General features: G+C 50.4%; 51 protein-coding genes and 1 tRNA gene (2 of these 52 running past the window's edge). 28 read left to right on the forward strand and 24 right to left on the reverse strand.

What is annotated here, in order from left to right:
* Together BGE37_RS13965 and BGE37_RS13975 are read right to left on the reverse strand one after the other, a co-directional pair.
* On the reverse strand, positions 1 to 614 hold the start of the coding sequence (locus tag BGE37_RS13965) for a hypothetical protein (RefSeq protein WP_105282219.1). Its footprint begins 1,423 nt before the window's first position; only the first 614 of its 2,037 coding nucleotides appear in the window; its start codon is at positions 612 to 614; its stop codon lies beyond the left edge, outside the window.
* 689 nt (positions 615 to 1,303) lie between these two features.
* Positions 1,304 to 1,388, reverse strand: a tRNA-Leu gene (locus BGE37_RS13975).
* Between the two features lie 195 nt (positions 1,389 to 1,583).
* On the opposite strand from BGE37_RS13975, the gene ahr reads away from it, so the two are divergent.
* Entirely contained in the window at positions 1,584 to 2,603 is a 1,020-nt protein-coding gene (gene ahr, locus BGE37_RS13980) for an NADPH-dependent aldehyde reductase Ahr (protein WP_105288121.1), read from the forward strand.
* A 3-nt stretch (positions 2,604 to 2,606) separates the two neighbouring features.
* Here ahr and idnK read toward each other — a convergent pair whose 3' ends face one another.
* Complete coding sequence (idnK, locus tag BGE37_RS13985) at positions 2,607 to 3,170, reverse strand: gluconokinase (RefSeq protein WP_000896738.1); 564 nt, start codon at positions 3,168 to 3,170, stop codon at positions 2,607 to 2,609.
* A gap of 216 nt (positions 3,171 to 3,386) precedes the next feature.
* Here idnK and idnD point away from each other — a divergent pair, with 216 nt between their 5' ends.
* From idnD to BGE37_RS14010, 5 genes are all read left to right on the forward strand, one after another.
* The gene (gene idnD, locus BGE37_RS13990) at positions 3,387 to 4,418 is read left to right on the forward strand and encodes an L-idonate 5-dehydrogenase (protein ID WP_001197418.1); all 1,032 of its coding nucleotides are present in this window, start codon (positions 3,387 to 3,389) and stop codon (positions 4,416 to 4,418) included.
* A 23-nt stretch (positions 4,419 to 4,441) separates the two neighbouring features.
* Positions 4,442 to 5,206: a gluconate 5-dehydrogenase gene (idnO, locus tag BGE37_RS13995; protein ID WP_000998702.1), complete on the forward strand. Its 765-nt coding sequence runs from the start codon at positions 4,442 to 4,444 to the stop codon at positions 5,204 to 5,206.
* Between the two features lie 64 nt (positions 5,207 to 5,270).
* Positions 5,271 to 6,590 carry a gnt-II system L-idonate transporter gene (idnT, locus tag BGE37_RS14000; RefSeq protein ID WP_105288122.1) on the forward strand — a complete coding sequence of 440 codons (1,320 nt, stop codon included), beginning with the start codon at positions 5,271 to 5,273 and terminating at the stop codon, positions 6,588 to 6,590.
* A 66-nt stretch (positions 6,591 to 6,656) separates the two neighbouring features.
* Complete coding sequence (idnR, locus tag BGE37_RS14005; protein ID WP_001348245.1) at positions 6,657 to 7,655, forward strand: DNA-binding transcriptional regulator IdnR; 999 nt, start codon at positions 6,657 to 6,659, stop codon at positions 7,653 to 7,655.
* Between the two features lie 77 nt (positions 7,656 to 7,732).
* Positions 7,733 to 9,235: a helicase HerA-like C-terminal domain-containing protein gene (locus BGE37_RS14010; protein ID WP_032185790.1), complete on the forward strand. Its 1,503-nt coding sequence runs from the start codon at positions 7,733 to 7,735 to the stop codon at positions 9,233 to 9,235.
* Positions 9,236 to 9,395: 160 nt separating this feature from the next.
* Here the strand turns inward: BGE37_RS14010 and lptG are convergent, their stop codons facing one another.
* The 3 genes from lptG to ytgA all read right to left on the reverse strand — a co-directional run bounded on the left by lptG (position 9,396) and on the right by ytgA (position 11,691).
* The gene (gene lptG / locus BGE37_RS14015) at positions 9,396 to 10,478 is read right to left on the reverse strand and encodes an LPS export ABC transporter permease LptG (RefSeq protein WP_001295681.1); all 1,083 of its coding nucleotides are present in this window, start codon (positions 10,476 to 10,478) and stop codon (positions 9,396 to 9,398) included.
* Positions 10,478 to 11,578 carry an LPS export ABC transporter permease LptF gene (gene lptF, locus BGE37_RS14020; RefSeq protein ID WP_000584114.1) on the reverse strand — a complete coding sequence of 367 codons (1,101 nt, stop codon included), beginning with the start codon at positions 11,576 to 11,578 and terminating at the stop codon, positions 10,478 to 10,480. The genes lptG and lptF overlap by 1 nt, the downstream gene beginning before the upstream one ends.
* A 62-nt stretch (positions 11,579 to 11,640) precedes the next feature.
* A complete protein-coding gene (gene ytgA, locus BGE37_RS25630; protein ID WP_211180521.1) occupies positions 11,641 to 11,691 on the reverse strand; it encodes a protein YtgA in 51 nt (16 codons plus the stop codon).
* A 153-nt stretch (positions 11,692 to 11,844) separates the two neighbouring features.
* Here ytgA and pepA point away from each other — a divergent pair, with 153 nt between their 5' ends.
* The 3 genes from pepA to valS all read left to right on the forward strand — a co-directional run bounded on the left by pepA (position 11,845) and on the right by valS (position 16,816).
* Entirely contained in the window at positions 11,845 to 13,356 is a 1,512-nt protein-coding gene (gene pepA / locus BGE37_RS14025) for a leucyl aminopeptidase (RefSeq protein ID WP_000397144.1), read from the forward strand.
* A gap of 161 nt (positions 13,357 to 13,517) precedes the next feature.
* Positions 13,518 to 13,961 (forward strand): DNA polymerase III subunit chi, encoded by a 444-nt coding sequence (gene holC / locus BGE37_RS14030; RefSeq protein WP_000786399.1) that lies wholly within the window; start codon positions 13,518 to 13,520, stop codon positions 13,959 to 13,961.
* Positions 13,961 to 16,816: a valine--tRNA ligase gene (gene valS, locus BGE37_RS14035; protein WP_046082035.1), complete on the forward strand. Its 2,856-nt coding sequence runs from the start codon at positions 13,961 to 13,963 to the stop codon at positions 16,814 to 16,816. The genes holC and valS overlap by 1 nt, the downstream gene beginning before the upstream one ends.
* Before the next feature lie 53 nt (positions 16,817 to 16,869).
* Here the strand turns inward: valS and BGE37_RS14040 are convergent, their stop codons facing one another.
* The gene (locus BGE37_RS14040) at positions 16,870 to 18,066 is read right to left on the reverse strand and encodes a YjgN family protein (protein WP_000079650.1); all 1,197 of its coding nucleotides are present in this window, start codon (positions 18,064 to 18,066) and stop codon (positions 16,870 to 16,872) included.
* 192 nt (positions 18,067 to 18,258) lie between these two features.
* Here BGE37_RS14040 and BGE37_RS14045 point away from each other — a divergent pair, with 192 nt between their 5' ends.
* Entirely contained in the window at positions 18,259 to 18,762 is a 504-nt protein-coding gene (locus tag BGE37_RS14045; RefSeq protein ID WP_001059402.1) for a GNAT family N-acetyltransferase, read from the forward strand.
* Between the two features lie 144 nt (positions 18,763 to 18,906).
* Here BGE37_RS14045 and rraB read toward each other — a convergent pair whose 3' ends face one another.
* The gene (rraB, locus tag BGE37_RS14050; RefSeq protein ID WP_000002953.1) at positions 18,907 to 19,323 is read right to left on the reverse strand and encodes a ribonuclease E inhibitor RraB; all 417 of its coding nucleotides are present in this window, start codon (positions 19,321 to 19,323) and stop codon (positions 18,907 to 18,909) included.
* A gap of 161 nt (positions 19,324 to 19,484) precedes the next feature.
* Here rraB and argF point away from each other — a divergent pair, with 161 nt between their 5' ends.
* Positions 19,485 to 20,489, forward strand: a complete 1,005-nt coding sequence (gene argF, locus BGE37_RS14055; RefSeq protein ID WP_000012907.1) for an ornithine carbamoyltransferase — start codon at positions 19,485 to 19,487, stop codon at positions 20,487 to 20,489.
* Positions 20,490 to 20,546: 57 nt separating this feature from the next.
* Here the strand turns inward: argF and BGE37_RS14060 are convergent, their stop codons facing one another.
* From BGE37_RS14060 to BGE37_RS14070, 3 genes are all read right to left on the reverse strand, one after another.
* Entirely contained in the window at positions 20,547 to 22,292 is a 1,746-nt protein-coding gene (locus BGE37_RS14060; RefSeq protein ID WP_105288123.1) for a hypothetical protein, read from the reverse strand.
* 122 nt (positions 22,293 to 22,414) lie between these two features.
* Positions 22,415 to 22,867: a toxin-antitoxin biofilm protein TabA gene (tabA, locus tag BGE37_RS14065; protein WP_001315168.1), complete on the reverse strand. Its 453-nt coding sequence runs from the start codon at positions 22,865 to 22,867 to the stop codon at positions 22,415 to 22,417.
* Between the two features lie 144 nt (positions 22,868 to 23,011).
* Positions 23,012 to 23,605: a TetR/AcrR family transcriptional regulator gene (locus tag BGE37_RS14070; protein WP_105288124.1), complete on the reverse strand. Its 594-nt coding sequence runs from the start codon at positions 23,603 to 23,605 to the stop codon at positions 23,012 to 23,014.
* Positions 23,606 to 23,675: 70 nt separating this feature from the next.
* Here BGE37_RS14070 and bdcA point away from each other — a divergent pair, with 70 nt between their 5' ends.
* The 7 genes from bdcA to BGE37_RS14110 all read left to right on the forward strand — a co-directional run bounded on the left by bdcA (position 23,676) and on the right by BGE37_RS14110 (position 27,724).
* Positions 23,676 to 24,389, forward strand: coding sequence for an SDR family oxidoreductase (gene bdcA / locus BGE37_RS14075; RefSeq protein ID WP_000500711.1), 714 nt, complete (start codon positions 23,676 to 23,678; stop codon positions 24,387 to 24,389).
* Positions 24,390 to 24,519: 130 nt separating this feature from the next.
* Positions 24,520 to 24,915, forward strand: coding sequence for a RidA family protein (locus BGE37_RS14080; RefSeq protein ID WP_105288125.1), 396 nt, complete (start codon positions 24,520 to 24,522; stop codon positions 24,913 to 24,915).
* A 280-nt stretch (positions 24,916 to 25,195) separates the two neighbouring features.
* Positions 25,196 to 25,330: a pyr operon leader peptide gene (gene pyrL, locus BGE37_RS14090; RefSeq protein WP_001296693.1), complete on the forward strand. Its 135-nt coding sequence runs from the start codon at positions 25,196 to 25,198 to the stop codon at positions 25,328 to 25,330.
* Between the two features lie 3 nt (positions 25,331 to 25,333).
* A complete protein-coding gene (pyrB, locus tag BGE37_RS14095; protein ID WP_000013046.1) occupies positions 25,334 to 26,269 on the forward strand; it encodes an aspartate carbamoyltransferase in 936 nt (311 codons plus the stop codon).
* Positions 26,270 to 26,281: 12 nt separating this feature from the next.
* On the forward strand, positions 26,282 to 26,743 hold the full coding sequence (pyrI, locus tag BGE37_RS14100) for an aspartate carbamoyltransferase regulatory subunit (RefSeq protein ID WP_000148581.1): 462 nt from the start codon (positions 26,282 to 26,284) through the stop codon (positions 26,741 to 26,743).
* 72 nt (positions 26,744 to 26,815) lie between these two features.
* Complete coding sequence (ridA, locus tag BGE37_RS14105; RefSeq protein WP_000047539.1) at positions 26,816 to 27,202, forward strand: 2-iminobutanoate/2-iminopropanoate deaminase; 387 nt, start codon at positions 26,816 to 26,818, stop codon at positions 27,200 to 27,202.
* 66 nt (positions 27,203 to 27,268) lie between these two features.
* Positions 27,269 to 27,724: a transposase gene (locus tag BGE37_RS14110; RefSeq protein WP_001130089.1), complete on the forward strand. Its 456-nt coding sequence runs from the start codon at positions 27,269 to 27,271 to the stop codon at positions 27,722 to 27,724.
* Between the two features lie 44 nt (positions 27,725 to 27,768).
* Here the strand turns inward: BGE37_RS14110 and mgtA are convergent, their stop codons facing one another.
* Together mgtA and mgtL are read right to left on the reverse strand one after the other, a co-directional pair.
* Positions 27,769 to 30,465 (reverse strand): magnesium-translocating P-type ATPase, encoded by a 2,697-nt coding sequence (mgtA, locus tag BGE37_RS14115; RefSeq protein ID WP_105288126.1) that lies wholly within the window; start codon positions 30,463 to 30,465, stop codon positions 27,769 to 27,771.
* A gap of 140 nt (positions 30,466 to 30,605) precedes the next feature.
* Complete coding sequence (mgtL, locus tag BGE37_RS14120) at positions 30,606 to 30,659, reverse strand: mgtA regulatory leader peptide MgtL (RefSeq protein ID WP_001387276.1); 54 nt, start codon at positions 30,657 to 30,659, stop codon at positions 30,606 to 30,608.
* Positions 30,660 to 30,784: 125 nt separating this feature from the next.
* Between mgtL and treR the strand changes: the two genes are divergently transcribed.
* The 5 genes from treR (at position 30,785) to nrdG (ending at position 38,166) form a co-directional block, all read left to right on the forward strand.
* Entirely contained in the window at positions 30,785 to 31,789 is a 1,005-nt protein-coding gene (treR, locus tag BGE37_RS14125) for a trehalose operon repressor TreR (protein ID WP_257187417.1), read from the forward strand.
* Between the two features lie 119 nt (positions 31,790 to 31,908).
* The gene (gene treB, locus BGE37_RS14130; RefSeq protein WP_105271823.1) at positions 31,909 to 33,330 is read left to right on the forward strand and encodes a PTS trehalose transporter subunit IIBC; all 1,422 of its coding nucleotides are present in this window, start codon (positions 31,909 to 31,911) and stop codon (positions 33,328 to 33,330) included.
* Positions 33,331 to 33,379: 49 nt separating this feature from the next.
* Positions 33,380 to 35,035: an alpha,alpha-phosphotrehalase gene (gene treC / locus BGE37_RS14135; RefSeq protein WP_105288127.1), complete on the forward strand. Its 1,656-nt coding sequence runs from the start codon at positions 33,380 to 33,382 to the stop codon at positions 35,033 to 35,035.
* Between the two features lie 393 nt (positions 35,036 to 35,428).
* Positions 35,429 to 37,567, forward strand: a complete 2,139-nt coding sequence (gene nrdD / locus BGE37_RS14140; RefSeq protein ID WP_000187805.1) for an anaerobic ribonucleoside-triphosphate reductase — start codon at positions 35,429 to 35,431, stop codon at positions 37,565 to 37,567.
* A gap of 134 nt (positions 37,568 to 37,701) precedes the next feature.
* A complete protein-coding gene (gene nrdG / locus BGE37_RS14145; protein WP_105288128.1) occupies positions 37,702 to 38,166 on the forward strand; it encodes an anaerobic ribonucleoside-triphosphate reductase-activating protein in 465 nt (154 codons plus the stop codon).
* Here nrdG and BGE37_RS14150 read toward each other — a convergent pair whose 3' ends face one another.
* From BGE37_RS14150 to pmbA, 3 genes are all read right to left on the reverse strand, one after another.
* A complete protein-coding gene (locus tag BGE37_RS14150) occupies positions 38,167 to 38,406 on the reverse strand; it encodes a type II toxin-antitoxin system RelB/DinJ family antitoxin (RefSeq protein ID WP_105288129.1) in 240 nt (79 codons plus the stop codon).
* Positions 38,407 to 38,596: 190 nt separating this feature from the next.
* Positions 38,597 to 38,983, reverse strand: coding sequence for a cytochrome b562 (gene cybC / locus BGE37_RS14160; protein WP_001232246.1), 387 nt, complete (start codon positions 38,981 to 38,983; stop codon positions 38,597 to 38,599).
* Between the two features lie 183 nt (positions 38,984 to 39,166).
* On the reverse strand, positions 39,167 to 40,519 hold the full coding sequence (pmbA, locus tag BGE37_RS14165) for a metalloprotease PmbA (RefSeq protein WP_001162173.1): 1,353 nt from the start codon (positions 40,517 to 40,519) through the stop codon (positions 39,167 to 39,169).
* 93 nt (positions 40,520 to 40,612) lie between these two features.
* Here pmbA and yjgA point away from each other — a divergent pair, with 93 nt between their 5' ends.
* Complete coding sequence (gene yjgA, locus BGE37_RS14170; RefSeq protein WP_000166277.1) at positions 40,613 to 41,164, forward strand: ribosome biogenesis factor YjgA; 552 nt, start codon at positions 40,613 to 40,615, stop codon at positions 41,162 to 41,164.
* A gap of 155 nt (positions 41,165 to 41,319) precedes the next feature.
* Here yjgA and mpl read toward each other — a convergent pair whose 3' ends face one another.
* Positions 41,320 to 42,693 carry a UDP-N-acetylmuramate:L-alanyl-gamma-D-glutamyl-meso-diaminopimelate ligase gene (gene mpl, locus BGE37_RS14175; RefSeq protein ID WP_001219783.1) on the reverse strand — a complete coding sequence of 458 codons (1,374 nt, stop codon included), beginning with the start codon at positions 42,691 to 42,693 and terminating at the stop codon, positions 41,320 to 41,322.
* Positions 42,694 to 42,868: 175 nt separating this feature from the next.
* On the opposite strand from mpl, the gene fbp reads away from it, so the two are divergent.
* The gene (gene fbp / locus BGE37_RS14180; protein WP_000853753.1) at positions 42,869 to 43,867 is read left to right on the forward strand and encodes a class 1 fructose-bisphosphatase; all 999 of its coding nucleotides are present in this window, start codon (positions 42,869 to 42,871) and stop codon (positions 43,865 to 43,867) included.
* A 32-nt stretch (positions 43,868 to 43,899) separates the two neighbouring features.
* On the opposite strand, the gene yjfF is transcribed toward fbp, so the two are convergent.
* From yjfF to ytfQ, 4 genes are all read right to left on the reverse strand, one after another.
* Positions 43,900 to 44,895, reverse strand: coding sequence for a galactofuranose ABC transporter, permease protein YjfF (gene yjfF / locus BGE37_RS14185; RefSeq protein WP_000596021.1), 996 nt, complete (start codon positions 44,893 to 44,895; stop codon positions 43,900 to 43,902).
* Entirely contained in the window at positions 44,882 to 45,904 is a 1,023-nt protein-coding gene (gene ytfT / locus BGE37_RS14190; RefSeq protein WP_123057333.1) for a galactofuranose ABC transporter, ATP-binding protein YtfT, read from the reverse strand. The genes yjfF and ytfT overlap by 14 nt, the downstream gene beginning before the upstream one ends.
* 13 nt (positions 45,905 to 45,917) lie before the next feature.
* Positions 45,918 to 47,420, reverse strand: a complete 1,503-nt coding sequence (gene ytfR / locus BGE37_RS14195) for a galactofuranose ABC transporter, ATP-binding protein YtfR (protein ID WP_105288131.1) — start codon at positions 47,418 to 47,420, stop codon at positions 45,918 to 45,920.
* A 132-nt stretch (positions 47,421 to 47,552) separates the two neighbouring features.
* Entirely contained in the window at positions 47,553 to 48,509 is a 957-nt protein-coding gene (ytfQ, locus tag BGE37_RS14200; RefSeq protein ID WP_000265933.1) for a galactofuranose ABC transporter substrate-binding protein YtfQ, read from the reverse strand.
* A gap of 309 nt (positions 48,510 to 48,818) precedes the next feature.
* On the opposite strand from ytfQ, the gene ppa reads away from it, so the two are divergent.
* Positions 48,819 to 49,349 carry an inorganic diphosphatase gene (gene ppa / locus BGE37_RS14205; protein WP_000055072.1) on the forward strand — a complete coding sequence of 177 codons (531 nt, stop codon included), beginning with the start codon at positions 48,819 to 48,821 and terminating at the stop codon, positions 49,347 to 49,349.
* Between the two features lie 378 nt (positions 49,350 to 49,727).
* Here the strand turns inward: ppa and BGE37_RS14210 are convergent, their stop codons facing one another.
* From BGE37_RS14210 to tamA, 3 genes are read right to left on the reverse strand one after another with little or no spacing between them, the layout of a single operon-like run.
* On the reverse strand, positions 49,728 to 50,069 hold the full coding sequence (locus BGE37_RS14210; protein WP_001219160.1) for a gamma-glutamylcyclotransferase family protein: 342 nt from the start codon (positions 50,067 to 50,069) through the stop codon (positions 49,728 to 49,730).
* 2 nt (positions 50,070 to 50,071) lie between these two features.
* Positions 50,072 to 53,851, reverse strand: a complete 3,780-nt coding sequence (tamB, locus tag BGE37_RS14215) for an autotransporter assembly complex protein TamB (RefSeq protein WP_105288132.1) — start codon at positions 53,849 to 53,851, stop codon at positions 50,072 to 50,074.
* Positions 53,848 to 55,581 carry an autotransporter assembly complex protein TamA gene (gene tamA, locus BGE37_RS14220; protein WP_105288133.1) on the reverse strand — a complete coding sequence of 578 codons (1,734 nt, stop codon included), beginning with the start codon at positions 55,579 to 55,581 and terminating at the stop codon, positions 53,848 to 53,850. The genes tamB and tamA overlap by 4 nt, the downstream gene beginning before the upstream one ends.
* 205 nt (positions 55,582 to 55,786) lie before the next feature.
* On the opposite strand from tamA, the gene msrA reads away from it, so the two are divergent.
* Entirely contained in the window at positions 55,787 to 56,425 is a 639-nt protein-coding gene (gene msrA / locus BGE37_RS14230) for a peptide-methionine (S)-S-oxide reductase MsrA (protein WP_001355104.1), read from the forward strand.
* A gap of 322 nt (positions 56,426 to 56,747) precedes the next feature.
* A protein-coding gene (locus BGE37_RS14235) for a hemolysin family protein (RefSeq protein ID WP_000934983.1) crosses the window boundary here: on the forward strand, positions 56,748 to 57,671 show its 5' portion. It continues 420 nt past the right edge of the window; the window shows 924 of its 1,344 coding nt (coding positions 1–924); the start codon lies at positions 56,748 to 56,750; the stop codon falls past the right edge of the window.

The following is a 57,671-nucleotide window of genomic DNA, read 5'->3' on the forward strand; positions in this document are numbered from 1 at the left end:
TTATTCACACAAGAAGTTAGTTTCAATGGCCCATGAGTCCGTAAATAAGAAAATATTCTTCCGGTGTAATTGGCTACCTCATCAAATGCCCTATCGATAACTCGAAAATATTCGATATCAGGTTCAGCATGAATATTAATATTTTCAGAAACGATAAATAATGGAAAAATCCTCTTCATTTTTTTAGGATCATTGACCACAACCAAGGATGATAATGATGATAAAAACATCTCACAAAACATGATGAGATTAAGTATTAATGCATGTGATTTTTTTGTATTTTTACGCCAAATACCAGCACATTTTGCAGCCCCAAAGAAAGAATTATTTATATCATGCATAATTTTACATTGACTCTCGAACTCAGAGATTAGTTCAATGTTATCAGGAAATGAGTTTACTAGCTCATTAATACATTTTTTGAATGTATTGTTATACTCAACTTCAGTCTGAACTGAAAATCTATTATAATAGATGGAAGATATTCTCAGCACATCCAAGGCGATATCTATACTAATATCATCTCTTTTTATGTACTCACAAAAAAAAGAACAAAACTGTTTCGGGTCGTTAGCAAGATTACTAATTCTAGTGGTATCATAAACTTTTTCCATTTTTCCATACATCCTATTGTCTAAATTACTATAAAATTAGCCACTTAACTAATAATTATAAATTTCATCTTTTGCACCTTGCATTTTTATAACCAATGAAATCTACAACAAGCAACTGATGGATAATCCGATATTGGTCGCATTTAATGGCATGGTAGCAAAGTTTTCATCACATACCTCCTTTGCACCAGAATAAACGCCAGAGACCTGAAATTGCGAGTACACTACAGAAATTGTACTGCCGGTCCCATCAGCATAAAACCATAGTTACACAGGTAATCATCATTATTCACCAAGATAATAAATATTATTCGGTAGAATAGCGTTCTCAGGTGGTCAGTAAAATTGTCTTCAACAAGATGTCTGCGCATCTCGTCTGCTAGCCCTACATAACTGCTCTCGACCGAAACTATTTATTGAATGTTCACCAAGGTGGGCGTGGAGACAAAATGACGTCTTTTGATATTAGCTACCTGAGCCACATGGTCAAAACGTTCAAGTAGCATAGCGAAACCACCCTGCCCACGTAATGTGGACGATGCAGCTTCCAGCCAGAGCAAACTTGGGACCATCGACTACCAAATGAAGAATACTGAACTGCTTTTCTGGCAGGCCTATATACTGCACGGATATGGGTGATTTCAGACACAAAAAAAGCCGCTCTTGAGCGACTCGATTTGCATACGGTGTGGTGCCGAAGGCCGGACTCGAACCGGCACGTATTTCTACGGTTGATTTTGAATCAACTGCGTCTACCGATTTCGCCACTTCGGCACTGAAGAGGTATGCGGAAAACGTTGTGGATTATACCTGTCACGCGCCACCATGCAAGCGCCAGCTTGCTCGCACCTCGCTAAGTGCTGAAATTTTCAGCATTGCATTCCGCGATGTGTAACCTTTGTCACACTCCAGGCACCCCGCCCTACCATGCTCTACACTTCCCAGACAACACCAGAGAAGGACAAAAATATGTCGATGATAAAAAGCTATGCCGCAAAAGAGGCTGGCGGCAAACTGGAAGTTTATGAGTACGATCCCGGTGAACTGAAACCACAAGATGTCGAAGTGCAGGTGGATTACTGCGGGATCTGCCATTCCGATCTGTCGATGATCGACAACGAATGGGGATTTTCACAGTATCCGCTGGTTGCCGGGCATGAGGTGATTGGGCGCGTGGTGGCGCTCGGGAGCGCCGCGCAGGATAAAGGTTTGCAGGTCGGTCAGCGTGTCGGGATTGGCTGGACGGCGCGTAGCTGTGGTCACTGCGACGCCTGTATTAGCGGTAATCAGATCAACTGTGAGCAAGGTGCGGTGCCGACGATTATGAATCGTGGCGGCTTTGCTGAGAAGTTGCGTGCGGACTGGCAATGGGTGATTCCACTGCCAGAAAATATCGACATTGAATCTGCCGGGCCACTGTTGTGCGGCGGTATCACGGTCTTTAAACCACTGTTGATGCACCATATCACTGCCACCAGCCGCGTTGGGGTAATTGGTATTGGCGGGCTGGGGCATATCGCTATAAAACTTCTGCACGCAATGGGATGCGAGGTGACGGCCTTTAGTTCGAATCCGGCGAAAGAGCAGGAGGTGCTGGCGATGGGTGCCGATAAAGTGGTGAATAGCCGCGATCCGCAGGCACTGAAAGCACTGGTGGGGCAGTTTGATCTCATTATCAACACCGTCAACGTCAGCCTCGACTGGCAGCCTTATTTTGAGGCGCTGACGTATGGCGGTAATTTCCATACAGTCGGCGCGGTCCTCACGCCGCTGTCTGTTCCGGCCTTTACGTTAATTGCGGGCGACCGCAGCGTCTCTGGTTCAGCAACAGGTACACCTTATGAGCTGCGTAAGCTGATGCGCTTTGCCGCCCGCAGCAAGGTTGCACCGACTACCGAACTGTTCCCAATGTCGAAAATTAACGACGCCATTCAGCATGTACGCGATGGTAAAGCGCGCTACCGAGTGGTCCTGAAAGCAGATTTTTGAAAATCATTCGCAGCGCTGATCTGAGGCGCTGCCCTCTTTCGCACATATTCTGTTTTGTCTTATCGCCAGCACAGCCTGCCGACATTGTTCGGTGACATTGGCAATATCATGGTTGATATCAATGCGCACAATATCCTGTTCATCTGCTTGTGGACGCTCCAGCGCCTCAAACTGACTTTTTAGTAACGCTACCGGCATAAAATGCCCAGCCCGACGCTGCATTCTCGCGAGAATAGTTTCATAATCGCCATCTAACCAGAGGAAATGAACATGGGGGCTACCCTTGCGTAAAATATCACGATACTGTTTTTTTAATGATGAACAGACAATAAATCCTGTTTCATTCTTTTTATAAAGACTGTATGAAGCATCATTTAAGCGTTCCAGCCAGGGAAGTCGATCTTCATCAGATAATGGAATGCCTTGCGACATTTTATCTATATTTTTGGCTGGATGAAGATCGTCACCATCAATAAATTTCGCAGACAATAACGCGGCAACCTTGCTACCAATTAATGTTTTACCACTCCCTGATACGCCCATCAAAATAAAGCTTTCACCCGCCATTTAAAATCTCCTGAATCATCTTACCTGCGGCGATACTACGCCTGGCGGCATAATAATTTCACGTTTTTTTATTTCTGTTGATAAGAATTACAAGGCACATCACGTTATGCGTAACATAGTAATGTAACAATTTTCTGACGTGATCTTCATCACAAATAATGACAATTAAAACCGCTTAAATGCTTCCGAGGTGTCTACCTGACCAGTGAGGAATTTATGCAAGTGAAAACACAGTCCTGCGTTGTTGCGGGCAAGAAAACTGTTGCCGTTACCGAGCAGACGATAGATTGGAATAATAATGGAACATTAGTACAAATAACCCGAGGTGGAATTTGCGGTTCCGATTTACATTATTATCAGGAAGGAAAAGTAGGTAATTTCATGATAAAGGCACCGATGGTGTTAGGTCATGAAGTTATCGGTAAAGTTATTCATAGCGACTCATCAGAATTACATGAAGGGCAAACGGTAGCCATTAATCCGTCTAAACCTTGCGGTCACTGCAAATACTGCATTGAACATAACGAGAATCAGTGTACAGAGATGCGTTTTTTTGGCAGTGCCATGTATTTCCCTCATGTTGATGGTGGCTTTACCCGTTATAAAATGGTCGAAACGTCGCAATGTGTCCCTTATCCGGCCAAAGCTGACGAAAAGGTTATGGCTTTTGCCGAACCTTTAGCCGTCGCGATTCATGCCGCACATCAGGCCGGCGAGTTACAGGGCAAGCGAGTATTTATTTCCGGTGTTGGGCCCATTGGCTGCCTGATTGTCAGTGCTGTGAAAACACTGGGGGCCTCGGAAATTGTCTGTGCCGATGTGAGTCCCCGTTCCCTTTTGCTGGCCAAAGAGATGGGGGCGGATGTGCTCGTAAACCCACAAAACGACGACATGGATCACTGGAAAGCGGAAAAAGGCTATTTCGATGTCAGCTTTGAAGTGTCCGGTCATCCTTCATCAGTGAATACCTGTCTGGAGGTCACTCGTGCACGCGGCGTAATGGTGCAGGTAGGTATGGGAGGCGCGATGGCAGAATTCCCAATGATGACGTTGATTGGTAAGGAGATTTCACTCAAAGGCTCTTTCCGTTTTACCAGCGAATTTAATACCGCAGTGTCATGGCTGGCGAATGGCGTTATCAATCCACTGCCTTTACTGAGTGCTGAATATCCCTTCACTGACCTGGAAGAGGCGCTACGTTTCGCCGGTGATAAAACCCAGGCAGCAAAAGTCCAGCTTGTTTTCTAAGAGATAAATAAAGGAATAATACAATGAACGATCTATTTTCACTGGCAGGAAAAAATATCTTGATTACCGGTTCAGCACAGGGCATTGGCTTTTTACTGGCAACCGGCCTGGGTAAATATGGCGCACAAATAATTATTAATGATATTACTGCCGAACGCGCAGAACTTGCTGTAAAAAAACTCCACCAGGAGGGTATTCAGGCCGTTGCCGCACCTTTTAATGTTACTCATAAACATGAAATTGATGCCGCCGTTGAACATATCGAAAAGGACATCGGCCCCATTGATGTGCTGGTGAATAACGCCGGTATCCAGCGCCGTCATCCTTTTACTGAGTTCCCTGAACAAGAGTGGAATGATGTGATCGCAGTAAACCAGACCGCCGTGTTCCTGGTGTCGCAAGCGGTAACTCGTCACATGGTTGAACGCAAGGCAGGTAAAGTTATTAATATTTGCTCGATGCAAAGCGAACTGGGACGTGACACCATCACCCCTTATGCCGCATCGAAAGGGGCGGTAAAAATGCTCACCCGCGGCATGTGCGTCGAGCTGGCGCGCCACAATATTCAGGTCAACGGTATTGCGCCGGGCTATTTCAAAACAGAAATGACTAAAGCACTGGTTGAGGACGAAGCCTTCACCGCCTGGTTGTGCAAACGGACCCCCGCCGCACGCTGGGGAGATCCGCAGGAACTGATTGGTGCTGCGGTGTTCCTTTCTTCAAAAGCCTCTGATTTCGTAAACGGCCACCTGTTGTTTGTTGATGGCGGCATGTTAGTGGCTGTTTAACACCTACTACCCTACGTGCAGCGCGAAAGCGCTGCTTTTCTGGCACTAATAAGAGATAAAGACTATGCCATTAATCATTATTGCGGCAGGCGTCGCGCTGCTTCTTATCCTGATGATCGGCTTTAAAGTTAACGGCTTTATTGCCCTCGTTCTGGTAGCTGCCGTCGTCGGATTTGCCGAAGGGATGGATGCACAGGCCGTCCTGCACTCTATACAAAATGGTATCGGCAGCACGCTCGGCGGGCTGGCAATGATCCTCGGTTTCGGGGCCATGTTAGGCAAGCTGATTTCTGATACGGGTGCGGCACAACGTATCGCCACTACGCTGATTGCTACTTTTGGTAAAAAACGCGTGCAATGGGCGCTAGTGATCACCGGTCTGGTTGTGGGCCTCGCCATGTTTTTTGAAGTGGGTTTTGTCCTGCTGTTGCCGTTGGTATTTACCATCGTAGCATCATCAGGATTACCCCTGTTGTATGTTGGCGTACCAATGGTAGCAGCGCTCTCTGTAACCCACTGTTTTCTGCCGCCACATCCAGGGCCTACTGCCATCGCGACTATCTTTGAGGCTAATCTCGGAACGACTTTACTGTATGGATTTATCATTACCATTCCGACAGTTATTGTCGCAGGACCGCTGTTTTCTAAACTGCTAACTCGCTTTGAGAAAGCACCACCGGAAGGCTTATTTAATCCTCATCTGTTTAGCGAAGAGGAGATGCCCTCCTTCTGGAACAGTATTTTCGCTGCCGTGATCCCGGTCATCCTGATGGCTATCGCCGCCGTTTGTGAAATTACGTTACCGAAAACTAACACCGCGCGCCTCTTCTTTGAATTTGTCGGTAACCCTGCCGTTGCGCTGTTTATTGCCATTGTTATTGCGATTTTCACACTGGGCCGACGTAATGGACGCACCATCGAGCAAATCATGGATATCATTGGGGATTCTATAGGCGCTATCGCGATGATTGTGTTTATTATCGCTGGCGGCGGCGCGTTTAAGCAGGTATTAGTAGATAGCGGTGTCGGGCAGTATATTTCACACTTAATGACCGGAACTACACTTTCGCCGTTATTGATGTGCTGGACTGTTGCGGCGCTGTTGCGTATCGCTCTGGGCTCTGCCACCGTCGCGGCCATTACCACCGCGGGTGTGGTGTTGCCGATTATCAACGTTACCCATGCCGATCCCGCTTTAATGGTACTGGCAACCGGTGCGGGCAGCGTGATCGCGTCACACGTAAACGACCCTGGCTTCTGGCTATTTAAAGGGTATTTTAATCTGACGGTTGGTGAAACGTTGCGTACCTGGACGGTGATGGAAACCCTTATTTCTATTATGGGTTTGCTGGGCGTGTTAGCCATTAACGCCGTATTGCACTGAAAGAATAAAATATTGTGATGTAGTTTCGGGGGAAGATTGAAGATTCCCCCGACGTTGGGAGAAGTTATGCGCAATCACAGAATTTCTTTACAGGATATCGCTACGCTGGCTGGCGTAACAAAAATGACCGTGAGTCGTTATATCCGCTCGCCGAAAAAGGTGGCAAAGGAAACAGGCGAGCGCATCGCCAAAATTATGGAAGAGATCAATTATATCCCTAATCGCGCTCCCGGCATGTTGTTGAATGCACAAAGTTATACCCTCGGTATCTTGATTCCGTCATTTCAAAATCAACTCTTCGCTGACATTCTCGCGGGAATAGAATCCGTCACCTCTGAGCATAATTATCAGACCCTTATTGCTAATTACAATTACGATCGCGATTCCGAAGAAGAGTCGGTGATTAACCTGCTCTCTTATAACATTGACGGGATTATTCTTTCGGAAAAATATCACACCATCAGGACGGTGAAATTTCTGCGTTCAGCCACCATTCCGGTCGTGGAATTGATGGATGTACAGGGAGAACGGCTGGATATGGAGGTCGGTTTTGATAATCGGCAGGCCGCTTTTGACATGGTGTGTACCATGCTGGATAAGCGAGTCAGGCGCAAAATTCTGTATCTCGGTTCCAAAGATGACACCCGCGATGAACAGCGTTATCAGGGGTATTGCGATGCGATGATGCTGCATAATCTTTCCCCGTTACGCATGAATCCACGCGCCATCTCATCCATTCATTTAGGAATGCAATTAATGCGTGATGCCCTTAGCGCAACCCCGGATTTAGACGGTGTATTTTGCACCAATGACGATATTGCGATGGGTGCGCTTCTGCTGTGCCGCGAGCGAAACCTCGCCGTGCCAGAACAAATTTCCATTGCGGGTTTTCATGGGCTGGAGATTGGCAGGCAAATGATCCCAAGCCTCGCCAGCGTAATTACTCCCCGTTTTGATATTGGTCGGATGGCCGCCCAAATGTTGCTGAGCAAAATTAAAAATAACGATCACAACCACAACACTGTTGACCTCGGGTATCAGATTTATCACGGTAACACGCTTTAGGTTATTTTCTCTTCATTACACGTATTCTCTTTGCCGGACGTTGCCTATACTCCAGGCAGGAAACTGGAGGATATCTCATGAGCGAACCCCTGTTAATTGCCCGCACGCCGGACACAGAACTGTTTTTACTGCCGGGAATGGCTAACCGTCACGGGCTGATTACTGGCGCAACGGGGACGGGTAAAACCGTTACGCTGCAAAAACTGGCAGAGTCATTGTCGGAAATCGGTGTTCCGGTGTTTATGGCCGATGTGAAAGGTGATTTAACGGGAGTAGCGGAGGAAGGTACATCTTCGGAAAAACTGCTCGCAAGGCTTAAAAATATCGGCGTCAATGACTGGCAACCACATGCTAATCCGGTGGTGGTGTGGGATATCTTTGGCGAGAAAGGCCATCCGGTGCGGGCGACGGTTTCAGACCTGGGGCCGCTGTTGCTGGCGCGACTGTTGAATCTCAACGATGTGCAATCTGGCGTGCTGAATATTATCTTCCGCATTGCTGACGATCAGGGGCTGTTGCTGCTCGACTTTAAAGATTTGCGGGCGATTACCCAGTACATCGGCGATAACGCCAAATCCTTCCAGAATCAGTACGGTAATATCAGTAGCGCATCGGTTGGTGCCATCCAGCGCGGGCTGTTATCGCTGGAACAGCAAGGCGCAGCACACTTCTTTGGTGAGCCGATGCTGGATATCAAAGACTGGATGCGTAGCGATACCAACGGTAAAGGCGTTATCAATATCCTCAGCGCCGAGAAGCTTTATCAGATGCCGAAACTGTACTCCGCCAGCCTGCTGTGGATGCTTTCAGAGTTATATGAACAATTGCCTGAAGCGGGCGATCTGGAGAAACCAAAACTGGTGTTTTTCTTCGACGAAGCACATCTGCTGTTTAACGATGCACCGCAGGTACTGCTGGATAAGATTGAGCAGGTGATAAGGCTTATTCGCTCAAAAGGCGTGGGCGTCTGGTTCGTTTCGCAAAACCCGTCAGATATTCCGGATAATGTGCTCGGGCAGCTCGGTAATCGCGTTCAACACGCTTTGCGGGCTTTTACGCCCAAAGATCAGAAAGCAGTAAAAGCTGCGGCGCAAACCATGCGGGCCAATCCGGCGTTTGATACCGAAAAGGCGATTCAGGAACTGGGGACCGGCGAGGCGTTAATCTCGTTTCTCGATGCGAAAGGAAGCCCTTCAGTGGTGGAACGGGCGATGGTGATTGCCCCCTGTTCACGAATGGGGCCGGTGACGGAAGATGAGCGTAACGGCCTGATTAATCACTCCCCGGTGTATGGCAAGTACGAGGATGACGTGGACCGGGAATCCGCCTATGAAATGTTGCAAAAAGGCTTTCAGGCCAGTACCGAGCAGCAAAATAATCCTCCCGCGAAAGGGAAAGAGGTGGCGGTGGATGACGGTATTCTTGGTGGATTGAAGGATATTTTGTTTGGCACTACCGGACCACGCGGCGGGAAGAAAGATGGTGTGGTGCAAACAATGGCGAAAAGCGCCGCCCGCCAGGTGACGAATCAGATTGTGCGTGGTGTGCTGGGGAGTTTGCTGGGGGGGAGAAGAAGGTAAGTCAGGTGCGATTTGTCTTTGCCTGATGCGACGCTGGCGCGCCTTATCATGCCTACACTACTGCAATATATTGAATTTTCATGATTTTTCAGGCATGAACGAAGCACACTTTGCTAACAATAATAAAGGGAGCTTTCGCTCCCTTTATTCGTTCATCAGGTTACGATTTTCTCATTAACAGCCACAGGCTGATTAAGAAGAAGCTGGCGCTTGGCAGCAACGCGCCGATAATCGGCGGGATGCCGTAAACCAACGTCAGCGGGCCGAAGATCTGGTCCAGTACGTAGAAGACAAAACCGAAGCTGATACCGGTGACCACACGCACGCCCATCGGTACGCTACGCAGTGGGCCAAAGATAAACGACAGCGCCATCAGCATCATCACCGCCACGGATAGCGGCTGGAAGATTTTGCTCCACATGTTGAGCTGATAACGTCCGGCATCCTGACCGCTCGACTTCAGATACTTCACATAGTTGTGCAAACCACTGATGGAGAGGGCATCCGGGTCCAGTGCCACCACGCCCAGTTTGTCCGGCGTGAGGTTGGTTTTCCAGGTACCGCTCACCGTCTGTGAACCAGTGATCTGTTTCGGATTGGTCAGATCAGATTCATCAACCTGCGACAGACGCCAGACTTTATGTTCCGGGTCAAACTTCGCGGTAGCGGCATAGCGTACAGATTGCAGACGACGATTCTCATTAAAGGCATAGATACTGATGCCACCTAACTCTTCGTCACCTTTAACCCGCTCAATGTAGACGAAGTTGTTGCCATCTTTTGCCCATAAGCCTTGCTGGGTAGAGAGCAACGAGCCACCGTACATCGCCTGCGCACGGTAGTTACGCGCCATCTGCTCGCCCTGCGGTGCGACCCATTCGCCAATCGCCATCGTCAACAAGACCAGCGGAATGGCGGTTTTCATCACCGACAGCGCCACCTGCATACGGGTAAAACCAGAAGCCTGCATGACCACCAGTTCGCTGCGCTGTGCCAGCATCCCCAACCCAAGTAATGCACCCAGCAGGGCCGCCATCGGGAAGAAGATTTGCACATCTTTCGGCACGCTCAGCAAGGTATACATTCCTGCGCCTAACGCGTCGTAACTCCCCTGCCCGGCTTTTTTCAGCTGATCGACAAACTTGATAATGCCCGACAGCGACACCAGCATGAACAGCGTCATCATGATGGTGGTGAAAATAGTTTTACCGATATAGCGGTCAAGTACGCCAAAAGGTTGCATCACACCGCTCCTTTACGCGAAAAACTGGCGCGCAGGCGGCGGACCGGCACGGTGTCCCAAAGGTTGAGAACAATCGCCAAAGCCAGATAAATCAGGTTTACGGTCCACATCCACAGCGTCGGGTCCAGCTTACCTTTACCGCCGTTCGATTTCAGGGAGGTCTGGATCAGGAAGAACAACAGATACAGCAGCATGGCTGGCAGCATCGACAGTACGCGCCCCTGACGCGGGTTAACCACGCTCAGCGGAACGACCATAAGCGCCATCATAAACACGGTGAATACCAACGTGATACGCCAGTTCAGTTCTGCGCGGGCACGATCGGTGTCAGTGTTCCACAATGTGCGCATGTCCATCTGGTCGGTATCGTTCGGGTCGAGCGCCACCGCCTGGTGACCAATGATCGCCTGATAATCCTGGAAGTCCGTAATGCGGAAATCGCGTAACAGTGCAGTGCCTTCGAAGCGCGTTCCCTGGTTGAGAGTGACGACCTGGGAGCCGTCGCGCAGCTGGGTTAAATGTCCGGAATCGGCCACCACCACAGAAGGACGTGCATTACCTTTTGGTCGAATTTGCGCGAGGAACACATCTTTGAAATCGCTGCCGTCAACGCTTTCGATGAACAGCACCGAGCTGCCATTAGTCGCTTGCTGGAATTGCCCTTGCGCCAGCGCCGCCATGCCAGGGTTCGCTTTCGCTTCTGCTAACACTTCATCCTGATGTCGCGATGACCACGGTCCCGCCCACATCACGTTAACCGCCGCGACGATTGCCGTGAATACCGCAAGGATCATTGCCGCTTTCACCAGAACCGCTTTGCTCAAGCCGCAGGCATGCATTACCGTAATTTCACTTTCGGTATACAGTTTGCCCAGCGTCATCAGCAGCCCGAGGAACAGGCTTAATGGCAGGATAAGCTGCGCCATTTCCGGCACGCCCAACCCGAGAAGGGAGAGCACCAGATTCGCCGGAATATCGCCGTCAACCGCTGCGCCGAGGATCCTCACTAACTTTTGACAGAAGAAGATCAAAAGCAAGATGAAGAGTATCGCCAGCTGGCTTTTGAGCGTCTCCCGCACCAGATATCTTATGATTATCACTTTAAATACGCCCGTAAAAACTCGTCTTTTGCAGGATTTTAGCTTGTTTCATGGCTTAAACGTCATTTATTCTCTTGAGTCGTCGAAATCGTCGCTAAGATAATTATACTCAACGGATTCACCTCTCAGATTTTGTTCTGACGTGCCAATGCCGTAATAACGTTAAGATTAACACGAAGTCATCGCAACAGCGGACATGAGTTACGAAAGCTTGCAATTCTATCTGTAGCCACCGCCGTTGTCTTTAAGATTCAGGAGCGTAGTGCATGGAGTTTAGTGTAAAAAGCGGTAGCCCGGAGAAACAGCGGAGTGCCTGCATCGTCGTGGGCGTCTTCGAACCACGTCGCCTTTCTCCGATTGCAGAACAGCTCGATAAAATCAGCGATGGGTACATCAGCGCCCTGCTACGTCGGGGCGAACTGGAAGGAAAACCGGGGCAGACACTGTTGCTGCACCATGTGCCAAACGTGCTTTCTGAACGCATCCTCCTTATTGGTTGCGGCAAAGAACGTGAGCTGGATGAGCGTCAGTACAAGCAGGTTATTCAGAAAACCATTAATACGCTGAATGATACTGGCTCGATGGAAGCGGTCTGCTTTCTGACTGAACTGCACGTTAAAGGCCGTAACAACTACTGGAAAGTGCGTCAGGCTGTCGAGACAGCAAAAGAGACGCTCTACAGTTTCGATCAGTTGAAAACGAATAAGAGCGAACCGCGTCGCCCGCTGCGTAAGATGGTCTTCAACGTGCCGACCCGCCGTGAACTGACTAGCGGTGAGCGCGCGATCCAGCACGGTCTGGCGATTGCCGCCGGGATAAAAGCAGCGAAAGATCTCGGTAATATGCCGCCGAATATCTGTAACGCCGCTTATCTCGCCTCTCAGGCGCGCCAGCTGGCTGACAGCTACAGCAAGAATGTCATCACCCGCGTTATCGGCGAACAGCAGATGAAAGAGCTGGGGATGCATTCCTATCTGGCGGTCGGTCAGGGTTCGCAGAACGAATCGCTGATGTCGGTGATTGAGTACAAAGGCAACGCGTCGGAAGATGCTCGCCCAATCGTGCTGGTGGGTAAAGGTTTAACCTTCGACTCCGGCGGTATCTCCATCAAGCCTTCAGAAGGCATGGATGAGATGAAGTACGATATGTGCGGTGCGGCGGCGGTTTACGGCGTGATGCGTATGGTCGCGGAGCTGCAACTGCCGATTAACGTTATTGGCGTGCTGGCAGGCTGCGAAAACATGCCTGGCGGACGTGCCTATCGTCCGGGCGATGTGTTAACCACCATGTCCGGTCAAACCGTAGAAGTGCTGAATACCGACGCCGAAGGCCGCCTGGTACTGTGCGATGTGTTAACTTACGTTGAGCGTTTTGAGCCGGAAGCGGTGATTGACGTGGCGACGCTGACCGGTGCCTGCGTTATCGCGCTGGGCCATCACATTACCGGTCTGATGGCGAACCACAATCCGCTGGCCCATGAGCTGATTGCTGCATCTGAACAATCCGGTGACCGCGCATGGCGTTTACCGCTGGGTGACGAGTATCAGGAACAGCTGGAGTCCAATTTTGCCGATATGGCGAACATTGGCGGTCGTCCTGGCGGGGCGATTACCGCAGGTTGCTTCCTGTCGCGCTTTACCCGTAAGTACAACTGGGCACACCTGGATATCGCCGGTACCGCCTGGCGTTCTGGTAAAGCAAAAGGCGCAACCGGTCGCCCGGTGGCGTTGCTGGCACAGTTCCTGCTCAACCGCGCCGGGTTTAACGGCGAAGAGTAATTGCATCAGGCTGTGTTGTTATTGTCGGATGCGGCGTGAATGCCTTATCCGACCTACACAGAGTACCGGACCCGTAGGCCTGATAAGACGCGACAGCGTCGCATCAGGCAATTCGGCGTTTATCTGATGTGTATTTAAATCCACCACAAGAAGCCCCATTTATGAAAAACGCGACGTTCTATCTTCTGGACAATGACACCACCGTCGATGGCTTAAGCGCCGTTGAGCAACTGGTGTGTGAAATTGCCGCAGAACGTTGGCGCAGCGGTAAGCGCGTGCTCATCGCTTGTGAAGATGAAAAGCAGGCTTACCGACTGGATGAAGCCCTGTGGGCGCGTCCGGCAGAAAGCTTTGTTCCGCATAATTTAGCGGGAGAAGGACCGCGCGGCGGTGCGCCGGTGGAGATCGCCTGGCCACAAAAGCGTAGCAGCAGCCCGCGCGATATATTGATTAGTCTGCGAACAAGCTTTGCAGATTTTGCCACCGCTTTCACAGAAGTGGTAGACTTCGTTCCTTATGAAGATTCTCTGAAACAACTGGCGCGCGAACGCTATAAAGCCTACCGCGTGGCTGGTTTCAACCTGAATACGGCAACCTGGAAATAATGGAAAAGACATACAACCCACAAGATATCGAACAGCCGCTTTACGAGCACTGGGAAAAGCAGGGCTACTTTAAGCCTAATGGCGATGAAAGCCAGGAAAGTTTCTGCATCATGATCCCGCCGCCGAACGTCACCGGCAGTTTGCATATGGGTCACGCCTTCCAGCAAACCATCATGGATACCATGATCCGCTATCAGCGTATGCAGGGTAAAAATACCCTGTGGCAGGTCGGTACTGACCACGCCGGGATCGCTACCCAGATGGTAGTTGAGCGCAAGATTGCCGCAGAAGAAGGTAAAACCCGTCACGACTACGGCCGCGAAGCTTTCATCGACAAAATCTGGGAATGGAAAGCGGAATCCGGCGGCACCATTACCCGTCAGATGCGTCGTCTCGGTAACTCCGTCGACTGGGAGCGCGAACGCTTCACGATGGACGAAGGCCTGTCCAATGCGGTGAAAGAAGTTTTCGTTCGTCTGTATAAAGAAGACCTGATTTACCGTGGTAAACGCCTGGTAAACTGGGACCCGAAACTGCGTACCGCAATCTCTGACCTGGAAGTGGAAAACCGCGAATCGAAAGGTTCGATGTGGCACATCCGCTATCCGCTGGCTGACGGCGCGAAAACCGCAGACGGTAAAGATTATCTGGTGGTTGCGACTACCCGTCCGGAAACCCTGCTGGGCGATACCGGCGTGGCCGTTAACCCGGAAGATCCGCGTTACAAAGATCTGATTGGCAAATATGTCATTCTGCCGCTGGTTAACCGTCGTATTCCGATTGTTGGCGACGAACACGCCGATATGGAAAAAGGCACTGGCTGCGTGAAGATCACCCCGGCGCACGACTTTAACGACTATGAAGTCGGTAAACGTCACGCCCTGCCGATGATCAACATCCTGACCTTTGACGGTGATATCCGTGAAAGCGCCCAGGTGTTCGATACCAAAGGTAACGAATCTGACGTTTATTCCAGCGAAATCCCGGCAGAGTTCCAGAAACTCGAGCGTTTTGCTGCGCGTAAAGCGGTCGTTGCCGCGGTTGACGCACTCGGCCTGCTGGAAGAAATTAAACCGCACGACCTGACCGTTCCTTACGGCGACCGTGGCGGCGTGGTTATCGAACCGATGCTGACCGACCAGTGGTACGTACGTGCCGACGTGCTGGCGAAACCGGCGGTTGAAGCGGTTGAGAACGGCGACATTCAGTTCGTACCGAAGCAGTACGAAAACATGTACTTCTCCTGGATGCGCGATATTCAGGACTGGTGTATCTCTCGTCAGCTGTGGTGGGGTCACCGTATCCCGGCATGGTACGACGACGCGGGTAACGTTTATGTTGGCCGCAACGAAGACGAAGTGCGTAAAGAAAATAACCTCGGTGCTGATGTTGCCCTGCGTCAGGACGAAGACGTTCTCGACACCTGGTTCTCCTCCGCACTGTGGACCTTCTCTACCCTTGGCTGGCCGGAAAACACCGACGCACTGCGCCAGTTCCACCCAACCAGCGTGATGGTATCTGGTTTCGACATCATCTTCTTCTGGATTGCCCGCATGATCATGATGACCATGCACTTCATCAAAGATGAAAATGGCAAACCGCAGGTGCCGTTCCACACCGTTTACATGACCGGCCTGATTCGTGATGACGAAGGCCAGAAGATGTCCAAATCCAAGGGTAACGTGATTGACCCGCTGGATATGGTTGACGGTATTTCGCTGCCGGAACTGCTGGAAAAACGTACCGGCAATATGATGCAGCCGCAGCTGGCGGACAAAATCCGTAAGCGCACCGAGAAGCAGTTCCCGAACGGCATTGAGCCGCACGGTACTGACGCGCTGCGCTTCACCCTGGCGGCGCTGGCTTCTACCGGTCGTGACATCAACTGGGATATGAAGCGTCTGGAAGGCTACCGTAACTTCTGTAACAAGCTGTGGAACGCCAGCCGCTTTGTGCTGATGAACACAGAAGGTCAGGATTGCGGCTTCAACGGCGGCGAAATGACGCTGTCGCTGGCGGACCGCTGGATTCTGGCGGAGTTCAACCAGACTATCAAAGCGTACCGCGAAGCGCTGGACAGCTTCCGCTTCGATATCGCCGCCGGCATTCTGTATGAATTCACCTGGAACCAGTTCTGTGACTGGTATCTGGAGCTGACCAAGCCGGTAATGAACGGTGGAACAGAAGCCGAACTGCGCGGTACTCGCCATACGCTGGTGACTGTACTGGAAGGTCTGCTGCGCCTCGCGCATCCGATCATTCCGTTCATCACCGAAACCATCTGGCAGCGTGTGAAAGTACTTTGCGGAATCACTGCCGACACCATCATGCTGCAGCCGTTCCCGCAGTACGATGCGTCTCAGGTCGATGAAGCCGCACTGGCCGACACCGAGTGGCTGAAGCAGGCGATCGTTGCGGTACGTAACATCCGTGCAGAAATGAACATCGCACCGGGTAAACCGCTGGAGCTGCTGCTGCGTGGTTGCAGCGCGGATGCAGAACGTCGCGTAAATGAAAACCGTGGCTTCCTGCAAACGCTGGCGCGTCTGGAAAGCATCACCGTGCTGCCTGCCGATGACAAAGGTCCGGTTTCTGTTACTAAGATCGTCGATGGTGCAGAACTGCTGATCCCGATGGCAGGCCTCATTAACAAAGAAGATGAGCTGGCGCGTCTGGCAAAAGAAGTGGCGAAGATCGAAGGCGAAATTAGCCGTATCGAGAACAAACTGGCGAATGAAGGCTTTGTAGCGCGCGCACCAGAAGCGGTCATCGCGAAAGAGCGTGAGAAGCTGGAAGGTTATGCGGAAGCGAAAGCGAAACTGATTGAACAGCAGGCTGTTATCGCCGCGCTGTAATCAACACCGTGATGAAAACGAAGGCCGGAGCATGCTCCGGCCTTTTTTATCTCTTACAGAAATGGTAAAGAAGGCATAACTCCCCGAGAAATACTGGCTAAGAAGCCTTTATCTGGTTGTTCTTCTTTATTGATTAAAGGAAGGTCATCCAAATCGCCCAGCAAATACGTATTTTTTGCCTGCCAGTCAATCATCCATATTTTCAACAGTGGATAAGCCAGACCGCCCGTAATCCCGGATATCACCACCAACGCACACATGCGATAAAGCATACCGTGGTACGTTAAAGTTGAGCGAAAACGAATACGCCCATCATTCAGTGACAGGTTGCTCATAAAATGGTTTCGCAACGACACCGTTAAATAACTGGTGCTAACAGCAATCCCAAAATAATAGATTAACTGCGCGATTATCATTTTACGTTGCATTTCCATAAATTGCTGTAAATTCTCAATGTCATCATTTGCATATACAGAACTATCATACGCATTTAATATTTGATCGAAGATAATATAACCAGCAACAGCGAGAAAAGGCAATAAAGCTAAAAATGCGAGAATGGCATATTTTATACAATACGTAGTATCTAATTTCACCTTGAAACGATGTATACCGAAACTGGTATTGCTCCAGAGAAAACTCATTACCAGACTATATAAAGTACCATTAAAAATACCAATGGAAACAATACCAACTATTGCCATCAGAACCATAGATATAATAACACTACTTGAACTATTGGCATGTAGCATCTTTGTCGAGATAAAGAAAACAGTCCCCATCCCAACGGCCATTAAAATCGGCAAGAAAAAGGTCACCCACCAGAACCCTTTCATAGAGCAATTAAAACTAAATCTTACGCCGTTGAGACTGGTCATTAAGGCCTGATGACGCAGTCCTTTTGCTGCCATAAATATAAGCAAAACCAACAGTAACAAAGTCAAAACACAACCAACAAGCGGCATATCTGCTGACACTGTCATTAAGATTGCGAAATAGAAAAAAACAAAAACAAGACAACTAACAAAAACATTCCCACCGGTAATTCCATAAGAAAATCGTTGTCCGTTAACTTCCATATTAGCATAAAGATAACGCTTACATTTCATTAATGCCCATGGTAAATAGATACCTAACGTTATAATCGTTAACAACACATTCACCACACAAATAAGAAAATACCTCTCACCTGTACCATGAAAAACAAACGAATGGGACGGAACATCCATTTCATTAATAACTTGAGCCATAAAAAATCCCTGAATTAAAAAATCCATTGATATAACTTATATATACAGACAGTAAAATGTTCTGCCACGTTACAATACTCTTATCAGTAATAGGCTGGCAAAAACTTTATTACTTTATAAGTCGCTTGCGCACGTAAGAAGAGAGTGGTATTAAACAAATGTATAATTACTTTATTTTTATTGGGTTAAACTATGAATAACATTGCGCCGCAATCACCTGTAATGCGTCGCCTGACGCTGCAGGATAATCCTGCTATCGCCCGCGTCATTCGTCAGGTATCCGCCGAATACGGTCTTACCGCTGATAAAGGCTACACCGTCGCCGATCCGAATCTTGACGAGCTGTATCAAGTGTATAGTCAGCCTGGCCATGCATATTGGGTAGTTGAGTACGAGGGTGAAGTGGTCGGCGGCGGTGGGATAGCGCCATTAACCGGGAGTGAGTCGGACATTTGCGAACTGCAAAAGATGTATTTTCTTCCGGCTATCCGCGGCAAAGGGCTGGCAAAAAAACTGGCCTTAATGGCGATGGAGCAGGCGCGAGAGATGGGTTTCAAACGCTGCTATCTGGAAACGACAGCTTTTTTAAAGGAAGCCATTGCGCTTTATGAGCACTTGGGCTTTGAGCATATCGACTATGCGCTTGGCTGCACGGGCCATGTCGATTGTGAAGTGCGGATGTTGCGCGAACTCTAAAAAAATGCCCGCGTGTTCAACTCGCGGGCATTCGAACATTAACAACGTACGTTTTGTTTATGCCGGATGTGACATGAATGCCTTATCCGGGCAACAAATTCACCAGGTTGCAGGAACTACCTGGGCCTGATGCGCTACGCTTAATTAGTGGCGAACTCCGTCATCGTCTTCATCGACAAAATCTTCATCGTCGCCATCTTCGCCGTTAGGATCTTCAAAGTAAGTGCCCCAACCGTCATACTCGACGTCAAATTTCTCTGCCAGCGTCATCAGTTGTTCCACCTGAGCATCAATCAGGTCGGCATTCAGGGCGCATTCGCTGAGGATGTCGCAGCAAATCACGATATCACCATCTTCAACTTCCAGCTCTTCCGGATCGGTGACTTCATATCCGAGTTTAAACGCTTCTACCGCTGCTTTCTCCAGCGTTTCAAGGTCGTCTGCGGAAAGATGGTGCTCAATGGTGTACAGCGCATCTGGATCGCTGCCATCTTCCAGTAATTCTTCAATAATCAGACGTGTCTCTTCACGCTGCTCTTCCAGTTGTTCCGGGTTTGCCATGGCTCATTCCTCTTAATGTCCTGCCGATACTCTTATTGTCACACACCACTGACATTGCCTCCACCTTTGTGATAAAGATTTATGCTTTAGACTTGCAAATGAATAACCATACATATAAATTGAATTTTAATTCATTTAGGCGTTAGCCACAGGAGGGATCTATGTCCGGGTTTTATCATAAGCATTTCCTGAAATTACTCGATTTCACGCCAGCTGAACTTAACAGCCTGCTGCAGTTAGCCGCGAAGCTGAAAGCCGATAAGAAAAGCGGTAAAGAAGAAGCCAAACTCACTGGTAAAAACATCGCGCTCATCTTCGAAAAAGACTCGACCCGTACCCGATGCTCTTTCGAAGTTGCCGCATATGACCAGGGTGCTCGCGTTACTTATCTCGGTCCAAGCGGCAGCCAAATTGGTCATAAAGAGTCGATTAAAGACACTGCCCGCGTGCTTGGTCGCATGTATGACGGTATTCAGTATCGCGGCTATGGTCAGGAGATTGTCGAAACACTGGCGGAATACGCTGGCGTGCCGGTATGGAACGGCCTGACCAATGAGTTTCACCCCACGCAGCTGCTGGCGGATCTCCTCACCATGCAGGAGCATTTGCCCGGCAAAGCGTTCAACGAAATGACGCTGGTCTATGCAGGTGACGCACGTAACAACATGGGCAATTCGATGCTCGAAGCTGCAGCGCTTACCGGTCTGGATTTGCGTCTGGTCGCGCCACAGGCGTGCTGGCCAGAAGCTGCGCTGGTTACGGAATGCCGCGCCCTGGCACAACAAAATGGCGGGAATATTACGCTGACGGAAGATGTAGCTAAAGGAGTTGAAGGTGCTGACTTTATCTATACCGATGTATGGGTGTCGATGGGTGAAGCAAAAGAAAAATGGGCTGAACGCATTGCATTACTGCGTGATTATCAGGTGAACAGCAAGATGATGCAGTTGACCGGTAACCCGGAGGTCAAATTCCTCCACTGCCTGCCCGCGTTTCATGACGACCAAACGACGCTTGGCAAAAAAATGGCGGAAGAGTTTGGCCTACATGGCGGAATGGAAGTGACTGATGAGGTCTTCGAATCTGCCGCCAGCATTGTATTTGATCAGGCGGAAAACCGCATGCATACCATCAAAGCGGTGATGGTCGCGACGCTCAGTAAATAATTGACATCTCTATAAAGATGCCGGGAAATACAAAAAATATCCCGGCATCATATTATTTTATGCAGTGTGAGTTCTATTCTTCCACCCCCATTTTTCTATTACTGTTCGTAAATTTTCCGGAGGATTTAATTTTTCTAACTGTTTTTCATTAATATAATTATATATATTGATTTTCCCATCCCGGAGGACTTCCATCATTCTTGTTCTAATTTTTAATTCATTAACCATCTTTTCTTCAAAAATCTTAACGACATAACCCGGAAATTTATTTACAATTTCTTTTGTTTTTTCTTCATCACCATAAACATATCCTAACTCATTAAGATACAGCTGTTCGCCCTCATAACACTTAAGTAATTGATAGAAGTACCACTTAGCAAAATCAGGTTGCTTCATGAAAAAACCCTTCAAAAAAATATCATTTACTAAAATGCTGACAGGCACTTCATTAAATAGCAACTTAACATCATCAAATAACTTTAGTATTAAGCGTGATTTTTCTTGATTGCTTAAGTTAAAATCATTGACATATGCAACCAACTTATCCCAAATCAATTCCTGTAATTTACGGCTATTTTTATAGGGTTCTTTATCGAGATTGAAAAATAAGGTCTCAGCTATTTTAGATTGATTGCAATCAAAATCAATATGACTCATCACGGAGCATGCATGCGTTATCTTTTCAGAATCACCAAAATATTGCATACTTTTATTAAAACACCAATCCAGTATTCTTACATCATTAATATATGGGAATTTTGAAAAAGTCTCCAGAATCGAATCGATGACCGGTGTAAGGTTAACCTTTGCATCATCTAAGGAATCAATAAGAATATGAGACAGATTAACTTTGATTTCATTAATTTCATTGTTACCTACTTTGTCATTATCAATTCCGTGATCATTTAATGCGTAGAGCTTATCTATTTCTTCAAGTATACCATTTTCGCCCAGTAAGTATGAAATCGATTCACTACATACATGAGGCATTAATAGCAGATGTTCGTTCCTTATTGCTAATAATGCATTATTCAATGGTTTCTCTAATAAATCCGCAATCGTAGAATCAACTGAACCTTTACAACTCACCTGCAAGTTATTTAAGTCCTGAGAGTTATTAAACTCCTGAGAATCATTTAACTCCTGTGGATTATTTAACTCCTGCGAATTATTTAAATCCTGTGAATTATTTAACTCCTGCGAATTATTTAACTTCTGACGATTATTTAACTTCTGATGATTATTTAATAGACGAGCTATTTCCTTGTTAGATTCACTTTGGTAACACGCCAGAATCTTGTTAGTAATCAGGTGTAATGAACTCTCATCTTTTCTTTCAAAGGACTTTCCTTCATAACGATTAGTCGAACCATCAGGTTGTTGAAATATAATAGCCGTATGTCCTTGACGAGTCCCCATAGTAGTAATAGTGGAAAGTGTAATTTCTATTTCCACCTTAGATAAATCCGCTCGTTCCCCTTCAGGATTATTCATAACAAACTTCATTATCTCACTGCCATCATTATTTTTGATATAAGATGAGGACTCAATATGAGCCATCATATTTCTTCCCGCTTCGTTGGAGCGTTTGCTAAAATCCACATAACCCAGGGTAAATATTTTTACCAAAAACTCCAAAAATGTCTTAGGATCAAGGATATTTCTTGTATTATCCTGCCCCTCGGCATTACGGGCAAAATTATTCATTCCAACACGCCAGGTATTTAAAACTTCACTTTTTTGTTTAAAATTGTCGGCTAATGTAATGTGTTGAGAATAATTCAAATCTGATATTTTGCTCATGACGAACTCCTTGAGTTAATAAGAACGTCTAAGCATTACAAATTTTACTCACAAAAAAATATCAAAAAACGCTCTTTTCACAAACTCGCCGTAAACCTGGAGTTATTTACGGCGAAAAGTCATCACGCCATCAGCATCTTCACTACTGCTTTGCGAACCTGGGCTGGCGCGCCCACTGCGCACAGCGGTTTATGCACTTCCCCCGGATAAAACACAACAAAATCACCTTCATTAAGGATAACTGTTTTCTCATCAACGCCTTCCGGCAAAAATGCGATGTCTTTGTCTGCTAACCAGTCGGTATCCGGGGTGCCTGCAGGTTGCGTGCTGAAGGTCATGCCTTCCTGACCTTTTAACACAATCTGAATGTCGAGATAGCGGGCATGGTACTCCGCACGGCGAGCTTCGTACGGCTCGGTCATATCTTCCGAGATAAGATAAAACAGACGATTGCCTTCGATATCGTGCTTGCCCTTGGGCGTTTCTGCCGTAACGTTTGCTTTGATATGCTCAATCGCCTGGCGTAACTCCTGGGGTAGCCACGGCTGAAGATTATGAATATTTCCGATGATCATCTTTTCCACTCCTTAATTAAAACAATGTTTCATTTCTATCGTTATACGAAAAGATGATCAATTCCGCCAGCCTTAACGCGTGAATTATTGTCTTATCACAACTTATCGGCAGGCGCGTTCCCGCCTTTCGGATCAAGGCCAGCATCACTCCTTGAGAAGAGTTTTTATCGCTTCCCCCGCCAGGGCAGCTGTTGCACAGAGTTGTTCGATGGAGTGCCCCTCTCGTGCCTTCGCAGAAAGCCCAGACATCACGGTACTCATAAAATCAGTCACACATTGTGCGCTTTGTGGATGCCGCCTTGCGATATAGTCATAAATGGTTGTTTCTGCGGCGTGATAATATTGAACGGCAATATCACGCGCTTGTGGATCATGACTATGAATACCTTCAAGAACCATACAGCCAGCGCAGCCGCCGTTTTGGCTATATCTGCGCGCCGCTTCTTTTAATACCTCAACCAGGCACTCGCCTACGGGATGATCATCACGAAGAATATCGGCAAGCGGAATAGCTTCCGTACCGACATATTCATTGAGTACACGGCTAAATAACCCAGCCTTACTGCCAAAAGCCGCGTAGAGGCTCGGGGGGTTAATACCAAGATAATCAGTGATTTCAGCAACACTGACAGCATCGAAACTTTTTTGGTGAAAAAGCACTTTTGCCGCAGAGACTGCCTGCTCAGGAGCGAAACGTCTGGGACGACCTGGAACGCGAGATTGTTTTTTAGTGACCATTACAAAACTTGTTGACAGAAAGTTAAAACAGTTTTGTAATGCATGTTACATAATAAATCAAGGAGTCCTTATGGGCGCTTTTACAGGTAAGACAGTTCTCATCCTCGGTGGCAGTCGTGGAATCGGTGCTGCTATCGTACGTCGTTTCGTCACCGATGGGGCCAATGTACGATTCACCTATGCGGGGTCGAAAGATGCCGCTGAACGCCTGGCACAAGAGACGGGAGCGACAGCAGTATTCACAGATAGTGCTGACAGAGACGCTGTCATTGATGTCGTTCGTAAGAGCGGCGCATTGGATATCCTGGTGGTAAATGCAGGTATTGGCGTCTTTGGCGATGCCCTGGAATTAAATGCCGACGATATTGATCGCCTTTTCAAAATCAATATTCATGCTCCTTACCATGCCTCTGTTGAAGCCGCCCGGCAGATGCCCGAAGGCGGGCGCATCTTAATCATCGGCTCCGTGAATGGCGATCGTATGCCTGTTGCAGGCATGGCTGCTTATGCCGCCAGTAAATCTGCCCTGCAAGGTATGGCGCGCGGACTGGCCCGTGATTTTGGACCGCGTGGGATCACCATCAACGTCGTCCAGCCAGGGCCAATTGATACCGACGCGAATCCCGCCAACGGGCCAATGCGCGATATGTTGCATGGTTTTATGGCTATCAAAAGACATGGGCAACCGGAAGAGGTCGCTGGTATGGTCGCATGGTTAGCAGGGCCAGAAGCCAGTTTTGTTACCGGTGCGATGCATACCATTGATGGCGCGTTTGGCGCATAACCGACTACGCTCAATTAAGCCCAGCCATTATCCATGATGTCTGGGTTTTGTTTACTCACGTCGTCCCCTAAAAGCGGCTCCCGGTAAATATAAATCTTCTGTTCATGTCGTAAATCTTGAGGATAACCAAATGGTAGAAAGAAACGCTGTTTTCCCTGCTGGCCGACATTCACTGTATGCTGAACATCGTTATTCTGCGGCTATCCGTTCCGGCGATTTGCTGTTTGTTTCCAGGCAAGTAGGAAGTCGAGAAGACGGAACACCTGAACCCAATTTTCAGCAACAAGTCAGACTGGCATTTGATAATTTGCATGCGACCCTGGCAGCTGCGGGATGCACTTTTGACGATATCATTGATGTGACGAGCTTTCATACCGATCCGGAAAAACAATTTGAAGACATCATGACAGTCAAAAATGAAATATTTAGCGCCCCACCTTACCCAAATTGGACGGCGGTGGGTGTTACCTGGCTGGCAGGCTTTGATTTTGAAATTAAAGTGATAGCGCGCATCCCTGAGCTGTAAGCAATAGTTTTAGCCGTGAGTTTTCACACTCCGCCCTATAAGTCGGATGAATGGAATAAAATGCATATCGGATTGGGTGAAATTGAAAAAGAAAAAAGCAGGAAATGTCTGCAATTATTGATACCGAACGACCGTTCCCCTCCAGAATCATAGCAAATAAAAATGCATACACTTTGACTTTTAATTCAAATAAACCGTTTGCGCTGACAAAATATTGCATCAAATGCTTGCGCCGCTTCTGGCTATGAGTATAATGCCGGACAATTTGCCGGGAGGATGTATGGTTCAGTGTGTTCGACATTTTGTCTTACCGCGTCTGAAAAAAGACGCTGGCCTGCCGTTTTTCTTCCCGTTGATCACCCATTCCCAGCCCCTCAATCGAGGGGCTTTTTTTTGCCCAGGCGTCAGGAGATAAAAGATGGCTAATCCGCTATATCAGAAACATATCATTTCCATAAACGACCTTAGTCGCGATGACCTTAATCTGGTGCTGGCGACAGCGGCGAAACTGAAAGCAAACCCGCAACCAGAGCTGTTGAAGCACAAAGTCATTGCCAGCTGTTTCTTCGAAGCCTCTACCCGTACCCGCCTCTCTTTCGAAACTTCCATGCACCGCCTGGGTGCCAGCGTGGTGGGCTTCTCCGACAGCGCCAATACATCACTGGGTAAAAAGGGCGAAACGCTGGCCGATACCATCTCGGTTATCAGCACTTACGTCGATGCGATAGTGATGCGTCATCCGCAGGAAGGTGCGGCGCGCCTGGCCACCGAATTTTCCGGCAATGTACCGGTACTGAATGCCGGTGATGGCTCCAACCAACATCCGACGCAAACCTTGCTGGACTTATTCACCATTCAGGAAACCCAGGGGCGTCTGGACAATCTCCACGTCGCAATGGTTGGTGACCTGAAATATGGCCGCACCGTTCACTCCCTGACTCAGGCGTTAGCGAAGTTCGACGGCAACCGTTTTTACTTCATCGCGCCGGACGCGTTGGCAATGCCGCAATACATCCTTGATATGCTCGATGAAAAAGGGATCGCCTGGAGTCTGCACAGCTCTATTGAAGAAGTGATGGCGGAAGTAGACATCCTGTACATGACTCGCGTGCAAAAAGAGCGTCTGGACCCGTCCGAGTACGCCAACGTGAAAGCGCAGTTTGTTCTTCGCGCCAGCGATCTCCACAACGCCAAAGCCAATATGAAAGTGCTGCATCCGCTGCCTCGCGTTGATGAGATTGCCACCGATGTTGATAAAACGCCGCACGCCTGGTACTTCCAGCAAGCAGGCAACGGGATTTTCGCTCGCCAGGCGTTACTGGCACTGGTTCTGAATCGCGATCTGGTACTGTAAGGGGAAATAGAGATGACACACGATAATAAATTGCAGGTTGAAGCTATTAAACGCGGCACGGTAATTGACCATATCCCCGCCCAGATCGGTTTTAAGCTATTGAGTCTGTTCAAGCTGACCGAAACGGATCAGCGCATCACCATTGGTCTGAACCTGCCTTCTGGTGAGATGGGGCGTAAAGATCTGATCAAAATCGAAAATACCTTTTTGAGTGAAGATCAGGTAGACCAACTGGCTTTGTATGCACCACAAGCCACAGTAAATCGCATCGACAACTATGAAGTGGTGGGTAAATCGCGCCCCAGCCTGCCGGAGCGCATCGACAATGTGCTGGTCTGCCCGAACAGCAACTGTATCAGCCATGCCGAACCGGTTTCATCCAGCTTTGCCGTGCGAAAACGCGCCAATGACATCGCGCTCAAATGCAAATACTGTGAAAAAGAGTTTTCCCATAATGTGGTGCTGGCCAATTAATTGCGGTTGGTAATAAAAGTCTGGCTCCCTATAATGAGCCAGACTTTTTACCGCTGTAATAAAGGAGAAATCATGAGCAAAACTATCGCGACGGAAAATGCACCGGCAGCTATCGGTCCTTACGTACAGGGCGTTGATCTGGGCAATATGATCATCACCTCCGGTCAGATCCCGGTAAATCCGAAAACGGGCGAAGTACCGGCAGACGTCGCTGCACAGGCACGTCAGTCGCTGGATAACGTAAAAGCTATCGTCGAAGCCGCTGGCCTGAAAGTGGGCGATATCGTTAAAACCACCGTGTTTGTGAAAGATCTGAACGACTTCGCAACCGTAAACGCTACCTACGAAGCGTTCTTCACCGAGCACAATGCCACCTTCCCGGCACGTTCTTGCGTTGAAGTTGCCCGTCTGCCGAAAGACGTGAAGATTGAGATCGAAGCGATCGCTGTTCGTCGCTAATCTCTTTCAAAAAGATAATCCAGGTTTCGCGCCTGGATTATCTGATTCAACCACGGAGGGTTGAAGATGGCTAAATCCCGTTTCACAGATAAGCAAATTGCTGAAATTTTACAGCGGTCAAAAGAGGGGGCATCTAATAAGGAGCTTTGTGAACACTATCAATTTAGCGTTAACACGCTGCGGCGCTGGCAAGAACAGCACGCTGACGGCATCAGAAGCGAATTAAAAAAAATAGAATCTAAAGCACAGATCGTCTTTCTGCTTTTCATTGCTATCGTCATTATACTCACGCTTATATTTGGTAAACCTACAGGTGGATGGGCAATACCGCCTTTATTACTCTATTGTGTTTATTATATCCGCCTGTATCGCAACATCTCCGCCAGACATATAAAAAAAGAAGACATTTTTCTCTCTCGTTCTGTTAATAACAGCTATAGCGCCCTTTATAATTTGAGCTGGACGTTTATTTGTTTTTTTATTTTTGCAGTAATCTATTTTTTTATTCAGGTGTTTTCGTAACAGACTGACCTGAAAGAGTATTTCAGGCCAGCTTCATCACTTGCTTACTGCCAGCCGTAACGACGGCTATAGAACCCTTTCACCAACTGGGTTAACGTCATATACCCTGCCAGAATCGCAACCAGCCACGGGAAATAGCTTAACGGCAGCGCCTGCAGTTGCAGATAACTGGCCAACGGCGAAAACGGCAATGCGATCCCGACTATCATCACAATCACGGTCATGATCATTAACGGCCACGATGCACAGCTCTGAATAAACGGTACACGACGGGTACGGATCATATGCACAATCAGCGTTTGCGACAGTAATCCCACCACAAACCAGCCCGACTGGAACAGCGTTTGCGTTTCCGGCGTGTTGGCATGGAATACCCACCACATCAGGCAAAACGTCAGAATATCGAAGATCGAACTGATCGGTCCGAAGAAGATCATAAAGCGCCCCAAATCCGCCGGATTCCAACGCTGAGGCTTTTGAATTTGCTCGTCGTCGACGTTATCAAACGGGATCGCCACCTGTGACACATCGTACAGCAGGTTCTGGATCAGTAAGTGTAAAGGCAGCATCGGCAGGAAGGGCAAGAAAGCACTCGCCACCAGCACGCTGAACACATTACCGAAGTTAGAACTCGCCGTCATTTTTATGTATTTCAGCATGTTGGCGAAATTCCGGCGTCCTTCAATAACCCCCTCCTCCAGCACCATCAGGCTTTTTTCCAGCAGGATGATATCAGCCGCTTCACGGGCAATATCTACCGCACCGTCCACAGAAATGCCGATATCCGCAGCGCGTAAGGCGGGCGCATCATTAATACCATCGCCCATAAAGCCAACCACATGCCCTTCGCGCTTTAGCAAGGTCACGATGCGTTCTTTATGCATCGGCGTCAGGCGAGCAAACAGCGTGGTGCGCTGTGCAAGATTTGCCAGTTCGTCGTCAGATAGCGTTTCAATATCACTACCAATGACCACCTCTCCCGCGTCCAGTCCCACTTCATGGCACACTTTCGCCGCCACTAACTCGCTGTCGCCAGTAAGGATTTTCACGGTAATGCCACTCGCTTTTAATGCCTTCAGTGCCGGAGCTGTTGTCTCTTTCGGCGGATCAAGGAAAGCAATATATCCTTCGAGGATCAGGTCGGATTCATCCGCCCGCTGGTAATCCCCTTCACGTGCTGGCAGGTATTTCGTCGCCACCGCAACCACGCGCAGCCCCTGACGATTCAGCGTATCAGTAACGCGCTTAATCTTACGCAGTATGATGTCATCAAGCGGCACAATCTCACCATTGTGACGCACCTGCGAACACACATTGAGGATTTCCTGCAATGCGCCTTTGCAAACCAGTTGATGATGTTCGGTATTCTCTGCCACTACCACCGACATCCGGCGACGCTCGAAATCAAACGGAATCTCATCAATTTTTTGCCAACGACTGGCCAGCGAGCGCGCTGACTCTTCATCCGTACCTTCGAGCACCGCTGTATCAAGCAGGTTTTTAAGTCCGGTCTGATAATGACTGTTCAACCACGCGCTATGCAGCACGCGTTCGCTGGTTTTACCGGAGATATCGGTATGATTCTCCAGCACAATTTTATCCTGCGTCAGGGTGCCGGTTTTATCAGTGCACAGAATATCCATAGCGCCAAAGTTCTGAATGGCATCCAGATGTTTGACGATCACTTTCTGTTTCGACAGCTTTACGGCACCACGCGCCAGCGTCGAAGTGACAATCATCGGCAACATTTCTGGCGTTAAGCCTACCGCGACCGAAAGTGCGAACAGTGCCGCTTCCCACCAGTCACCTTTGGTGTAACCGTTGATCAGCAACACCACCGGAGCCATCACCAGCATAAAGCGAATCAGCAGCATACTGACGCGGCTAATCCCTTGCTGAAAGGCATTCGGCTCGCTTTCCTGCTCACTAACACGCCCCGCCAGTTGACCAAACCAGGTGTTGGCTCCTGTAGCAATCACCATTGCTTGTGCCGTGCCGCTCACCACGGTGGTGCCCATAAAACACAGGGTGTCGCACTCCAGCGGATTGCTGTGCTCCGGCTGGCGAGTGGTAGCAGCTTTTTCCACGGGCAGAGACTCACCGGTTAACGACGCCTGAGCGACAAACAGATCCCGCGCCTGCAAGATACGTAAATCTGCCGGGATCATATCCCCCGCCGCCAGTTTTATAATATCGCCGGGCACTAGTTGGTCTATCGGAATTTCCAGCCAGCCATTTTCACCTTTATCGTTAATTACGCGCAGTACCGTCGCGGTATTACTGACCATCGCTTTCAGGGCATCTGCCGCTTTGGTGGAACGAGCTTCCTGAATAAAGTTCAGCAACGTAGAAATAGCGACCATTAGCGCGATAACACCTGCGGCAAATAAATCTTCCGTGGCGTAAGAAATAGCACCGAGAATGGTGAGCAAAATATTAAAGGGGTTGCGATAGCAGACCCATAAATGTACCCACCACGGCGACGGTTGTTGCGCGGGTAATTTATTTTCACCATGTTGTTCGCGGGCAGATTCCACTTCCGCCTGATTTAACCCTTCCGGATGGGTATTGAACGTTTTCCATAATTCCTGTTCTGGCATCACCGCCATTTTCAGGCAATGCGCACTTAAGGACGGCGGGACCGCCGTATTCACTGTCTGCTGCGCGCCAGGCAATGGATCGCGATGAACCAGACGGGAAGGTAAATGGCGAATGAGCCGGGTAAAAATTTCTTTAAACATAAGGAGTCCCTCCGCACTGTCTGAAACAGTGCAGAAATGTCTTCAGGCGTGGCGAAGCCTTACCTGAAGGTAATAAAGCTGAGCTGGGACGTTAAAACGTCACGGCCTTACGCATCCGGTAACGCCGTGAAAAGACGGGCTTACCGGAAAAGTTTTAATCTCCGTCGAGGGAGAGGCGTGGGATCAGGTTCCATATAACCTCCGGTAAGTGAAAAAAGCGCCGCAAATAATAAGGAGAATCCAATAATATTCGTGGCATTTATGGCGATATAATACCTACTGGCAACTAAACCAACGATAAACCAGACTTTACCCATTGCTGAATGCACGGGTAAAGTTAGGCTCAAATAATGAAACGCAATTACGGGACAACAGGATGCAAAATCGGCTGACCATCAAAGACATCGCGCGCTTAAGCGGCGTGGGGAAATCTACGGTTTCCCGAGTGCTGAATAACGAAAGCGGCGTGAGTCAGCGCACGCGCGAGCGCGTGGAAGCAGTGATGAATCAGCATGGATTTTCCCCTTCCCGCTCTGCGCGCGCTATGCGTGGGCAAAGCGATAAAGTGGTCGCCATCATTGTTACCCGTCTGGATTCGTTGTCAGAAAATCTCGCCGTCCAAACCATGCTGCCAGCGTTCTATGAACAAGGTTACGACCCGATCATGATGGAAAGTCAGTTTTCTCCGCAATTAGTTGCCGAACATTTGGGGGTGCTGAAACGGCGTAATATCGACGGCGTAGTGCTGTTCGGTTTTACCGGCATAACCGAAGACATGTTAGCCCACTGGCAGTCATCGCTGGTTCTGCTGGCACGTGACGCGAAAGGCTTTGCTTCGGTCTGTTATGACGACGAAGGGGCAATCAAAATCCTGATGCAACGGCTGTATGATCAGGGACATCGTAATATCAGTTATCTCGGCGTACCGCACAGTGACGTGACGACCGGTAAGCGACGTCACGAAGCCTACCTGGCGTTCTGCAAAGCGCATAAACTGCATCCCGTCGCCGCCCTGCCAGGCCTTGCGATGAAGCAAGGCTATGAGAACGTAGCAAAAGTGATTACCCCTGAAACTACCGCGTTACTGTGCGCAACCGACACGCTGGCACTTGGCGCAAGTAAATACTTGCAAGAGCAACGCATCGACACCTTGCAACTGGCGAGCGTCGGTAATACACCGTTAATGAAATTCCTCCATCCGGAGATCGTCACCGTTGACCCAGGTTACGCCGAAGCCGGACGCCAGGCGGCCAGCCAGTTAATTGCGCAGGTAACCGGGCGCAGCGAACCGCAACAAATCATCATCCCTGCCACCCTATCCTGATCGTTTCCTGAACGATAAATTGTGATCTTCGCTGCGTTTCGGGAACGTTCCCGTTTTTTAAATTTTTCCGCGCACTATATTCTGCAGCCAACCAAAAATGTCATCTGCCATGGGGCTTTATGATGAGCAAAATAAACCAAACGGATCTCGATCGGCTGATTGAACTGGTCGGCGGGCGCGGCAATATTGCGACGGTGAGCCACTGTATTACTCGTCTGCGCTTTGTCCTCAACCAACCGGCCAATGCCAGACCGAAAGAAATTGAGCAACTCCCCATGGTGAAAGGCTGTTTCACCAATGCCGGGCAATTTCAGGTGGTAATTGGCACCAACGTGGGTGATTACTATCAAGCGTTGATAGCGACGACCGGACAGGCGCAGGTTGATAAAGAGCAGGTGAAAAAAGCTGCCCGGCAGAATATGAAATGGCATGAGCAGTTGATCTCTCATTTCGCGGAGATCTTCTTCCCGCTGCTGCCCGCGTTGATTAGTGGTGGTTTGATCCTCGGTTTTCGCAATGTGATCGGCGATTTGCCCATGAGCAACGGTCAAACGCTGGCGCAAATGTACCCTTCCCTGCAAACGATCTACGATTTTCTATGGTTGATCGGTGAAGCGATCTTCTTCTACCTGCCGGTCGGAATTTGCTGGTCAGCGGTGAAAAAAATGGGCGGCACGCCGATCCTCGGTATCGTGCTTGGCGTGACGCTGGTTTCCCCACAGTTGATGAACGCTTATCTGCTCGGGCAGCAGCTACCGGAAGTATGGAACTTTGGCATGTTCAGCATCGCCAAAGTGGGCTATCAGGCACAAGTTATTCCGGCACTGTTAGCCGGGCTGGCTCTGGGCGTTATAGAAACTCGCCTTAAGCGTATCGTGCCGGATTACCTCTATCTGGTGGTGGTGCCGGTCTGTTCGCTGATCCTCGCGGTGTTCCTCGCCCATGCGCTGATTGGTCCGTTTGGTCGCATGATTGGCGATGGCGTTGCCTTTGCGGTGCGTCACCTGATGACCGGCAGCTTTGCCCCCATTGGTGCGGCATTGTTTGGCTTCCTTTACGCACCGCTGGTGATCACCGGCGTACACCAGACCACGCTTGCTATAGATTTGCAGATGATTCAAAGCATGGGTGGCACGCCAGTGTGGCCGCTTATTGCGCTGTCGAATATCGCTCAGGGCTCCGCCGTGATAGGCATTATCATTTCCAGCCGCAAGAACAATGAACGCGAGATCTCCGTGCCTGCCGCTATCTCCGCCTGGCTTGGGGTCACTGAGCCTGCAATGTACGGCATCAACCTGAAATATCGCTTCCCGATGCTGTGCGCGATGATTGGTTCTGGTCTGGCAGGATTACTATGCGGTCTGAACGGCGTTATGGCGAATGGCATCGGCGTAGGCGGCCTGCCGGGAATTCTCTCTATTCAACCGAGCTACTGGCAAGTGTTTGCGCTGGCAATGGCTATCGCCATCATCATCCCGATTGTACTCACCTCATTTATCTACCAGCGGAAATACCGCCTGGGTACGCTGGACATTGTTTAATTTTCTTCGGGGCGCAATTGCGCCCCCTCGCATTTGCAGGAATAACGTAATGACGAATCTTCCCCACTGGTGGCAAAACGGCGTTATCTACCAGATTTATCCCAAGAGTTTTCAGGACACCACGGGTAGCGGCACCGGTGATTTAGGTGGCGTTATCCAACGCCTGGACTATCTGCATAAACTGGGCGTCGATGCTATCTGGCTAACCCCCTTTTATGTCTCTCCCCAGGTCGATAACGGATACGACGTAGCGAACTATACGGCGATAGATCCCACTTACGGTACGCTGGACGATTTTGACGAAATGGTGACGCAGGCGAAATCACGCGGCATTCGTATCATTCTCGATATGGTGTTTAACCATACCTCTACCCAACATGCCTGGTTTCGCGAGGCGCTGAGCAAAGAAAGCCCTTACCGCCAGTTTTATATCTGGCGCGATGGTGAACCAGAAACGCCACCGAATAACTGGCGTTCAAAATTTGGCGGTAGTGCGTGGCGCTGGCATGCAGAAAGCGAACAGTACTATTTGCATCTCTTTGCACCAGAACAGGCGGATCTCAACTGGGAGAATCCGGCGGTACGCGCAGAACTGAAAAAAGTCTGTGAGTTCTGGGCCGATCGCGGGGTCGACGGGTTACGCCTGGATGTAGTGAATTTGATCTCTAAAGATCCGCGTTTTCCTAATGACCTGGATGGCGACGGGCGTCGCTTCTACACCGACGGGCCACGAGCACACGAGTTTTTGCACGAGATGAACCGCGATGTGTTTACGCCTCGCGGTTTAATGACCGTGGGTGAAATGTCCTCCACCAGCCTTGAGCATTGCCAGCGATACGCGGCACTAACAGGCAGTGAATTGTCGATGACCTTTAATTTTCATCACCTGAAGGTCGATTATCCCGGTGGTGAAAAATGGACGCTGGCTAAACCTGACTTTGTGGCGTTGAAAGCATTGTTCCGCCACTGGCAACAAGGAATGCACAACGTGGCATGGAATGCCTTGTTCTGGTGTAACCACGATCAGCCGCGCATTGTTTCTCGTTTTGGTGATGAAGGGGACTACCGCGAACCTGCGGCAAAAATGCTGGCGATGGTGCTGCATGGCATGCAGGGAACGCCATATATCTATCAGGGCGAAGAGATTGGCATGACTAATCCACATTTCACGCGCATTACTGACTATCGCGACGTGGAGAGCCTCAATATGTTTGCCGAACTGCGCAACGATGGGCGTGACGCCGAGGAGTTATTGGCAATCCTCGCCAGTAAATCCCGTGACAATAGTCGCACGCCAATGCAATGGAGCAACGGCGATAATGCCGGGTTTACAACGGGTGAACCGTGGATTGGCCTGGGCGATAACTATCAAGAAATCAACGTAGAAGCTGCGCTGGCCGATGAGTCCTCGGTGTTTTATACCTACCAAAAGTTAATCGCACTGCGTAAGCAAGAAGCCGTCCTGACATGGGGCAATTACCAGGATCTGCTGCCAGACAGCCCTGTATTGTGGTGCTATCGCCGTGAATGGAAGGGGCAAACCTTGCTGGTCATTGCCAACCTTAGCCGTGAGATCCAACCCTGGCAGCCAGGGCAAATGCGAGGAAACTGGCAGCTTGTGATGCATAACTACGAAGAAGCCTCAGCACAACCCTGTGCCATGACTTTACGGCCTTTTGAGGCCGTCTGGTGGTTACAGAAGTAAGTATCCGCTAAGCCCCGGTAATACTGGTCATTCCGGGGTTTTGCCTTTCAGTATGTTGTTTTTGTTGATTTTATAATCAACAAATTCATTAAAAAATTTACATAACGCTGTAGCGCCCGTCATCCGTACGCTCTGCTTTTTACTTTGAGCTACATCAAAAAAAGTTCAAACATCCTTGATGCAAAGCACTATATATAGACTTTAAAATGCGTCCCGACCCAATATGTTGTATTAATCGACTATAATTGCTACTACAGCTCCCCACGAAAAAGGTGCGGCGTTGTGGATAAGCGGATGGCGATTGCGGAAAGCACCGGAAAACGAAACGAAAAAACCGGAAAACGCCTTTCCCAATTTCTGTGGATAACCTGTTCTTAAAAATATGGAGCGATCATGACACCGCATGTGATGAAACGAGACGGCTGCAAAGTGCCGTTTAAATCAGAGCGCATCAAAGAAGCGATTCTGCGTGCAGCTAAAGCAGCGGAAGTCGATGATGCAGATTATTGCGCCACTGTTGCCGCGGTTGTCAGCGAGCAGATGCAGGGCCGCAGCCAGGTGGATATCAACGAGATCCAGACCGCCGTTGAAAACCAGCTGATGTCGGGTCCATACAAACAACTGGCTCGTGCTTACATCGAGTACCGTCACGATCGCGATATTGAACGTGAAAAACGCGGTCGCCTGAATCAGGAGATCCGTGGTCTGGTTGAGCAGACCAACGCCTCGTTGCTCAACGAAAACGCCAACAAAGACAGCAAGGTGATTCCAACCCAGCGCGACCTGCTGGCCGGGATTGTGGCTAAACACTATGCACGTCAGCACCTGCTGCCGCGTGACGTGGTGCAGGCGCATGAGCGTGGCGATATTCACTATCACGATCTCGATTACTCGCCGTTCTTCCCGATGTTCAACTGCATGTTGATCGACCTGAAAGGTATGCTGACCCAGGGCTTTAAGATGGGTAACGCCGAGATTGAACCACCGAAGTCGATCTCTACGGCAACCGCGGTAACAGCGCAGATTATTGCTCAGGTCGCCAGTCATATTTATGGCGGCACCACCATTAACCGTATCGATGAAGTGCTGGCACCGTTTGTCACCGCCAGCTACAACAAACACCGCAAGACCGCAGAAGAGTGGAACATCCCGGACGCCGAAGGTTACGCTAACTCTCGTACCATCAAAGAGTGCTACGATGCCTTCCAGTCGCTGGAGTACGAAGTAAACACCCTGCACACCGCCAACGGTCAAACACCGTTTGTGACCTTTGGTTTTGGTCTGGGCACCAGCTGGGAGTCTCGCCTGATTCAGGAGTCTATCCTGCGTAACCGTATCGCGGGCCTCGGTAAAAACCGCAAAACTGCGGTGTTCCCGAAACTGGTGTTTGCGATTCGCGATGGCCTGAACCATAAAAAAGGCGATCCGAACTACGACATCAAACAGCTGGCGCTGGAGTGCGCAAGCAAGCGCATGTATCCGGATATCCTGAACTACGATCAGGTAGTGAAAGTCACCGGTTCGTTTAAAACCCCGATGGGCTGCCGTAGCTTCCTCGGCGTGTGGGAAAATGAAAACGGCGAACAGATCCACGATGGTCGTAACAACCTCGGCGTGATCAGCCTGAACCTGCCGCGCATTGCGCTGGAAGCGAAAGGCGATGAAGCCACCTTCTGGAAGCTGCTGGATGAACGTCTGGTGCTGGCACGTAAGGCGCTGATGACCCGTATCGCTCGTCTCGAAGGCGTTAAAGCGCGCGTGGCCCCGATCCTCTATATGGAAGGTGCTTGTGGCGTTCGTCTGAATGCTGACGACGACGTTTCTGAAATCTTCAAAAACGGTCGTGCGTCTATTTCGCTGGGTTACATCGGCATCCACGAAACCATTAACGCGCTGTTTGGCGGCGAGCATGTGTATGACAACGAGCAGCTGCGCGCGAAAGGTATCGCCATTGTTGAACGTCTGCGTCAGGCGGTGGATCAGTGGAAAGAAGAAACGGGTTACGGTTTTAGCCTTTACAGCACGCCAAGTGAAAACCTGTGCGACCGCTTCTGCCGTCTCGATACCGCGGAGTTTGGCGTGGTGCCGGGCGTGACTGATAAAGGTTACTACACCAACAGTTTCCACCTCGATGTCGAGAAGAAGGTGAACCCGTACGACAAGATCGACTTTGAAGCGCCTTACCCGCCGCTGGCGAACGGTGGCTTCATTTGCTACGGCGAATATCCAAACATTCAGCACAACCTGAAGGCGCTGGAAGATGTCTGGGATTACAGCTATCAGCATGTACCGTATTACGGCACCAATACGCCGATTGATGAGTGTTACGAGTGTGGTTTTACCGGTGAGTTTGAGTGCACCAGTAAAGGCTTCACCTGCCCGAAATGCGGTAACCATGACGCCTCCCGTGTGTCGGTGACTCGCCGCGTGTGCGGATATTTAGGTAGCCCGGATGCGCGTCCGTTTAACGCTGGTAAGCAGGAAGAAGTTAAGCGCCGCGTTAAACATTTGGGAAATGGGCAGATCGGTTAATCTTCACTCTGCGCTAAGCAAATGCCGGATGCGGCGTAAACGCCTTATCCGGCCTACATTTGGCAACGGCTGTAGGCCTGAGGCGTTGATTGCCTGATACCGCCTACACGCGGACTGATAAGCCAGGCGAAATAATGAATTATCATCAGTACTATCCTGTCGACATCGTCAACGGCCCCGGCACTCGCTGCACCCTGTTTGTCTCCGGGTGTGTTCATGAATGCCCCGGTTGCTATAACAAAAGCACCTGGCGGGTAAATTCCGGTCAGCCATTTACCAAAGCAATGGAAGACCAGATCATTAACGATCTGAATGACACCCGCATCAAACGCCAGGGTATTTCCCTCTCCGGCGGCGATCCGCTGCATCCGCAAAACGTGCCGGATATTCTGAAACTGGTACAACGCATCCGCGCCGAATGTCCTAGTAAAGACATCTGGGTGTGGACAGGCTATAAACTCGACGAACTCAACGCTACGCAAATGCAGGTTGTTGATTTGATTAACGTGCTGGTCGACGGCAAATTTATGCAGGATCTAAAAGACCCTTCCCTGATCTGGCGCGGCAGCAGCAATCAGGTGGTGCATCATTTGCGTTAGTCACTCACCCAGTCGGACCTTAATGGCCTCCTGTGGGTTGGCCAGTCGTTCCCTGACAGTGCGTAACAAGGCTTCTTCACTATCACTGACAGTGAGCGTTTTTACCGGCATTCGTCCATTTTCCGCAACGTACTGAAACAGCAGCCGCACTGCTTCAGTAGGCGTGATGTTTAATTTTTCCAGCACCGCATAAGCCTCATTTTTCAGTTTGTCATCCAGGCGGACGTTAAGTGTGGCCATTATGCCTCCGGTAATTATGAAAAGTGTAATGCATTATAGCAGTACATATGCATTACATTCATTTCTGGAAAACGCCTCGCAAAAATGAGGATGACACGCAGGATTATGTCGTGGTGAAGATAGATATTGCGGTGATTTTTCGAAGGGTAAGAAAGCGTTGGGCGGTAACGTTTCACCGCCCAATAAGGAATTAACGATACTTCTGGTGATAGGCGTTGCGGGTCGTTTTCAGTTGCTCTGCGGCAGCCTGCGCTTCTTTTACTTTACCTTCATTAGCCAGCTTCAGCGCGTCGTCTATCTGACCGACCAGAATGTCGAAACCGTGGCGGAAGTCTTTCATCTCCGGGCTGTCTGGCGATTTGCCTTCGAGCTTCGGCGGCGTTGCTTTTTGCGCATCCAGCGCCGCTGCGCGCATTTTGGTTAACGCGTCTTTGACTTGCGCCGCGTTATCGGCTTTTTCGACCACTTTTAAATTGTCGTTGAGGGTTTCCATATTGTCTTCAAGATCAGCGGCAAACGACGCCGAACTGAATACCAACGAGGAGACTGCAAGAATAGCTAACAGGCTTTTGCGCATTGCTCACTTCCTTTTTTATTTACACTTCATCCTTCACACTGCCTCATCGACGGCTACGCTCATTCGACCGGGTCACGTACTACGAGTACGCTCCCCGGCTCTCATTCACTTTCCGTCTCGATGCAGCGCGAATGATTTTGTGTAATTTTTTAGTTTATGGCGCGGCAGGTCGCGCCAGCTTTTTTACTGCCCGGCGATTTTCATCTCCGGCAACAGCACAGAACCACACTGTATATTGCTGCGTGTTTCAATATCGTTACCGACGGTGACAATATTGCGCCACATATCTTTTAAATTACCTGCGATGGTGATTTCGCTAACCGGATACTGAATTTCGCCATTCTCTACCCAGAAGCCCGCAGCACCACGGGAATAATCACCGGTAATGGCACTCACGCCCTGGCCCATCAGCTCCGTCACCACCAGCCCGGTGCCCATCTCTTTGAGCATTTGTTCGAAGCTTAGCCCTTGCCCGGCAATCCGCCAGTTGTGAATACCGCCCGCATGTCCGGTGCTTTTCAGCCCCAGTTTCCGCGCCGAATAGCTGGTCAGCAGCCACTGAGTCAGGATACCATCTTTGACGATATCGCGGCGCTCGGTGCGCACACCTTCGCTGTCGAATGGTGTAGATGCCAGCCCTTTCAGCAAATGCGGATGCTCTTCAATGGTCAGCCAATCCGGCAGAATTTGTTTACCCAGCGAATCCAGCAGGAAGGTGGATTTACGGTAAACCGATCCACCCGCTATCGCCCCCACCAGATGCCCAAAAAGTCCGGTTGCCACTTCATTGGCAAAAATTACCGGCGCTTTCATGGTGGAAAGTTTACGCGGTGACAGGCGCGATAAAGTACGACGAGCACAATCGGCCCCGACCCACTCTGGCGTCTGCAGATCGCTCATCGCGCGACCAATGGTGTAGGCGTAATCACGCTCCATATCGCCATTTTCTTCGGCAATTACGCAGCTTGAGAGTGAATGACGCGTTGAGCAATAACCCTGCAACATGCCGTGGCTGTTGCCAAAAACTTTTACGCCGTAGTGGCTGTTAAAACTGCCACCTTCGGTATTGGTAATACGCTTGTCCGCCTGTAATGCTGCCTGTTCTGCGCGAGCCGCCAGTTCAATAGCTTCATCCGGGGAAACTTCCGCAGGGTGAAACAAGTCGAGATCCGGCGCGTCAAAGGCCAGCAGCTCTTTGTCTGCCACGCCGGCACAGGGATCTGGCGAGGTATAACGGGCAATATCCAGCGCTGCCTGTACGGTGCGGGCAATGGCCTGCGGACTTAAATCGGTAGACGATGCGCTGCCTTTGCGGTTCTGGTGATAAACAGTGATCCCCAGCGCGCCATCGCTATTGAATTCGACATTCTCCACTTCGCCATATCGCGTGCTAACGCTAATGCCGGTGGTCTTGCTGACGGCAACTTCCGCACCGTCCGATTTGCCTGAGGCCAACTCCAGCGCAGTGGAAACTGCTTCTTCCAGAATCTTGCGCTGCGCTTCAACTTGAGAGATTACTTTCATTGCAAGTGCCATAATGTAGAGAGTTTCTCTGAAGTCTAACAGAGAACCGTTTTTCAGTGCGCATCTTAACTGGTAACATTAGCCTCTTTTTTTAAGGAGCCTGAGATGACTAAGCAGCCCGAAGACTGGCTCGACGACGTTCCCGGTGATGACATCGAAGACGAAGACGATGAAATTATCTGGGTCAGTAAAAGTGAAATTAAACGTGATGCCGAGGAGCTAAAACGCCTTGGCGCAGAAATTGTTGATCTGGGGAAAAACGCACTGGATAAGATCCCGTTAGACGCGGATCTGCGTGCGGCTATTGAGCTCGCCCAGCGTATTAAGATGGAAGGTCGCCGCCGCCAGTTGCAGCTCATCGGTAAGATGCTGCGCCAGCGCGACGTAGAACCGATCCGTCAGGCGCTGGATAAGCTGAAAAACCGCCACAACCAGCAAGTGGTGTTGTTCCATAAACTGGAAAACCTGCGCGATCGTCTGATCGAGCAAGGTGATGACGCCATCGCTGAAGTATTGAATCTGTGGCCCGATGCCGATCGTCAGCAACTGCGTACTCTGATCCGCAACGCGAAGAAAGAGAAAGAAGGGAATAAGCCGCCGAAATCCGCGCGCCAGATTTTCCAGTATCTGCGTGAGTTAGCGGAAAACGAAGGGTAATTTTCGTTGTTGATGTGAGTATGGTTTGCCGGATGCGGTGCACCTGTAGGCCTGATAAGACGCATCAAGCGTCGCATCAGGCACTATGCTCAAATGCCGGATGCGGCGTGAACGCCTTATCCGGCCTACACACACTATATCAGGCTGAGGCAGAATTACTGCGCGGCTTCCGCTTTCTTCGCTAGCCCATCCAGCAGTTTCTGATGAATTCCACCAAAACCGCCGTTGCTCATCACCAGAATATGGTCGCCAGGCTGAGCGGTTTTCACCACCATATCTGCCAGCGTATCAACATCGCCACTCCAGTGTGCAGGCTGAACGCAGGCTTCTGCCACTTCTGCGACCTGCCACGGAATATGCGCCGGTTGCAGCAGGAAGACTTCATCGGCACGACCTAATGAAGGTGCCAAATCGTCTTTGCAGATCCCCATTTTCATGGTGTTTGAGCGCGGTTCCAGCACGGCAATAATGCGCGCCGTACCGCCAACTTTGCCGCGCAGCGCAGCCAGCGTTGCCAGAATCGCCGTCGGGTGATGGGCAAAATCGTCATACACCGTCACGCCATTTGCTTCTCCGCGCAACTCCAGACGACGACGAGCGTTAATAAACGAACCCAGCGCGTTAGCAGCATCTGCCGGCGCTACGCCAACATGACGGGCCGCCGCAATCGCCATCAGGCCGTTGTGCATATTATGTTCGCCCACCAGCGACCATTTCACTTCGCCCACTTTTTCGCCATCCAGCAAGACTTCCCATTCGGAAGCGTCAGTGGTCAGCTTTTTCGCCTGCCAGTGCCCCTGCTCGCCCACCAGCTCCTGCTCGCTCCAGCAGCCCATCGCCATGGTTTGTTTCAGGTTGATGTCGTTTTCCGGCCAGATAATACGCCCCTGCCCCGGAACGATACGCACCAGATGGTGGAACTGTTTCTGGATCGCTTTCAGGTCGTCAAAGATATCGGCATGATCGAACTCAAGGTTGTTGAGGATCAGCGTACGCGGGCAGTAATGGACAAATTTAGAGCGTTTGTCGAAGAAGGCGCAGTCATACTCATCCGCTTCGATAACAAAGAAGTCGCTTTCGCCTAAACGTGCCGAAACGTCAAAGTTCCCCGGAACACCGCCGATCACAAAACCCGGTTTATAGCCACACTGTTCCAGAATCCAGGTCGCCATTCCCGCCGTGGTGGTTTTGCCGTGTGTACCGGCAACGGCCAACACCCAGCGGTCACGCAGCACAAAATCGTGCAGCCACTGCGGGCCAGACATATAAGGGATGTTTTTTTCCAGTACCGCTTCCACACACGGATTTCCACGGGTCATGGCGTTGCCAATGATCACCAGATCCGGCTGCGGGTCGAGCTGGCTGGCATCGTAACCCTGAATCAGTTCAATGCCTTGCTTCTCAAGTAAGGTGCTCATCGGCGGATACACATTGGCGTCCGAACCCGTTACTTCATGGCCTAACTGGCGCGCCAGCATCGCCAGACCGCCCATAAACGTGCCACAAATTCCTAAAATATGAATGCGCATACGTCACTATCCTTTTTTAATCTGGCGCTCATTTTACGCATATGTCGGGCAAGTGAGAAACGCATTTCAGGATAATCCGTAATTTGCTGGCGCGATTCACCTGAGCGCAACATTGAGATTATTTGTTAAGATTGTTGCGGTCGCTTTACTCCATAAACATTGCAGGGAAAGTTTTATGAAAACGTTAGGTGAATTTATTGTCGAAAAGCAGCACGAGTTTTCTCATGCTACCGGTGAGCTCACTGCTTTGCTGTCGGCAATAAAACTGGGCGCCAAGATTATCCATCGCGATATCAACAAAGCAGGACTGGTTGATATCCTGGGTGCCAGCGGTGCTGAGAACGTGCAGGGCGAGGTTCAGCAGAAACTCGACTTGTTCGCTAATGAAAAACTGAAAGCCGCACTGAAAGCACGCGATATCGTTGCGGGCATTGCCTCTGAAGAAGAAGATGAGATTGTCGTCTTTGAAGGCTGTGAACACGCAAAATACGTGGTGCTGATGGACCCACTGGATGGCTCGTCCAACATCGATGTTAACGTCTCTGTCGGTACCATTTTCTCCATCTACCGCCGCGTTACGCCTGTTGGCACGCCGGTAACGGAAGAAGATTTCCTCCAGCCTGGTAACAAACAGGTTGCGGCAGGTTACGTGGTATACGGCTCCTCTACCATGCTGGTTTACACCACCGGATGCGGTGTTCATGCCTTTACTTACGATCCTTCGCTTGGCGTTTTCTGCCTGTGCCAGGAACGGATGCGCTTCCCGGAGAAAGGCAAAACCTACTCCATCAACGAAGGAAACTACATTAAGTTTCCGAACGGGGTGAAGAAGTACATTAAATTCTGCCAGGAAGAAGATAAGTCTACCAACCGCCCGTATACCTCACGTTATATCGGTTCACTGGTCGCGGATTTCCACCGTAACCTGCTGAAAGGTGGGATTTATCTCTACCCAAGCACCGCCAGCCACCCGGACGGCAAACTGCGTTTGCTGTATGAGTGCAACCCGATGGCGTTCCTCGCGGAACAAGCGGGCGGTAAAGCGAGCGATGGCAAAGAGCGTATTCTGGATATCATCCCGGAAACCCTGCACCAGCGTCGTTCGTTCTTTGTCGGCAATGACCATATGGTTGAAGATGTCGAACGCTTTATCCGTGAGTTCCCGGACGCGTAATCTCCTGCGCCTCTCCATACGGAGAGGCGTTTTTATCGCTGCGCAATATTGACTCTTGTCACTGGCGAACTCTGGCGATTCTCCCACAGCACCGTTAATCCACGCTGTAAGGCAATAAAAATGAACAGCAAAATGCCGATGGCGATTTTCGTCCACCAGGAACTCAGCGTACCGTCAAAGTTGATATATGTCTGAATCAGTCCCTGAATCGCCACGCCAAAAAGCGTCCCAAGTACTGTTCCAACGCCACCGCTCAAAAGTGTACCGCCAATCACCACTGAGGCGATAGCGTCCAGTTCCACACCTACGCCCGCCAGCGCATATCCGGCTTGGGTATAAATCGAGAAAACAATCCCCGCCAGTGTTGCCAGCCCGGTGGAGAGCATATAAATGCGAATAGTGGTGCTGCGAGTGGAAATGCCCATCAGGTTCGCCGACGTCGCGTTGCCACCAATGGCGTATACCTGATTACCAAAACGGGTACGATGCGCGAGGAATATGCCGATAACTACCACCGCCAGCATCAGTAGCCCCATCGCACTTAAGCGACCGCCACCAGGGATTTTCCATGCAAGGCTTGAGAGCGTGTCATAAACAGGATGGTTTATCGGGATCGATTCTTCCGAAACGAGATAGCTGACGCCGCGCAAAAAGAACATTCCTGCCAGGGTAATGATAAACGCCGGGATCTTCAGGGCGTCGATCAAAAGCCCCATAAATGCGCCGAAGGCACAGCCCATCACCAGCACCAGTGGAAACGCCAGCAGCGGCGAGAGGCCGAAATCGCCAATCACCTTTGCCAGAAACACCCCAGTAAAGGCGATCACCGAACCGACGGAGAGATCGATCCCTCCGGAGAGGATCACAAAGGTCATGCCGACGGCAATAATCCCCAGAAAGGCGTTATCGGTCAGGATATTGCAGATCACTCTTGTGGAAGCAAAACCGGGGAACTGCGTCAGGCAGTAGAGATAGCCCAACACAAAGACGCCGATGGTGATCATCAGTGGCAAGTTACGTTTTATCACGGCTACGCACTCCTTTAATCAGACTGATAAAGCGTTGCGACTGAACAATCAGCACGCAAAGCACCACCACCGCTTTCACCACCTGGTTCATCTCCGGCGGAAAGCCAGAAAGCAAGATCCCGGTGTTCATCCCCTGAATAATCAGCGCCCCTACCACTGAGAGCAGCAGGTTAAAGCGCCCGCCCATCAGCGATCCACCGCCAATCACCACCGCAAGAATGGCGTCCAGTTCCAGCCATAACCCGGCGTTATTGGCATCGGCACCGCGAATATCCGCCGCCACGATAATGCCCGCAATCGCCGCACATAGCCCGCTCAACACGTAGGTGAGCATGACGATGATCCGCGTGTTGACTCCGGCATTTTTTGCCGCCCGAATGTTGATACCAACAGCTTCGATAAACATCCCCAGTGCCGTTTTGCGGGTCAACAGCCAGAACAGAAGAAGCGTCAGCACCGCAATAATGACTGGCGTTGGCAGGAACAACAGCGATCCGCTGCCAAACCATGAGAGATCCGGCGAGTTAAACGTGACGATCTGCCCGGAGGTGATCAGTTGCGCCACGCCGCGCCCGGCGACCATCAGGATCAGGGTGGCGACAAACGGCTGAATTTTGAGGATCGCTACCAGTATGCCGTTCCACAATCCCGCCAGGATGCCGGTGCCCAGGGCGCTTAACAAAACAATCGGCAGGCTGAATCCCGCGACCGTCATCGCAGCCGTTGTGGCTCCGGCGATAGCCATCACCGCCCCTACGGAGAGATCGATACCACCGGTGGCGATAACCAGCGTCATGCCAATCGCCAGTAGCGCAACCGGGGCGGCGCGATTAAGAATGTCGATGGGGCTACCGAACAAACGCCCATCCTGAAGCACCACCTGCCAGAAATGCGGGGCCACCAGGCTATCGACCAGCAGCACCAGCAATAGCGCCGCCAGCTGCGGCATTCCCGTTGGCCAGCGAAAGCGCCTTTTCGACGGCGTAGTGTCCGGGAGAGATTGAGGCATCACACAGTTCTCCTTACGCCGCAATGGCGTTCATGATCGCCGGAACGGAAAGCTCTGCCAGCGGGATCTCCGCAACCTGTTTGCGATCGCGCATGATAATCACCCGGTCGGCATAGCCCACCAGCTCTTCCAGTTCGGAGGAGATCACCAGCAGCGCCAGACCATCGGCGCATAGCGTTTCAATCAGGCGGATGATCTCAGCGTGGGCACCAACATCAATGCCGCGCGTTGGCTCGTCGAGGATCAGAAATTGTGGACGAGTCAGCAGCCAGCGAGAGAGCAGCACTTTTTGCTGATTGCCACCGGAGAGAAACTCAATCGGCTGTTCGGTGGAAGGTGTGCGAATGCCAAGCTGGCGGATAAAGCGTTCGGCAATCTCTTGCTGTTCTTTGCGCGAAATCGGCCGTAACCAGCCGCGCTGGGCCTGGAGAGCGAGGATGATATTTTCCCGCACCGAGGCGGCGGCGATGATGCCATCGGTTTTCCTGTCTTCCGGGCAGAAGCCGATACCCAGTACCGAAGCCTGATGTGGCGATCGCAGGATTTGCTGTTTGCCTTTGATCAACGCCGTGCCGCTGTCAGCAGGTTTGATCCCGAAGATCACTTCGGCGGTTTCGGTACGTCCTGATCCCAGCAAGCCTGCCAGGCCAACGATCTCGCCGGGGCGTACTTCGAGATCAAACGGTGCGATCGTTCCTTTTTTGCCGTAATTTTTGAACGCGGCAACGGGTTTGTCGCTTAACAATGTTCGCCCGGCACGCTGTAGCGTGTGGGTGTCCAGCTCGCGCCCCAGCATCATTTTTACCAGTTCGATCTGCGGTAGCTCGCGGGTTTCCCGACAGCCTACGAAACTGCCGTTGCGTAAGACGGTGATCCGATCGCTGACCTGATAGACCTGATCGAGAAAGTGAGTAACGAAGATCAGGCTGACGCCGCGATCGCGCAACTGACGCATCAGGCCAAACAGTAACTCTACTTCCTGAGTATCGAGGCTGGCGGTGGGTTCATCGAGGATCAGCACTTTGGCGGAGAGATCGATGGCCCGGCAAATGGCGACGATTTGCTGCATCGCGACTGAAAAGCGGTTGAGCGGTTCCCGCACGTCGAGGGAGAAACCGTAAGATGCCATCAGTTCGGTGGCGCGCTTTTCCATCTCTTTACGGCGTAGAAGGCCGAAACGTTTGGGTTCGCGACCTATGAATAGATTATCAGCGACCGACATATTGGGTAGCAGGTTGACTTCCTGATAGACGGTGCCGATGCCGAGTTGTTGTGCGTGGGCGGTATTTTTCGGTGAGATAGTCTGGCCTTCCAGCCAGATGGTGCCACGATCGGCGTGGTAGACACCGGTTAATGCTTTGATTAGCGTTGATTTTCCCGCCCCGTTTTCACCGAGCAGCGCCATGATTTCACCACGGCGCAGGCTGAAATCAACGTTGTCTAACGCTTTGACGCCGGGGAAAAATTTACTTAATCCTTCGGTGCGGAGGATTTCCTGGTGTTGGTTAGTATTCATAGTTTCCCCCGTTGTAAAGCGTGCGCCAGATAAGACACAACAGCGTCGCATCAGGCATCTCGCACAACCGCCGGATGCGGCGTGAATGCCTTATCCGGCGGCCCACAAGTCGGCATCAGGCATTGATGCCCCTCAATACCCCATGTTTTTCTTCTTCTCTAACTCTTCTTTTGCAGTATCAGGCAGGTAAAGGGTGGACTTGGTCAGGGTCAGCTTTTCAGGCATGGTGCCGTCTTTTTTATATTTCTCCAGCGCATCAAAAGCGGGGCCTGCCATGTTCGGCGTCAGTTCAACGCTGGCGTTCGCTTCGCCATCAATCATCGCTTTGTAGATGTCCGGCACGCCGTCGATAGAGCCTGTCAGGATATCTTTGCCCGGTTTCAGGCCCGCTTCTTTAATTGCCTGAATTGCACCAATCACCATGTCATCGTTATGGGCGTAAACCATGCAGATGTTTTTGCCGTTGTTTTCCGCTTTGATAAAGCTCTCCATCACTTCTTTGCCTTTACTACGGGTAAAGTCACCTGACTGCGAGCGGATAATTTTGATATTTGGCGCATTCTTAATGGCTTCGGCAAAGCCTTTCTTACGGTCAATGGCGACACTGGCCCCAACGGTGCCCTGCAGCTCCACCACGTTACACGGTTTGCCATTCACTTCTTTTACCAGCCAGTCACCGATCAACTTGCCTTCCAGAATGTTGTCGGCAGTGACGGTGGTCATATAGAGAGATTTGTCTTTCACATCGATGGAACGGTCAAGCAAGAAGACCGGGATTTCGGCATCTTTCGCCTCTTTTAATACCGGCTCCCAACCGGTCGCTACCACCGGAGCGATAAAGATCGCATCCACCCCTTGCGCGACGAAGGAACGTACCGCTTTAATCTGGTTTTCCTGCTTTTGCTGACCATCGGCAATTTTCAACGTAATTCCGCGCTTTTCGGCTTCACTTTTCGCCACATTGGTTTCTGCGGCGCGCCAGCCGGATTCCGATCCGACCTGCGAAAATCCAACGGTTAATGGAGCAGCCAACGCCATAGACGACATGGCTGCCGAGACTGCAGAGACTACAAGTAAGCGTTTCCACATAGGGTTGTCCTCGTCGGGGTAATTATTATTGGTGAAAAGATGTTCGCGAAAAAACTATAGACAATTCGTTATGTAACGGATTGCGTTACATCACACTTCAAAAAAGTAAATAAAACGTTAATCACAAGTTTGTAATCGCTTTCATCTCACTATGAAAAATGCGGCTACGGTTATGGATTTTCCTGCTCTGTAAACCTTCTTAAAACTGGCGAAAAAGGAAAATGAAGACGAAAACAAGCGAAGACATTCGGCGCGAGTTGGCTATAATACTCGGCACTTGTTTGCCACATATTTTTAAAGGAAACAGACATGAGCTTACTCAACGTCCCTGCGGGTAAAGATCTGCCGGAAGACATCTACGTTGTTATTGAGATCCCGGCTAACGCAGATCCGATCAAATACGAAATCGACAAAGAGAGCGGTGCACTGTTCGTTGACCGCTTCATGTCCACCGCGATGTTCTATCCGTGCAACTACGGTTACATCAACCACACCCTGTCTCTGGACGGTGACCCGGTTGACGTACTGGTCCCGACTCCGTACCCGCTGCAGCCAGGTTCTGTGATTCGCTGCCGTCCGGTTGGCGTTCTGAAAATGACCGACGAAGCTGGTGAAGATGCGAAACTGATTGCTGTTCCGCACACCAAGCTGAGCAAAGAATACGATCACATCAAAGACGTTAACGATCTGCCTGAACTGCTGAAAGCACAGATCGCTCACTTCTTCGAGCACTACAAAGACCTCGAAAAAGGCAAGTGGGTGAAAGTTGAAGGCTGGGAAAACGCAGAAGCCGCTAAAGCTGAAATCGTTGCCTCCTTCGAGCGCGCCAAGAATAAATAAATTCTTCTAGTGCCATAACCCTGAACGCCGGGCTTCGGTTAGTAAGGGTTTTTTATGCCCGCAATATATAAACTCTCTATTCCCCTATCATTATTCTCAGCGCTTGCAAGGCTTGAACGGTAAGAACAAGCTAAACTAGACCACCATTTTGCTGTTCATAGCCGCTTGCTGGAAATTAGCCAACCTCACTCATTCTCACCGTTCAAAGCGTGCCCCCGTTTTACCCCTGCGTAATTGTGAACGCCAGCAGAGTTTTTTATGCGTTTACGGATATGGAAAGCGGCTCGGAGAGAAAAGCTAAAGATAGGGAAGTTACAAAAAAAATCGCGAGATACATCGCATAAAACAACGCCACCCGAAGGTGGCGTGCTTTTATTATTACTTATCCCTGTCTAACCAGTCGCCGCTTTCAATTAGCTTTAATCCATCGACGGGTCGTTGATAAACGTACATCCATGCACTCCCGTACGGCGTCTGAATCAACTGGCGCGCGTATTCACCGCCCCTGGTGCGCAAGGCATCAAGTTCGGCCAGCGTGGCGTTGTCAATACGATAAACTTCACCGTGTACTGTTCCGTTCCCCGGAACTGCGCCTGGATAGTGGCCCAGGCTATACAACTGGTAGTTATCGATACTGAAATCGCCCAGTAACTGGGCATTGGTCATCCAGTGACTGTTGCCTTGTTTGTGGCGTAAACTGCCGTAGACAAATATTCGCATTGCTAAAACTCGAACTGATAGAGCAAATCCAGTGCCTGATCTACACCAGACACGGCTTCCAGATATAGCTTAGGCATCAGGCGATAACGTAACGTGAGTGTTGCTATTGAGTCAAATATACCCACGCCGTATTTCACTTGCAGACCTGGCAATACATAGCCGCTGACCACCACCTGGGAGGAGTCGCCTACTCCCTCTGTGTCGAGCGCTAAATTGCTTACGCCAAACGTCTCGCCGATTTTACCCACAATCTGACCACTTTGTGCAACCCCCAGACCAATCAGCATTGAGGTCATCGCCGCACTGTCACTCTGATCGCTCTCCAACCCTTGTCCACGTAGCAAATAAGACAAGGCAGCCTGTTGCGACATGGCCGGGTCAGAGAAGATCTCCGCTTTCGGTTCGTCCGCCAGACCCGTGACGCGAACTCCGGCGATTACGTCGTCTTCTGTAGCATCCGGGTTACGAATAGCTTCGATATTAAGATACGGTTGATCCGGCGGACCAGAGAACAGTAGCTCACCCTTACGCACAATCAGATCCTGACCATAGGCATGGAAGCGACCTTCAGGGATGTTGATCTGCCCGTTCAGGCCCAGTCCTTGTTTGTCCTGTACGACGTTGAGATCGCCCGTCAGCCGCGCTTTCAGGCCGAAGGCGTCAATGCGCACATTGTTGCCAACGTGGACAATCAGGTTGCTGTTAATCGGAATAGACGCCGTTTTCGGCTCTTCCGGTTGCAGGTTATCGTTAAGCATCACCACATCGCTGGAAACGCCCACCGCGCTTTCCGGCAGCTCATGCACCACAATGCGCGCCCAAGGGACATCCACGCGACCGTCGAGAGTAAACAGGTTTGGTGTAGCCTCGAATACAACATCTGGGGATACATCCATTCGAACCATCGGCGGCACGGTGATCCGTACCTTACTGCCTTTCGCGGTTACCCTCGCCCGCCAGTTTTCAATCTGGCTCCAGTCGGCGTCACCGCTCAGGTAGATTTCTCCCTGTTGGGTCCGCACAGTACCAGCAAGCGTCGAGCGCATACCGTTAAAGTTGACCGCAAGCTGGCTCGGTTGCATATCAAACGGCATAAAGTTGCCGTCGATATCCACACCCGTAACCTGGAGCTGACCAAACAACTGCGGGCTTTGTACATCACCACCCAGACGTAAGTTAGCACTCACCATCCCCGCTGCTTTTTCCCCACGGGTAAAGATGGGATTTATCATCGCAAGGTTGAAGTTACGGATATTAACGTTGCCACCAAGATTACGGCGGCCTTGCGGATCGGTCACCTGCACCTGTCCATCAAACTGGCCGTTATTGGTCAGGCGAATGGTCCAGCCCAATTCGGCACGGTTGTTACGTAACTCCGCCGTCAGATTCAGCGTCTGAAACGCCACGGGCAGCGCCGCATCGTTGACGGTTTGCGTTACCTGCACGTTACGCCCCGAAAGGGTGATACTCCCCTGTGGCAGCCCTTCTTTAGTGGTGTCCCATGCGACATCCGCTTTACCCGTGAAGATACCGCTGACCTGTGTGGTTTCTGGCATAAACGGTTTCAGCATGGCGAGGTCGAAGCGATTGAGATTTACCACCGCACGCCCTTCAGCCCCGGCATCAATGGTTTGCGGCACGCACAGTTCCGCATTCGGGTTAAGCCAGCAGTGTGGCCCGATGCTGATTTTTTGCTCCTTGTTGCGATAATCCAGCGCAATATCGCGGGTCAGCGACCACGGGCCGACTGGCGTCTGGAAGCGGGTATTGCTAAGTGTTCCCTTCCAGCGTTCTTCTTTGCGATCAAAACTTCCTGCCAGATTAAGCTGCCCGGAAACCGGTTCGCCCTGAATCCGCAACTGTAGCTCGTGCTGCTTTTCGCTGCCTTTGGCATTCAGAGTGACGAGGTTGATATTCACATCGGGCTGCGAGATTTGCTCAACGCGTACGTCAAGTTTACCCGCAATCTGGTCAGTGGATTTGATATCGCCTTCCACGCGAACCTGCGCCACGGAAAGTTCCTGCCAGCGCAGACCGCGCGCGGTGATATCGGCCAGCAGCTGCGGTGCTTCCACTGTGCCGCGTACTTTCACCAACCCTTTCGCTGTACCACCCAGTCCTGGTAGCGCATTATCCAGCCCCGGCGCGTTGATGGTGGCATCAAGATTGAGATCTTTTACCCCCAGTTCACCTTTCACTTCGGCACTGTTTGGCCCCAGTTCCAGATGCAACCCAGGGATGGTCCACTGCATGTAACTGTTGCCTTTTAGTGTACCGTCAACATTCACTTTGTTCTGTTTGACGTTACCGGTCAGCTTCAACTCCGGCACGTCCATCTGCCAGGTGCCGCCATACAGACTACCGCGCGTTTTAATCAAACCATTGAGTTTCGACGGCCACTCCGGGAACTCTTTCGCGGTGTTAATGCCATTAAGCGTTAACTCACCGCGCCAGCTAATTGCCTGTTGCCAGTCGAGTAGCGCCTTGAGTTCAGTTTTCCCTTCCAGCGCCGCGACGGTGAGTTTGTCGAGATTGACCTGCTGTTCATTGCCTTTGGCATCAAGGGTAATGGTCGCGGGCGGGATCTCCTGTCCCTTCACTGCCGTGCGCATAGAGAGCGTGTAATCGGTCATTTTACCGGTGAGTTTCAGTTTCAGATCATCCGCCTGATACTGCTTCTCACCAGTGAACGGCCAGTAAAGCTGTTTGCTGTTCACTTCCACGTTGAGTGGCAATCCGGCTTCTGCCAGTCGCGTCTGGGCGCGTAAATCCATATCCACCGGACCGGAAAGGTTAACGCCTATCTCCAGCTGTTCGCGCAGCGCGCCGCCCACTTTCAGCTTCACCTTTTCACCTTTCAACGGCTCCACGTTCAGTGTGCTGTTGAGGGTGATATCCACCGGCCAGTTGTCTGATAGCTGCGCCGTGCCGCTGGCGTTGACGATCCCTTGATTGGAATCGATATCCAGGGCATCCAGTTTGGTATTGCCGTCAATGCTGCTCACTTTCAGCAGCATGGTGCTCACGGTGATGTCCGTGTCGCCCGTCACGCGCAGCTGCTCACCCTTAAACTCTTCAATATTCAGGTTGAGCGGCAAATGCACGTCGGTCATTTCCGGCAATACCGGGCGAGAAAAGAGATCTTTCAGCGTTTCGCCGAGCGGTTTTTCATCCGGCTGCGGATTTTCAATCTTCGGTTCGACGACCTCTTCCTGCGCCACTTCCGCCACTTTCGGCAAAGCAATCAACAGGCCTTTCAGCGACGTCGGTTTCAGGGTCAGGGTTTTCTCCTGCCAGTTCAGGGCGGAGGTGAAGTCCATCACCGATACCGTGGTGTCATCAATCTTGATGTTGACGTTATCCAGCGCCACCCGCGTCAGGGTGATGGGATACGGCGTGGAGAGATCCAGCGGCCCGCTATCTTCCTCTTCTTCAACCTGTTCAGAAGGGGGCATTTTTTTACTGTCGATGTTGACCTGAATGTCTTTCAGCGCCAGGTCATTAATACAAACGCTACTGTTCCACAGGCACTCAAGCCCGACCGCCAGATGGAGATTGCCCGCTTTTACCGCCACGCCTGGCTGCTCATAACGAACGTCAGACAAGGTGAGATCGCGCCAGCCGCCGGTGACCTTGCCAATATCCAGTCCTGGCACCCAGCGATCCGCCGCTTTAAATACCAGATGCAGGCCGCTGGTGGTGCCCACCAGAAACGCCACCGATCCCAGCAACAGTAAGATAACGATAACCACGCCGAGGCTGATTTTTTTCCATAAACTCATAATTCTGGCCCCAGACCGATGTAAAACTGTAACCCGTGTTCGTCTTTATCCGCGACCGGTACGGCAAAATCGAGTTTGATTGGCCCGACCGGCGATTCCCAGCGCACGCCAACCCCGGTACCGGTTTTAAAGTCGCTGCGGCGAATATCGCTTACCGCTTCGCCGCTATCGACAAATACCGCGCCCCACCATTTTCCGGTCACGTTGTACTGGTACTCCAGCGATCCGGTTATCAACTTCGATGCCCCTTTCAGGTCACCGTTGGCGTATTTCGGGGCGATAGATTTATATTTGTAGCCACGAATACTGCGGTCGCCCCCAGCGAAGAAACGCAGATCCGGCGGTACTTTGTCGAAATCCCCGGTTTCAATCCAGCCCAGCGTGCCGCGCGTAACAAAACGATGGCGATCGTACAGTGTACGGATCCAGACGTTTTGTGCCTGGAAAACGGAGAAATCAACATCTGAGCCCCAGGCCGTGTTGGAGTAGTCGATAGAGTAGCGTTGTGAGTCGCCCCAGGTTGGCATCAGGCCACCGCGAGAACGCGTGCGGCTAATCATCACCCCCGGATAAAACAGCATCGTGGTGTTGGTAATTTCACCCTGGGTAAAGTGGTCGAGACTCCAGCGCAGGTTAATGGCACGCTGCCAGCCACTGGAGAGATCCCAGTAGCGAGAAGCCACCAGCGTCGTGGAGTCAGACTCGGTATCGTTCAGCTCAGTGCGCTTAAAACCGCCCTGCACCAAATAATATTGTTCCAGCGGGTTCTTCAGCAGCGGCATTTTATAGCTGAAGTCGAGGATCTGTTCCGGTGCGGAAATACTGGTACTGGTGGTCAAACTGTGACCGTATGAGTTCATCCATGGTTTTTTCCACGTCGCTTTCACGCGCGGTCCCACGTCTGTAGAGTAACCGACCCCGGTTTCGATGGTGTTTTCTGTGCGCGGCGAAACCACGCCCGTCAACGGTAATACTTTCGTTTCGCGCGCTTTATCAAATTGTGGTGCAACCACCACCGAGTTAAACCAGCCGGTAGCAGAAAGTCGGCGGTTCAGTTCCGCGAGATCTTTCGACTCGTACTCATCGCCATCTTTGAACGGCACCAGATTTTGCAGGTATTCGTCACGAATTTGTGATCCTTCAAAGGTCACATGCCCAAAGCGGTAACGTTCGCCACTGTTATAATCAATATCCCAGAAGGCTTTATGCAGGCCGAGCGCAATGCCCAGCTGCGCTTTGGTAAATTCGCTATCGAAATAACCTTTACGCAACGCAATGCTGGTTAAGGACTTTTTGAAATTTTCATAATCGCCCTGGTTCAGTACCGTACCAATAGCCGGGCGAGTATCGAGCAATTTCAAATAGTCTTTATCGGTCCGCGCGCCGCCGCGCAATACCACATCGGTGCCGCCAATTAACACCGGCACGCCTGGCGTGACTTTGGCGATCAATACCTGCCGCCCTTTCTTTGGCGGTGGACGGAGATCAAATTCAATGGTCGGCTGGTAATAACCCAGCGCTTTCAGACCTTCGCGGATGGCATCATCGACGCGTGCGCGAAAGCGACGGTCTGGCGTCACTTCATCACTTTCAATTGTTGAAAGCTGTGCACGAACGTTCTTTTCCAGTTGTCCCGATAACCCTTCGACCTGTAGACGGACGTTCGCGGCGACGGCAGATCCGCTTAAGCAGAGTAAGCTTACACAGCATAACTGTCGGATATAGCGCACATTTTCTCCTGAATATCCTTTATTCCTGCCCCTGGAACGCCGTTAAACGGCTTAACAAAAATCCAGTAATATGGATTAAAAAGCAGACTAAACCCCAAATATTTCTTATGTTTTACTTTAGACCTATTCACGGTGGTTATTGTGTGCAAATACGTCTCTTGTTACAACCTTAACCCCAATGACCGATTTTCGGGAGAGCGACACCATGAGTTTATTTGATAAAAAGCATCTGGTTTCCCCCGCCGATGCCCTGCCTGGACGTAACACCCCGATGCCCGTAGCCACGCTGCATGCGGTCAATGGTCACTCAATGACCAATGTACCTGACGGAATGGAGATTGCCATTTTTGCGATGGGTTGTTTCTGGGGTGTGGAGCGTCTGTTCTGGCAGTTACCCGGCGTTTACAGCACCGCCGCAGGTTACACCGGCGGATATACGCCAAACCCCACTTATCGGGAAGTGTGCTCCGGTGATACTGGTCATGCCGAAGCGGTGCGCATTGTTTACGATCCTTCCGTCATCAGCTATGAGCAGTTGCTACAAGTATTTTGGGAGAATCACGATCCCGCCCAGGGAATGCGTCAGGGCAATGACCACGGCACGCAGTATCGTTCAGCGATTTATCCGCTGACCCCAGAACAGGATGCCGCCGCTCGTGCCAGTCTGGAGCGTTTTCAGGCGGCGATGCTTGCCGCCGATGACGATCGTCACATCACCACGGAAATCGCTAACGCCTCACCATTTTATTATGCCGAAGATGACCACCAGCAATATCTGCATAAAAACCCATATGGTTACTGTGGAATTGGCGGAATTGGCGTCTGTCTGCCGCCGGAAGCATAGCGTTACGGTTACAAACTCAGATTGTTGATAAAGTGAGCTTTGTTTATGCCGGATGCGGCGTAAACGCCTTGCCAGGCCTACAAAACCCTCAAAATTCAATGTATTGCAGAGACTTCGTAGGCCTGAACAGCATAGCGCATCAGGCAGTTTTGCATTTATCAGTCGTCTGAATTTTAACCCTCTGGCGACTTTACAGTACCTTACGCTATACTAGCCACTGAAAATGCCGGTTCACTTTCTTCGAATCGGCTTTCAATGTGTATTTCACACAAATTAATCAACTTCCCCTTCCGAGGATCTGGCCTGAAAGGTCGGATAAGATATGTTAAACAGTATTTTTGTCATACTCTGCTTGATCGCTGTAAGTGCGTTCTTCTCGATGTCCGAGATCTCACTTGCCGCTTCACGCAAAATCAAACTAAAACTGCTGGCTGATGAAGGCAATATAAATGCCCAACGCGTTCTGAATATGCAAGAAAATCCTGGCATGTTCTTTACCGTGGTACAAATCGGTCTTAACGCAGTGGCGATTCTCGGCGGTATTGTCGGTGATGCGGCGTTTTCTCCAGCTTTTCACAGCCTGTTCTCCCGCTATATGTCGGCGGAACTCTCTGAGCAACTGAGCTTTATTCTCTCTTTCTCGTTAGTAACTGGCATGTTTATCCTGTTTGCGGATTTAACTCCGAAACGCATCGGTATGATTGCGCCAGAAGCGGTGGCTTTGCGTATCATCAACCCGATGCGCTTCTGCCTGTACGTTTGCACCCCGTTGGTGTGGTTCTTCAACGGCCTGGCGAATATGATCTTCCGTATCTTTAAACTGCCAATGGTACGTAAAGATGACATCACTTCTGATGACATCTATGCAGTTGTGGAAGCAGGTGCACTGGCGGGCGTGTTACGTAAACAGGAACACGAGCTGATAGAAAACGTCTTTGAGCTGGAATCCCGTACCGTTCCGTCGTCAATGACACCGCGTGAAAACGTGATTTGGTTTGATCTCCACGAAGATGAGCAAAGTCTGAAGAATAAGGTGGCGGAACATCCGCACTCGAAATTTCTCGTCTGTAATGAAGATATTGACCACATCATCGGCTATGTCGATTCTAAAGACCTGCTGAACCGCGTGCTGGCTAACCAAAGCCTGGCACTGAACAGCGGCGTACAAATTCGCAACACACTGATTGTGCCGGATACATTAACCCTTTCAGAGGCATTGGAAAGTTTTAAAACTGCGGGTGAAGAC

The sequence above is a fragment of the Escherichia sp. MOD1-EC6300 genome (genome assembly GCF_002965045.1).
Taxonomy (GTDB): domain Bacteria; phylum Pseudomonadota; class Gammaproteobacteria; order Enterobacterales; family Enterobacteriaceae; genus Escherichia; species Escherichia coli_F.

What these genes read in the sequence shown, in the direction of transcription:
- BGE37_RS14060 (WP_105288123.1), bottom strand. Translation starts at nt 22,292, where the DNA reads ATGAGCAAAATATCAGATTTGAATTATTCTCAACACATTACATTAGCC.
- yjgA (WP_000166277.1), top strand. Translation starts at nt 40,613, where the DNA reads ATGACTAAGCAGCCCGAAGACTGGCTCGACGACGTTCCCGGTGATGAC.
- treB (WP_105271823.1), top strand. Translation starts at nt 31,909, where the DNA reads ATGATGAGCAAAATAAACCAAACGGATCTCGATCGGCTGATTGAACTG.
- BGE37_RS14045 (WP_001059402.1), top strand. Translation starts at nt 18,259, where the DNA reads ATGAATAACATTGCGCCGCAATCACCTGTAATGCGTCGCCTGACGCTG.
- idnK (WP_000896738.1), bottom strand. Translation starts at nt 3,170, where the DNA reads ATGGCGGGTGAAAGCTTTATTTTGATGGGCGTATCAGGGAGTGGTAAA.
- pepA (WP_000397144.1), top strand. Translation starts at nt 11,845, where the DNA reads ATGGAGTTTAGTGTAAAAAGCGGTAGCCCGGAGAAACAGCGGAGTGCC.
- ahr (WP_105288121.1), top strand. Translation starts at nt 1,584, where the DNA reads ATGTCGATGATAAAAAGCTATGCCGCAAAAGAGGCTGGCGGCAAACTG.
- BGE37_RS14080 (WP_105288125.1), top strand. Translation starts at nt 24,520, where the DNA reads ATGGTAGAAAGAAACGCTGTTTTCCCTGCTGGCCGACATTCACTGTAT.
- nrdD (WP_000187805.1), top strand. Translation starts at nt 35,429, where the DNA reads ATGACACCGCATGTGATGAAACGAGACGGCTGCAAAGTGCCGTTTAAA.
- ytfT (WP_123057333.1), bottom strand. Translation starts at nt 45,904, where the DNA reads ATGCCTCAATCTCTCCCGGACACTACGCCGTCGAAAAGGCGCTTTCGC.
- pyrL (WP_001296693.1), top strand. Translation starts at nt 25,196, where the DNA reads ATGGTTCAGTGTGTTCGACATTTTGTCTTACCGCGTCTGAAAAAAGAC.
- tabA (WP_001315168.1), bottom strand. Translation starts at nt 22,867, where the DNA reads ATGATCATCGGAAATATTCATAATCTTCAGCCGTGGCTACCCCAGGAG.
- rraB (WP_000002953.1), bottom strand. Translation starts at nt 19,323, where the DNA reads ATGGCAAACCCGGAACAACTGGAAGAGCAGCGTGAAGAGACACGTCTG.
- ridA (WP_000047539.1), top strand. Translation starts at nt 26,816, where the DNA reads ATGAGCAAAACTATCGCGACGGAAAATGCACCGGCAGCTATCGGTCCT.
- fbp (WP_000853753.1), top strand. Translation starts at nt 42,869, where the DNA reads ATGAAAACGTTAGGTGAATTTATTGTCGAAAAGCAGCACGAGTTTTCT.
- ytfQ (WP_000265933.1), bottom strand. Translation starts at nt 48,509, where the DNA reads ATGTGGAAACGCTTACTTGTAGTCTCTGCAGTCTCGGCAGCCATGTCG.
- BGE37_RS14010 (WP_032185790.1), top strand. Translation starts at nt 7,733, where the DNA reads ATGAGCGAACCCCTGTTAATTGCCCGCACGCCGGACACAGAACTGTTT.
- idnO (WP_000998702.1), top strand. Translation starts at nt 4,442, where the DNA reads ATGAACGATCTATTTTCACTGGCAGGAAAAAATATCTTGATTACCGGT.
- argF (WP_000012907.1), top strand. Translation starts at nt 19,485, where the DNA reads ATGTCCGGGTTTTATCATAAGCATTTCCTGAAATTACTCGATTTCACG.
- msrA (WP_001355104.1), top strand. Translation starts at nt 55,787, where the DNA reads ATGAGTTTATTTGATAAAAAGCATCTGGTTTCCCCCGCCGATGCCCTG.
- ppa (WP_000055072.1), top strand. Translation starts at nt 48,819, where the DNA reads ATGAGCTTACTCAACGTCCCTGCGGGTAAAGATCTGCCGGAAGACATC.
- BGE37_RS14070 (WP_105288124.1), bottom strand. Translation starts at nt 23,605, where the DNA reads ATGGTCACTAAAAAACAATCTCGCGTTCCAGGTCGTCCCAGACGTTTC.
- idnT (WP_105288122.1), top strand. Translation starts at nt 5,271, where the DNA reads ATGCCATTAATCATTATTGCGGCAGGCGTCGCGCTGCTTCTTATCCTG.
- idnD (WP_001197418.1), top strand. Translation starts at nt 3,387, where the DNA reads ATGCAAGTGAAAACACAGTCCTGCGTTGTTGCGGGCAAGAAAACTGTT.
- lptG (WP_001295681.1), bottom strand. Translation starts at nt 10,478, where the DNA reads ATGCAACCTTTTGGCGTACTTGACCGCTATATCGGTAAAACTATTTTC.
- nrdG (WP_105288128.1), top strand. Translation starts at nt 37,702, where the DNA reads ATGAATTATCATCAGTACTATCCTGTCGACATCGTCAACGGCCCCGGC.
- BGE37_RS14040 (WP_000079650.1), bottom strand. Translation starts at nt 18,066, where the DNA reads ATGGCTCAAGTTATTAATGAAATGGATGTTCCGTCCCATTCGTTTGTT.
- BGE37_RS14210 (WP_001219160.1), bottom strand. Translation starts at nt 50,069, where the DNA reads ATGCGAATATTTGTCTACGGCAGTTTACGCCACAAACAAGGCAACAGT.
- BGE37_RS14150 (WP_105288129.1), bottom strand. Translation starts at nt 38,406, where the DNA reads ATGGCCACACTTAACGTCCGCCTGGATGACAAACTGAAAAATGAGGCT.
- pyrI (WP_000148581.1), top strand. Translation starts at nt 26,282, where the DNA reads ATGACACACGATAATAAATTGCAGGTTGAAGCTATTAAACGCGGCACG.
- mpl (WP_001219783.1), bottom strand. Translation starts at nt 42,693, where the DNA reads ATGCGCATTCATATTTTAGGAATTTGTGGCACGTTTATGGGCGGTCTG.
- pyrB (WP_000013046.1), top strand. Translation starts at nt 25,334, where the DNA reads ATGGCTAATCCGCTATATCAGAAACATATCATTTCCATAAACGACCTT.
- ytfR (WP_105288131.1), bottom strand. Translation starts at nt 47,420, where the DNA reads ATGAATACTAACCAACACCAGGAAATCCTCCGCACCGAAGGATTAAGT.
- bdcA (WP_000500711.1), top strand. Translation starts at nt 23,676, where the DNA reads ATGGGCGCTTTTACAGGTAAGACAGTTCTCATCCTCGGTGGCAGTCGT.
- valS (WP_046082035.1), top strand. Translation starts at nt 13,961, where the DNA reads ATGGAAAAGACATACAACCCACAAGATATCGAACAGCCGCTTTACGAG.
- treC (WP_105288127.1), top strand. Translation starts at nt 33,380, where the DNA reads ATGACGAATCTTCCCCACTGGTGGCAAAACGGCGTTATCTACCAGATT.
- idnR (WP_001348245.1), top strand. Translation starts at nt 6,657, where the DNA reads ATGCGCAATCACAGAATTTCTTTACAGGATATCGCTACGCTGGCTGGC.
- mgtA (WP_105288126.1), bottom strand. Translation starts at nt 30,465, where the DNA reads ATGTTTAAAGAAATTTTTACCCGGCTCATTCGCCATTTACCTTCCCGT.
- holC (WP_000786399.1), top strand. Translation starts at nt 13,518, where the DNA reads ATGAAAAACGCGACGTTCTATCTTCTGGACAATGACACCACCGTCGAT.
- pmbA (WP_001162173.1), bottom strand. Translation starts at nt 40,519, where the DNA reads ATGGCACTTGCAATGAAAGTAATCTCTCAAGTTGAAGCGCAGCGCAAG.
- BGE37_RS14110 (WP_001130089.1), top strand. Translation starts at nt 27,269, where the DNA reads ATGGCTAAATCCCGTTTCACAGATAAGCAAATTGCTGAAATTTTACAG.
- tamB (WP_105288132.1), bottom strand. Translation starts at nt 53,851, where the DNA reads ATGAGTTTATGGAAAAAAATCAGCCTCGGCGTGGTTATCGTTATCTTA.
- cybC (WP_001232246.1), bottom strand. Translation starts at nt 38,983, where the DNA reads ATGCGCAAAAGCCTGTTAGCTATTCTTGCAGTCTCCTCGTTGGTATTC.